Source organism: Anaerostipes sp. AF04-45 (genome assembly GCF_003461725.1).
In the GTDB taxonomy this organism is placed as follows: domain Bacteria; phylum Bacillota; class Clostridia; order Lachnospirales; family Lachnospiraceae; genus Anaerostipes; species Anaerostipes caccae.
The window spans coordinates 288122-345792 of the sequence record NZ_QTXQ01000002.1 but is presented as its reverse complement, the minus strand read 5'-3'; the positions used below and the strand labels follow the sequence as shown (position 1 = coordinate 345792).

At 44.5% G+C, this 57671-nt stretch carries 57 protein-coding genes, 1 tRNA gene and 1 pseudogene (2 of these 59 running past the window's edge); 47 read left to right on the top strand and 12 right to left on the bottom strand.

The window, feature by feature from the left end; translation table 11 throughout:
• The 9 genes from DWV34_RS04595 to DWV34_RS17355 all read left to right on the top strand — a co-directional run.
• Nucleotides 1–332, top strand: the 3' portion of a protein-coding gene (locus tag DWV34_RS04595; protein ID WP_009290336.1) for a transcriptional regulator GutM. 67 nt of this gene lie to the left of the window's left edge; only the last 332 of its 399 coding nucleotides appear in the window; its start codon lies beyond the left edge, outside the window; its stop codon occupies nt 330–332.
• A gap of 10 nt (nt 333–342) precedes the next feature.
• Nucleotides 343–894: a PTS glucitol/sorbitol transporter subunit IIC gene (gene srlA, locus DWV34_RS04590; protein WP_009290337.1), complete on the top strand. Its 552-nt coding sequence runs from the start codon at nt 343–345 to the stop codon at nt 892–894.
• Entirely contained in the window at nt 887–1870 is a 984-nt protein-coding gene (gene srlE, locus DWV34_RS04585) for a PTS glucitol/sorbitol transporter subunit IIB (protein ID WP_009290338.1), read from the top strand. Before srlA ends, srlE begins: the two co-directional genes overlap by 8 nt.
• Before the next feature lie 95 nt (nt 1871–1965).
• Nucleotides 1966–2415 carry a ribose 5-phosphate isomerase B gene (gene rpiB / locus DWV34_RS04580; protein WP_009290339.1) on the top strand — a complete coding sequence of 150 codons (450 nt, stop codon included), beginning with the start codon at nt 1966–1968 and terminating at the stop codon, nt 2413–2415.
• 15 nt (nt 2416–2430) lie between these two features.
• Nucleotides 2431–3609: a sn-glycerol-1-phosphate dehydrogenase gene (locus DWV34_RS04575; RefSeq protein WP_009290340.1), complete on the top strand. Its 1179-nt coding sequence runs from the start codon at nt 2431–2433 to the stop codon at nt 3607–3609.
• A gap of 12 nt (nt 3610–3621) precedes the next feature.
• Nucleotides 3622–4002: a PTS glucitol/sorbitol transporter subunit IIA gene (locus DWV34_RS04570; RefSeq protein ID WP_022261285.1), complete on the top strand. Its 381-nt coding sequence runs from the start codon at nt 3622–3624 to the stop codon at nt 4000–4002.
• 511 nt (nt 4003–4513) lie between these two features.
• Nucleotides 4514–5698, top strand: a complete 1185-nt coding sequence (locus DWV34_RS17570; RefSeq protein ID WP_009290342.1) for a sn-glycerol-1-phosphate dehydrogenase — start codon at nt 4514–4516, stop codon at nt 5696–5698.
• 12 nt (nt 5699–5710) lie between these two features.
• Nucleotides 5711–6505: an HAD-IIA family hydrolase gene (locus DWV34_RS17565; protein ID WP_009290343.1), complete on the top strand. Its 795-nt coding sequence runs from the start codon at nt 5711–5713 to the stop codon at nt 6503–6505.
• Between the two features lie 61 nt (nt 6506–6566).
• On the top strand, nt 6567–6743 hold the full coding sequence (locus DWV34_RS17355; RefSeq protein ID WP_009290344.1) for a hypothetical protein: 177 nt from the start codon (nt 6567–6569) through the stop codon (nt 6741–6743).
• A 62-nt stretch (nt 6744–6805) separates the two neighbouring features.
• Here the strand turns inward: DWV34_RS17355 and DWV34_RS04560 are convergent, their stop codons facing one another.
• The gene (locus DWV34_RS04560; protein WP_009290345.1) at nt 6806–7726 is read right to left on the bottom strand and encodes a TIGR01212 family radical SAM protein; all 921 of its coding nucleotides are present in this window, start codon (nt 7724–7726) and stop codon (nt 6806–6808) included.
• Nucleotides 7727–7852: 126 nt separating this feature from the next.
• On the opposite strand from DWV34_RS04560, the gene DWV34_RS04550 reads away from it, so the two are divergent.
• The 11 genes from DWV34_RS04550 (at nt 7853) to pfkB (ending at nt 19378) form a co-directional block, all read left to right on the top strand.
• Complete coding sequence (locus DWV34_RS04550; RefSeq protein WP_022260904.1) at nt 7853–9457, top strand: efflux RND transporter periplasmic adaptor subunit; 1605 nt, start codon at nt 7853–7855, stop codon at nt 9455–9457.
• Between the two features lie 10 nt (nt 9458–9467).
• On the top strand, nt 9468–10154 hold the full coding sequence (locus DWV34_RS04545; RefSeq protein ID WP_009290348.1) for an ABC transporter ATP-binding protein: 687 nt from the start codon (nt 9468–9470) through the stop codon (nt 10152–10154).
• The gene (locus DWV34_RS04540) at nt 10151–11317 is read left to right on the top strand and encodes an ABC transporter permease (protein ID WP_009290349.1); all 1167 of its coding nucleotides are present in this window, start codon (nt 10151–10153) and stop codon (nt 11315–11317) included. The genes DWV34_RS04545 and DWV34_RS04540 overlap by 4 nt, the downstream gene beginning before the upstream one ends.
• 77 nt (nt 11318–11394) lie before the next feature.
• Nucleotides 11395–12093, top strand: a complete 699-nt coding sequence (locus DWV34_RS04535) for an HAD family hydrolase (RefSeq protein ID WP_009290350.1) — start codon at nt 11395–11397, stop codon at nt 12091–12093.
• 143 nt (nt 12094–12236) lie between these two features.
• A complete protein-coding gene (locus DWV34_RS04530) occupies nt 12237–14327 on the top strand; it encodes a BglG family transcription antiterminator (RefSeq protein ID WP_009290351.1) in 2091 nt (696 codons plus the stop codon).
• 4 nt (nt 14328–14331) lie between these two features.
• Complete coding sequence (locus DWV34_RS04525) at nt 14332–14796, top strand: PTS sugar transporter subunit IIA (protein ID WP_022260903.1); 465 nt, start codon at nt 14332–14334, stop codon at nt 14794–14796.
• The gene (gene gatB / locus DWV34_RS04520) at nt 14793–15068 is read left to right on the top strand and encodes a PTS galactitol transporter subunit IIB (RefSeq protein ID WP_006569082.1); all 276 of its coding nucleotides are present in this window, start codon (nt 14793–14795) and stop codon (nt 15066–15068) included. The genes DWV34_RS04525 and gatB overlap by 4 nt, the downstream gene beginning before the upstream one ends.
• A gap of 41 nt (nt 15069–15109) precedes the next feature.
• Nucleotides 15110–16465 (top strand): PTS galactitol transporter subunit IIC, encoded by a 1356-nt coding sequence (locus DWV34_RS04515; protein ID WP_006569081.1) that lies wholly within the window; start codon nt 15110–15112, stop codon nt 16463–16465.
• Between the two features lie 66 nt (nt 16466–16531).
• Nucleotides 16532–17380 carry a tagatose-bisphosphate aldolase subunit GatY gene (gene gatY, locus DWV34_RS04510; RefSeq protein WP_022260902.1) on the top strand — a complete coding sequence of 283 codons (849 nt, stop codon included), beginning with the start codon at nt 16532–16534 and terminating at the stop codon, nt 17378–17380.
• Between the two features lie 9 nt (nt 17381–17389).
• Nucleotides 17390–18439 (top strand): galactitol-1-phosphate 5-dehydrogenase, encoded by a 1050-nt coding sequence (locus DWV34_RS04505; protein WP_039947153.1) that lies wholly within the window; start codon nt 17390–17392, stop codon nt 18437–18439.
• A gap of 3 nt (nt 18440–18442) precedes the next feature.
• Entirely contained in the window at nt 18443–19378 is a 936-nt protein-coding gene (gene pfkB / locus DWV34_RS04500; RefSeq protein WP_022260901.1) for a 1-phosphofructokinase, read from the top strand.
• A gap of 105 nt (nt 19379–19483) precedes the next feature.
• Here pfkB and DWV34_RS04495 read toward each other — a convergent pair whose 3' ends face one another.
• The 3 genes from DWV34_RS04495 to DWV34_RS04485 are packed head-to-tail and all read right to left on the bottom strand — an operon-like array spanning nt 19484 to nt 21514.
• Complete coding sequence (locus DWV34_RS04495) at nt 19484–19969, bottom strand: prolyl-tRNA synthetase associated domain-containing protein (protein ID WP_009290358.1); 486 nt, start codon at nt 19967–19969, stop codon at nt 19484–19486.
• Between the two features lie 16 nt (nt 19970–19985).
• Complete coding sequence (locus DWV34_RS04490) at nt 19986–20618, bottom strand: HAD family hydrolase (protein ID WP_009290359.1); 633 nt, start codon at nt 20616–20618, stop codon at nt 19986–19988.
• 14 nt (nt 20619–20632) lie between these two features.
• Nucleotides 20633–21514, bottom strand: coding sequence for an aldose 1-epimerase family protein (locus tag DWV34_RS04485; RefSeq protein ID WP_009290360.1), 882 nt, complete (start codon nt 21512–21514; stop codon nt 20633–20635).
• 89 nt (nt 21515–21603) lie between these two features.
• Between DWV34_RS04485 and DWV34_RS04480 the strand changes: the two genes are divergently transcribed.
• The 9 genes from DWV34_RS04480 (at nt 21604) to rplT (ending at nt 30208) form a co-directional block, all read left to right on the top strand.
• Nucleotides 21604–22509 (top strand): helix-turn-helix transcriptional regulator, encoded by a 906-nt coding sequence (locus tag DWV34_RS04480; protein WP_022260900.1) that lies wholly within the window; start codon nt 21604–21606, stop codon nt 22507–22509.
• A 64-nt stretch (nt 22510–22573) separates the two neighbouring features.
• Nucleotides 22574–23035 (top strand): GyrI-like domain-containing protein, encoded by a 462-nt coding sequence (locus DWV34_RS04475; protein WP_009290362.1) that lies wholly within the window; start codon nt 22574–22576, stop codon nt 23033–23035.
• 9 nt (nt 23036–23044) lie between these two features.
• Nucleotides 23045–23941 carry an SPL family radical SAM protein gene (locus DWV34_RS04470; protein WP_006569069.1) on the top strand — a complete coding sequence of 299 codons (897 nt, stop codon included), beginning with the start codon at nt 23045–23047 and terminating at the stop codon, nt 23939–23941.
• 206 nt (nt 23942–24147) lie between these two features.
• Entirely contained in the window at nt 24148–25329 is a 1182-nt protein-coding gene (locus tag DWV34_RS04465; RefSeq protein ID WP_118475538.1) for a betaine/proline/choline family ABC transporter ATP-binding protein, read from the top strand.
• Between the two features lie 3 nt (nt 25330–25332).
• Nucleotides 25333–26910, top strand: coding sequence for an ABC transporter permease/substrate-binding protein (locus DWV34_RS04460; protein WP_006569067.1), 1578 nt, complete (start codon nt 25333–25335; stop codon nt 26908–26910).
• A 367-nt stretch (nt 26911–27277) separates the two neighbouring features.
• The gene (locus DWV34_RS04455) at nt 27278–28873 is read left to right on the top strand and encodes a peptide chain release factor 3 (RefSeq protein WP_006569066.1); all 1596 of its coding nucleotides are present in this window, start codon (nt 27278–27280) and stop codon (nt 28871–28873) included.
• A gap of 216 nt (nt 28874–29089) precedes the next feature.
• Nucleotides 29090–29584, top strand: a complete 495-nt coding sequence (gene infC / locus DWV34_RS04450) for a translation initiation factor IF-3 (protein ID WP_006569065.1) — start codon at nt 29090–29092, stop codon at nt 29582–29584.
• A gap of 39 nt (nt 29585–29623) precedes the next feature.
• Nucleotides 29624–29821 (top strand): 50S ribosomal protein L35, encoded by a 198-nt coding sequence (gene rpmI / locus DWV34_RS04445; RefSeq protein ID WP_006569064.1) that lies wholly within the window; start codon nt 29624–29626, stop codon nt 29819–29821.
• Nucleotides 29822–29851: 30 nt separating this feature from the next.
• On the top strand, nt 29852–30208 hold the full coding sequence (gene rplT, locus DWV34_RS04440) for a 50S ribosomal protein L20 (protein WP_006569063.1): 357 nt from the start codon (nt 29852–29854) through the stop codon (nt 30206–30208).
• Nucleotides 30209–30302: 94 nt separating this feature from the next.
• Here the strand turns inward: rplT and DWV34_RS04435 are convergent, their stop codons facing one another.
• Nucleotides 30303–32246: a BglG family transcription antiterminator gene (locus DWV34_RS04435; RefSeq protein ID WP_009290364.1), complete on the bottom strand. Its 1944-nt coding sequence runs from the start codon at nt 32244–32246 to the stop codon at nt 30303–30305.
• A 152-nt stretch (nt 32247–32398) separates the two neighbouring features.
• Here DWV34_RS04435 and DWV34_RS04430 point away from each other — a divergent pair, with 152 nt between their 5' ends.
• From DWV34_RS04430 to DWV34_RS04370, 15 genes and pseudogenes are all read left to right on the top strand, one after another.
• A complete protein-coding gene (locus DWV34_RS04430; protein WP_009290365.1) occupies nt 32399–33040 on the top strand; it encodes a class II aldolase/adducin family protein in 642 nt (213 codons plus the stop codon).
• A 22-nt stretch (nt 33041–33062) separates the two neighbouring features.
• The gene (locus DWV34_RS04425; protein WP_009290366.1) at nt 33063–34208 is read left to right on the top strand and encodes an iron-containing alcohol dehydrogenase; all 1146 of its coding nucleotides are present in this window, start codon (nt 33063–33065) and stop codon (nt 34206–34208) included.
• Between the two features lie 15 nt (nt 34209–34223).
• On the top strand, nt 34224–36191 hold the full coding sequence (locus DWV34_RS04420; RefSeq protein ID WP_009290367.1) for an oxidoreductase: 1968 nt from the start codon (nt 34224–34226) through the stop codon (nt 36189–36191).
• Nucleotides 36192–36214: 23 nt separating this feature from the next.
• Nucleotides 36215–37264, top strand: coding sequence for a 2-hydroxyacid dehydrogenase (locus tag DWV34_RS04415; RefSeq protein ID WP_187115072.1), 1050 nt, complete (start codon nt 36215–36217; stop codon nt 37262–37264).
• A complete protein-coding gene (locus tag DWV34_RS04410; RefSeq protein WP_006569057.1) occupies nt 37252–38457 on the top strand; it encodes an MFS transporter in 1206 nt (401 codons plus the stop codon). Before DWV34_RS04415 ends, DWV34_RS04410 begins: the two co-directional genes overlap by 13 nt.
• A 36-nt stretch (nt 38458–38493) precedes the next feature.
• A complete protein-coding gene (locus DWV34_RS04405) occupies nt 38494–40053 on the top strand; it encodes a xylulokinase (protein WP_006569056.1) in 1560 nt (519 codons plus the stop codon).
• 89 nt (nt 40054–40142) lie between these two features.
• Nucleotides 40143–41459, top strand: coding sequence for an MFS transporter (locus DWV34_RS04400; protein ID WP_022260899.1), 1317 nt, complete (start codon nt 40143–40145; stop codon nt 41457–41459).
• A 216-nt stretch (nt 41460–41675) separates the two neighbouring features.
• Nucleotides 41676–42824, top strand: a complete 1149-nt coding sequence (locus DWV34_RS04395) for a C40 family peptidase (protein WP_009290372.1) — start codon at nt 41676–41678, stop codon at nt 42822–42824.
• A gap of 142 nt (nt 42825–42966) precedes the next feature.
• Nucleotides 42967–44250 (top strand): glucosaminidase domain-containing protein, encoded by a 1284-nt coding sequence (locus tag DWV34_RS04390; RefSeq protein ID WP_022260898.1) that lies wholly within the window; start codon nt 42967–42969, stop codon nt 44248–44250.
• Nucleotides 44251–44591: 341 nt separating this feature from the next.
• Nucleotides 44592–44936 (top strand): helix-turn-helix domain-containing protein, encoded by a 345-nt coding sequence (locus DWV34_RS04385; protein ID WP_006569051.1) that lies wholly within the window; start codon nt 44592–44594, stop codon nt 44934–44936.
• Nucleotides 44937–45073: 137 nt separating this feature from the next.
• A complete protein-coding gene (locus DWV34_RS17845) occupies nt 45074–45202 on the top strand; it encodes a hypothetical protein (RefSeq protein ID WP_006569050.1) in 129 nt (42 codons plus the stop codon).
• The gene (locus DWV34_RS18180) at nt 45159–47744 is read left to right on the top strand and encodes a hypothetical protein (RefSeq protein ID WP_009290375.1); all 2586 of its coding nucleotides are present in this window, start codon (nt 45159–45161) and stop codon (nt 47742–47744) included. The genes DWV34_RS17845 and DWV34_RS18180 overlap by 44 nt, the downstream gene beginning before the upstream one ends.
• Nucleotides 47705–48085, top strand: a pseudogene (locus DWV34_RS17555) (hypothetical protein); the annotation flags it as partial. The gene DWV34_RS18180 and the pseudogene DWV34_RS17555, both read left to right, overlap by 40 nt.
• 177 nt (nt 48086–48262) lie before the next feature.
• Entirely contained in the window at nt 48263–48583 is a 321-nt protein-coding gene (gene trxA / locus DWV34_RS04375; RefSeq protein ID WP_022260897.1) for a thioredoxin, read from the top strand.
• 104 nt (nt 48584–48687) lie between these two features.
• Nucleotides 48688–48771, top strand: a tRNA-Leu gene (locus DWV34_RS04370).
• 96 nt (nt 48772–48867) lie between these two features.
• On the opposite strand, the gene DWV34_RS04365 is transcribed toward DWV34_RS04370, so the two are convergent.
• Together DWV34_RS04365 and DWV34_RS04360 are read right to left on the bottom strand one after the other, a co-directional pair.
• Entirely contained in the window at nt 48868–49374 is a 507-nt protein-coding gene (locus DWV34_RS04365) for an SAM-dependent methyltransferase (RefSeq protein WP_009290378.1), read from the bottom strand.
• Between the two features lie 53 nt (nt 49375–49427).
• A complete protein-coding gene (locus DWV34_RS04360) occupies nt 49428–50300 on the bottom strand; it encodes a MerR family transcriptional regulator (protein ID WP_118475536.1) in 873 nt (290 codons plus the stop codon).
• Nucleotides 50301–50520: 220 nt separating this feature from the next.
• Between DWV34_RS04360 and DWV34_RS04355 the strand changes: the two genes are divergently transcribed.
• Both DWV34_RS04355 and DWV34_RS04350 read left to right on the top strand, forming a co-directional pair.
• Nucleotides 50521–50835: a hypothetical protein gene (locus DWV34_RS04355; protein ID WP_118475534.1), complete on the top strand. Its 315-nt coding sequence runs from the start codon at nt 50521–50523 to the stop codon at nt 50833–50835.
• A gap of 258 nt (nt 50836–51093) precedes the next feature.
• Nucleotides 51094–51918: a MerR family transcriptional regulator gene (locus tag DWV34_RS04350; protein ID WP_009290380.1), complete on the top strand. Its 825-nt coding sequence runs from the start codon at nt 51094–51096 to the stop codon at nt 51916–51918.
• A 51-nt stretch (nt 51919–51969) separates the two neighbouring features.
• Here DWV34_RS04350 and arcC read toward each other — a convergent pair whose 3' ends face one another.
• From arcC to DWV34_RS04325, 5 genes are all read right to left on the bottom strand, one after another.
• Nucleotides 51970–52914 carry a carbamate kinase gene (arcC, locus tag DWV34_RS04345; RefSeq protein ID WP_118475532.1) on the bottom strand — a complete coding sequence of 315 codons (945 nt, stop codon included), beginning with the start codon at nt 52912–52914 and terminating at the stop codon, nt 51970–51972.
• Between the two features lie 87 nt (nt 52915–53001).
• Entirely contained in the window at nt 53002–54195 is a 1194-nt protein-coding gene (gene ygeW / locus DWV34_RS04340) for a knotted carbamoyltransferase YgeW (protein WP_118475579.1), read from the bottom strand.
• A gap of 55 nt (nt 54196–54250) precedes the next feature.
• On the bottom strand, nt 54251–55516 hold the full coding sequence (locus tag DWV34_RS04335) for a YgeY family selenium metabolism-linked hydrolase (RefSeq protein WP_006569040.1): 1266 nt from the start codon (nt 55514–55516) through the stop codon (nt 54251–54253).
• 38 nt (nt 55517–55554) lie between these two features.
• Nucleotides 55555–56760: a diaminopropionate ammonia-lyase gene (dpaL, locus tag DWV34_RS04330; RefSeq protein ID WP_118475530.1), complete on the bottom strand. Its 1206-nt coding sequence runs from the start codon at nt 56758–56760 to the stop codon at nt 55555–55557.
• Between the two features lie 11 nt (nt 56761–56771).
• Nucleotides 56772–57404, bottom strand: a complete 633-nt coding sequence (locus DWV34_RS04325; RefSeq protein ID WP_006569038.1) for a helix-turn-helix transcriptional regulator — start codon at nt 57402–57404, stop codon at nt 56772–56774.
• A gap of 207 nt (nt 57405–57611) precedes the next feature.
• On the opposite strand from DWV34_RS04325, the gene ssnA reads away from it, so the two are divergent.
• Nucleotides 57612–57671: the beginning of a putative aminohydrolase SsnA gene (gene ssnA / locus DWV34_RS04320; RefSeq protein WP_009290386.1), read on the top strand. Its footprint extends 1275 nt past the window's final position; 60 of the gene's 1335 nt are visible here — the first part of the coding sequence; it begins with the start codon at nt 57612–57614; the stop codon falls past the right edge of the window.

Here is a 57671-nt window from a genome sequence, read left to right as displayed (position 1 = left end):
GGATTTTTCAGATCAAAGATTATGAGAAAGCCGTGCGGAGAGTAAACCGGGACGGAGCAGTAGGGATCGGACAGAAAAGAGGACGTCTGTTATCCGGAGGCCATATTGTCATTCTTGCATGCGATGACGGCGGAAGGATAACCGGCGGAGAAGCTATGGACGGAATTTCATTTCTGGCCAGATTCCATCCGGTGTCTGAGGTTTATCATGTGCGGATACTGGGAAGGGATTTTCGGGAAGTCCTTTTGGAACTCCGCAGTATGACGAAGAAGAAACAGAAATACTATAAAGGATACATACAGGCACTGGAAGCATTGGAAATGAGAGTGTAAGGAGGAACATATGCAGGTTATATCTAATTTAGCGAATGGATTCATGAAGCTGTTTTCCACGGGAGGACAGACGTTTTTAGGCTGGGTGACCACGATTATTCCAACAGTCGTATGTCTGATGACGGCAGTCAATGCGATCATAAAGCTGATCGGAGAAGACAGGGTGGAAAGGTTTTGTATGAGGATCACCGGGAACAGGCTGTGCCGGTATTTATTTCTGCCTGTCATCGCAATGATCTGTGTCGGCAACCCGATGGCATATACGTTTGGAAGATTTGTAGAAGAAAAGTATAAGGTTCCTTTTTTTGACGCGGCCATCAGCTTCTGTCACCCGGTGCTGGGATTCTTTCCTAACGCCAACGCCGGCGAGCTGTTCGTATACATGGGGATCGCCGCAGGCATTCAAAAGCTGAATCTGCCTCTGGGTGATCTGGCGGTCCGCTATTTTCTCGTAGGACTTGTCGTCATTTTCATCCGCGGTATGGTGACAGAAAGAATTTATCTGATGCTCAGCAACAAATATCAGAAGATGGGAAAGAAGGAGGTAGCTGTCCATGAATAAGCCAGTTAAAATCGTCGCAGGTTCCGGAGGATACGGGGGACCGCTTGTAGTCCAGGCAACAGAAACATGCAATAAGATTCTTTGTATGACAGCGATAGGAGGCATTCATCCGCTGGGGGCAAAACTGGCGGAGATGACCGGAGGGGAAGCCGTCGACGGCCACAAGAATAACGTGCCGGATGAAGAAATCCTGGTGGCTATCGTAGACTGCGGAGGAACGCTGCGGTGCGGAATTTATCCGCAAAAAGGGATTTTCACCATTAATTTAAATCCTGTGGGGCAGTCAGGGCCTCTGGCAAAATATATTACTCCGGATATTTACGTGTCAGCTGTGAATGAAAATTGTCTGTCTTATGCTGATGGTGAGGCTGTCACGGAGAAGAAAGAGCCCGAAGAAGAAAGAGACGGCAGCCGGGAAATGAAACAGGAACAGGCGGCTGAACGTCCGGGATTGATCACGAGACTCGGCATCGGAGTAGGGCAGGTTGTCGGAAAGTTTTTTGCGGCAGGACGTGAAACGATTGAAATGGTAGTAAAGAATATCCTTCCGTTCATGGCATTTACCAGCACTATCCTTGGAATCATCACAGCTACGGGACTTGGGAACGTCATTGCTAAGACAATTTCGCCGTTGTGTGCCACGCTTCCCGGAATGCTGATCATATCACTTATTTGTGCTATGCCGTTTTTGTCACCGGTGCTCGGTCCCGGAGCCGTTATCGCACAGGTCGTGGGAACTCTTCTGGGATCACAGATCGCTATGGGCAAGATACCGGCTCAATATGCACTGCCGGCACTTTTTGCGATCAATGCCCAGGTAGGATGTGATTTCATCCCGGTGGGGCTGAGCCTTGCGGAGTGTGAGTCAGAAACGATCGAATTGGGTGTTCCGTCTGTTTTGTATTCCCGTGTCATTACTGGGCCGCTGGCGGTTATTATTGCGTTCGCTGCAAGCTTTGGACTATATCATGGATAGAAAATAATATTTATACATAATTTCAATAATTTATATAGACTTTGCTTGAATAAAAAGGTAAAATGAAGACATAAAATCAAAGGAGGCAGAAGTATATGAAGATTTCAATTGGATGTGACGAAGCAGCTTATGAGTTAAAAGAGGCCATCAAAAAGAGACTGGAGGAGACAGGGCATACATATGTGGACAATGGAGTAGAGGCCGGAGAAACCGCATTGTATCCGGATGTTGCAGTAAAAACCTGTGAAAGAGTGACCAGCGGTGAGTGTGACAGGGGAATTCTCGTGTGCGGCACCGGCATCGGCATGGCTATGACGGCAAACAAGGTGCCGGGAATCAGGGCAGCGGTCTGTCACGATCCGTTTTCTACAGAGCGCTCCATTCTGAGCAATGACGGAAATGTGATGTGCATGGGAGCCAGGGTGATCGCACCTCAGCTGGCCTTATACCTTTTGGACATTTGGATGGGGCTTGAATTTAAAGACGGGCCGTCTACCGAAAAGGTCGAGAGGATTACTTATTACGAGAAACAATTCAGCAAATAGGCAGGAGGAGAGCATATGGATGAAGTTTTAAATTATTCAATGAATGAAATGGCAGGAGCAGATTTTGACTGCAGCTGCGGCAGACATCATACACTGGATATTAGGCATATCATCATGGGGCAGGGGGTTCTAAAGGAACTTCCGAAAGTACTGGAGCCGTTTTCCGGCAAAAAGGTTTACATGCTCAGTGATAATCACACATTTGAGGCAGCGGGAGACCGGGTGCTCTCGATTCTGGAAGCCGAGGATTATCTTGTGAAAAATGTAATGCTGGATTCCGGGGATGATATCCTGATCCCCAACGAACAGGCCGTGGGAACGATGTTCCTCAATCTGGAGCCGGATACGGCAGTGATCGTTGCCGTTGGCTCAGGGACCATCAATGATATGGCAAAATATATGTCTGCGAGAACAAAGATTCCATATGTGATCGTCTGTACGGCTCCCTCCATGGACGGATATGTGGCCGACGGGGCACCGCTGATCCTGGAGGGAAGGAAAATATCCTTTGTCGCCACACTTCCTTACGGCGTCATCGGGGACACGGATATCATGAAGCAGGCACCGATGCATATGATCCACGCCGGATTCGGCGATGTGCTGGGCAAACTGACCGCCCTTGCCGACTGGTATCTGGCAAAAGAAAATGTGGATGAGTACTGCTGTGAGACCTGTGTGACCCTTGTGCAGAGAGCACTGGACAAAGTCACAGGCAGCGCAGAAGCCCTGGCAAAGAGGGACGATGACGCGGTCCTTTACCTGATTGAAGCGCTGACCCTCACAGGGGTGGCTATGGGTCTGATCGGTGTATCCCGCCCGGCTTCAGGGGCAGAACATATGCTCAGCCACTATTGGGAGATGGACTTTATCGCCAAGGGAAAATTCCCGGAACTGCACGGCATCAAGGTCGGCATCGCGACGCCTGTGATTGCGGAAATTTTTGAAATGATGAAGGACGAGGTGCCAGAAGAAGCCATGAAACTGGCGCCTTCCAGAGAATATGTTGAAGGCCTCTTAAAGACAGTGGGGGCACCGGTGTATCCGACGGATATAGGGATAGACAGAGAATTGTTCTATAACAGTATTTTGGAGGGATACAAGGTAAGAAACCGGTACAGTATTCTGGAACTGGCCCTGAAAACAGGAAGGCTTGAAGAGATCGCTGAAAAAATAACCAACCGTATTTATCAGTAAGGGAGAGATGAAATGAAATATTTTACAAGAATCCAAAAGCTGGGGAAAGACTCGCTGACATTTTTGGGGGATCCTGATTCAAATTTTATTATTCTGTTTAATGACAACGCACCCCCTGCATTTGAGGATCTCTGTGTGCTGCATACGATTGAAGAACTGAGAGCAAATATTGAGCCCGGAGATATGATGCTGCTCAATGAAAAAGGATTTGAAGTGACGGCAGTAGGTACGGAAGCAAATGAGACTCTCCGGGGACTCGGACATTGTACGGTAAGTTTTAAAGGCGGCCCGGAAGCAGAGCGCCCGGGGTGTATTATGGTGGAGGCGGTAAAAGGTGAGGAGCCTTTGACATCCGCAGATTTTGCGCCGGGAAATACGATTGAATTCATATGACATTTTGACGAGTTTTCCGGCTTGCTGTCTCAGAGATGTAAGATTTTCTAACTTTCATCAAAGTCTCTGCGGCGGCCCGCTCGGAACTCGCTGACGCTGGCCTAGAGTACTTAGGGAAGGCAAACGAAGTGCGGACTGAGCTTAGTACGAAGGCCGTTCGAAGGAACTTAATGAGCAGGAGCCGTAGGCGAAGTGCGAATTTAGTGAATCGAACCTCATTGTCTCCGAGCCTTTGCTGAAAGAAGAAAAACTAACATCTCTTCGAATGCAAGGCCTCCAAACTGGTCAAAATGGACGTAATGTCTGCTGGAGCAGGCTGCAAAGAGTCAAACTCATAGATATTTATACAAATGTATGTATAAATTCAATTTTAAAAGTATTTATACAAATGTTCAAAATAAGGTATGGATTTTATCATAGAATGGAAGTAAAATGAAGTTATATTACCAGTGGTATTATTTTTGTTGCAGGTGGTAACTATATTTGAAAGTAAGATTCGGGAGGAAGCGAAATGGATGAGATCTTAAACTATTCTATGAATGAAATGGCAAAGGCAAGTTTTGACTGCAGCTGCGGAAGGCATCATACTCTGGATATCGACAAGCTGGTGATGGGCCAGGGAGTGATCAAAGAACTGCCGGAAATGGTGAAGGGCCTTGGCGCAAAGAAAGTCTACATGCTGAGCGACAACAATACATACAAAGCAGCGGGAGAAACTGCGGAAACACTGTTGAAGGATGCAGGATTTCAGGTGAAAAGTGTGGTACTGGATTCAGGGGAAGATATTCTGATCCCGGATGAGCAGGCTGTGGGAACCATGTTCTTAAATCTGGAGCCGGAGACGGATGTTTTAATCGCGGCAGGTTCCGGAACTTTGAATGATATGGTAAAATATATGTCAGCCAGGACAAAGATCCCATATATCGTTGTCTGCACCGCACCTTCCATGGACGGCTATGCATCAGACGGAGCTCCTCTGATACTGGGAGGAAAGAAGATTTCCTTTATTGCAACCCTTCCTTACGGTATCCTAGGAGATACAGACATCATGAAGCAGGCGCCGATGCATATGATCCGCGCCGGATTCGGGGATGTGATCGGAAAACTTACCGCTCTCGCAGACTGGTATTTGTCCAGGGAGATGACCGGGGAATACTGCTGTGAGACATGTGTGACTCTCGTGCAGAAAGCCCTCGATAAAGTAACCGGAAGTGCAGAGGCACTTGCAGACAGGGACGAAGAAGCAGTTCTCTATCTGATCGAGGCGCTGACGCTCACCGGAGTAGCCATGGGACTGATCGGCGTATCCCGTCCGGCATCCGGAGCAGAGCATATGCTCAGTCATTACTGGGAGATGGAATTCATCGCAAGGAAAAAGTATCCGGAGCTCCACGGAATCAAAGTGGGCATCGCTACACCGATCATCGCGGAAATTTTCGAGATCATGGGTGACGAAATACCGGATGCGGCAAAGAAGCTGGCGCCTTCCAGGGGATATGTGGAAGGACTTTTAAAAACCGTAGGTGCGCCGGTTTCCCCAAAAGAGATCGGAATCGACAGGGATCTGTTTTATCAGAGTCTGCTTGACGGATACAAAGTCAGAGACCGGTACAGCGTCTTAGACCTGGCAGTGGAACAAGGAAAGATGCAGGAGATCGCGGAGAAGATCACACATCGCTTTTATGATGAAGATTAAGGAGAAAGACAGATGAAGCAAAATATTCAGGCAGTGAAAGATATCAAATGTTTTGTCCTCGACATGGACGGGACCATCTATCTTGGAAATGACTTGTTTCCGTTTACACAGGACTTTTTAAAGAAAGTGGAAGACACAGGGAGGGAGTATTATTTCTTTACGAATAATTCTTCCAAGAGCCAGCAGGCCTACATAGATAAACTTTGGGGAATGGGAATATCCATCACACCGGAACAAATGATGATTTCCAGTCATGTAATGATTCAGTATTTAAAAAAGAATCATCTGGGGGAAACCCTCTATGTGGTAGGAACCCCTTCTCTTTTAAAAGAGTTTGAAGCCTTTGACATGCCGCTTGTGGACGAAAACCCGGATATCGTGATCCTTGGATTTGATACTACACTTACTTATGAGAAGATTTCGAAAGCCTGCCATTATGTGCGCAATGGATGTACATATTACGGCATCAATCCGGACTGGAACTGTCCGATGGAAGGCGGAAACTTCATACCGGACTGCGGTTCCATGGCGAAGCTGGTGGAGGCATCCACGGGACGCTTTCCTGAATTCTTTGGGAAACCTTCCAAGCATACGCTGAATTATTTTGTGGAGCAGTCAGGGTACCGCCCGGAGGAGATCGCTATTGTAGGCGACCGGCTGTATACGGATATTGCAGTGGCGGACGGAAGTCCCGTGACTTCCATTCTGGTGCTTTCCGGAGAGAGTACTCTGGAGGATGTGGAGAAAAGTGATGTGAAGCCGGATGTGATTGTGGATTCATTGGAGGATATTACAGAGGTACTTTAGCCTTCATTGATTTTGTGCAGGCCGGATGTTATAATGGAGACAATCAAAGGAGGAATTCATTATGACAAAAAAAGAAGCATTTTTCTTCGGCGGATTCTGGCTCTGGCTCGGCGTGGTCGTCGGTTTTTTGATCGCTCCGATTAAAAAAGGAGTGGAGATCGGCAATAACAATACGTGTGACAACAACACTTATGAAGGCAGAAAAAAGAAACCTGAGCCGGACAAAAAGCACCATTAATAATCAATACCCTTTCGGAGCCATGGTTCCGAAAGGGTATTTTCACGTCTTATTAAAATGTCTCAGATGAAACGTTTTCCCTGACGGCTGTTGGTCTCCTTCATGCGCCGGGAAATCTCATTCAATACTTTTCTTTTGTTGAGCGTCCAGCGGGGAGCGATCAGCAGATCTTTGGGTCCGTCCCCTGTCAGGCGGTGGATAACGATATCTTCCCGCAGTTCCTCAATACATCGGATCACGAAATCAACATAGTCATCCAGTTCATAGACCGGGAATGGATGCTTCTCATACAGAGCGCCGAGATCAGTGTGTTTCAGCACATGAAGGAGGGAAAACTTCACTCCGTTTACTGGCAGCTGATTTAAATACCGGACAGACTCAAGCATCATCTCTTCCGTTTCTCCGGGGAGTCCAAGGATTAGGTGGACGACAACATTGATCCCCAGATCGTGCAGTGCTTTTACTGCCTGTTCAAAACAGGAAAGAGGATAGCCTCTTCGGATGAATTGTGCAGTTTTCTCATGGATGGTCTGGAGTCCAAGTTCCACGAAGACGGGTTTTATCTGATTCAGTTCATCGAGCAGTTCAAGCACGTCCGGGGGAAGACAGTCCGGACGGGTCCCCACAGCCAGTCCCACAATTTCTTGCCTTAAAATCGCATCATAAAAAAGAGAATGAAGCTTTTCATATGGGGCATAGGTATTGGTAAACGCCTGAAAGTAGGCGATATATTTTGATGCATCTGTCTTTTGCCTGATCATGCGGATGCCTTCTTCAATCTGTTCACCAATGGGGAGAGCAGCGTCGGGTGCAAAATCTCCGGAGCCTCCTTCGCTGCAGAAAATACAGCCTCTGGTTCCAAGGGTGCCGTCCCGGTTTGGGCAGGTGAAGCCGCCGTTTAAAGATATTTTGTATACTTTTTCTCCGAAGGTCTGCTTTAAATAAGAATTAAAAGAGTAATAACGTTTTCCATCCCAATTCATAAGATGCGGTTCCTTTCTGCTGTGTGGTATAGTTCCATAGTTTCTTCACATATTGATCATAAGCCTTTCAAATTCTTCCTATATGATAAAAACATCTATAAAAGAAGGATAGGGAGGCTTATATTCATGAAGAAAAAATGGAAGGATATCATGGTTATGATACCGGGAAAAATGAAAAAACACAAGAAGCTGACGGCCGCTTTGTTGGTTTTATTTGTGTTGGCCGGTGTATTTGCAGGAAGATTGGCCTTGACCAGGAAGGCAAAAGGCGGGAATCAGATCCAGACTCAGAAGGCCACAAAGGGAACGATCAAAAAGACAGTGGAGGGCAGCGGTTCGGTGGCATCTGCTGCCACCCAGACCGTCTCTTTTTCCAGTGATGTGAGCGTACAGTCGATTAAAAAGAAAGACGGTTCCTCAGTGAAGAAAGGGGATACCATAGCAGTGCTCACAAGTTCTTCGCTGGAGGATTCGATCAGCAGTCTGGAAAATCAGATCTCCTCTCTGGAGAACACCCTTTCACAGGGAGCGGAGAGCGCGTCAAGTACGATCAGTTCTAAAGTTTCCGGAAGGGTAAAACGCATTTATGCAAAAGATGGTACAGCAGTGGCGAAGACCATGGACAGCAAAGGCGCTCTGATGGAAATCTCGGCGGACGGAAAGCTCAAGATAGAGTTTAAGCCCTCACAAACCGTAAAGACCGGAGACAGTGTCACCGTAAAATTTGGAGAGTATTCGGTGTCCGGAAAGATTTCCGGTGTCAGTTCCGGGAAAGCCACAGCAGTGATCTCCGACAGTTACTACTATGATGTAGATACAAAGGCTTCTGTATATAACAGCAGCAATAAAAAGCTGGGTTCTGGAAAGCTGAAGTCCAACAGCCCGATCACAGTGACGGGAGACAAGGGAACGGTGAGTTCCATTGAAGTGTCCAAAAATCAGAAGGTGTATTCGGGAACGACACTGATCACATTGAGCGGAGCAGGATATTCAAAAACATACGAGAGCAATCTGGCAAAACATGAGGCTTTGGTTGACCAGCTGGAAGAATTAAAAAAAGAAAAGAAGAATCTGACGGTGACGGCAAAGTATGACGGAGTGGTGGATGAACTTTCAGCCTCCGCAGGAACCATGGTATCTAAGGGGAAAACCTTTTGTAAAGTGGTGAGTACAACAGCTTATAAGGTAAACATTGATGTGGATGAGCTGGATATCAAAGAGATTAAGACCGGACAGAGCGTATCAGTGACAGCGGACGCAATAGAGGATAAAACATTTAAAGGAACGGTGACCAAAGTTTCCAAGATCGGGACCAATACGGACGGGGTAGCCACCTATCCTGTGACCATAGAACTCAGTGATGCGGAGGATCTCTATCCTGCTATGAGTGCTACTGCCACAATTACTACTCAAGAGGCATCAGATGCGGTTCTTGTACCTGTATCTGCTGTACAGTCAAAGAATGGGAAAAACTATGTGGCAGTCGTCAGCGATGAAAGCGAAGAAGGTACATTAAAAGAGGTAGAAGTGGGAATTATGAATGATTCTTATGCCCAAATCACTTCCGGTATCAGCGAAGGTGATCAGGTTCAGGTGATTACCAAAAACACTTCTAATAAAAGTGAAGACGACAAGATGATGGGACCGGACGGCCTGGGCAGCGGAAACGGAAAAGGCGGCGGAAGCGGGGCACCCGGCGGCGGATCCGGAATGCCGGGCGGGTCCAGATAGGAGGAGACATATGATTGAGGTAAAAGATTTAAGAAAGACGTATGTTCTCGGCGGAGAAGAGGTTCATGCTTTGGACGGGGTCTCGCTGACCATCAAAGATCAGGAGTTTGTGGCGATTGAAGGTGCTTCCGGAAGCGGAAAATCGACTCTGATGAATATGCTGGGCTGCCTGGATGTGCCGGATTCCGGGGAAGTGATGCTGGACGGCCGTCCGGTAAAGTCATTGAAGGAAAATGAACTGGCAGCCATCAGGAATGAGAAGGTCGGCTTTATCTTTCAGCAGTTCCATCTCCTCGCCAAACTGACGGCGCTGGAAAATGTAGAACTGCCTCTGATCTATCAGGGCATCGGGATGGAAGAACGAAGAAAGACAGCAATGGAAAAACTCATGAAGGTGGGACTCGAAAAAAGAATGGACCATAAGCCGGGGCAGCTGTCCGGCGGCCAGCAGCAGAGGGTCGCCATTGCCAGGGCACTGGCGGCGGGACCGTCTCTGATCCTGGCGGATGAACCTACCGGCAATCTGGATTCAAGATCAGGAAAAGAGATCATGGAACTGTTAAAAGAACTGCACGGACAGGGCAATACCATTATTTTGATCACCCACGATCCAGAGGTGGCAAAAGAAGCGGAAAGACAGATCCGCATCATGGACGGGAAGATTATATCTGATACAGGCGGGAGGGATGCGGCATGAAATTTACTCAGGCAGTGAAAATGGCACTATCCTCTATTCTTTCTACCAAGCTTCGCTCATTCCTCACGATGCTGGGCATTATCATCGGAGTCCTCAGTGTGACTCTGCTGGTGTCTATTGCGCAGAGCACAGCCGGTTCGGTCAATGATACACTCTCGGGACTGGGAGGAAATGTGATCAGCGCGACGATCAACAGCCGGAGAAGTGCGGGAATCAAGAGTTCAGATTTGGAGTCGCTGACGGACAATCCGGCGGTGCAGTCTGTTTCCCCTACGGTAACAGGGAGCGGGACTGCCAAAGCCGGCGGTAATTCCTCCGATGTCTCTTTGAAAGGAATCACACCGGAATATTTGGAGATCGAGGGTACGGAGATCACGTCCGGAAGACAGATTCTTACCGTAGACAATGAAAACAGGCTCCAGGTATGTCTGATCGGAGCCGGAGCGGCAAAGGATCTGTTTGGGAGTACAGACTGTGTCGATGAAACAATCCGTGTCAAGGGTAAGAATTTTAAGATTGTCGGCGTGCTGAAAGAAGACGGGGAATCCCAGAGGGATTCCAATGATACGATCGTTTATCTTCCATTTAAAACGGCTCAGAGGCTTTTACAGCAGGCTGCGATACAGAGTTTTACCGTGTCTGCGTCGGGAGAAGATACTTTGACGATGGCTGAGAATGCGGTGGACCGGTTTTTGTTAAACAAGACAGGAGACGAAGACTCCTACACGATCGTCAATCAGGCCGAAATTGCGGAGAGCGTCAGTAATGTATCCTCTTCCTTATCGCTGATGCTTGGAGGAATCGCCGGTATCTCTCTGTTAGTGGGAGGAATCGGGATCATGAATATTATGCTGGTGTCGGTAACGGAACGGACAAGGGAGATCGGCATCAGAAAGGCCATCGGAGCAAAGAAACAGGATATTCTGGCCCAGTTTATGACCGAGGCTGTTGTACTGTCATTTATGGGAGGAATTACGGGAATTATTCTGAGTTTTTTGATACTTGCTGTAGGAAACGCATTTGTAGATACATCCTTAAGCATATCTCCGGCCATCTGCGTGATATCACTTATATTTTCGGCCGCAGTGGGGATTATTTTCGGTTTATACCCTGCAAATAAGGCTGCAAATTTAAAACCGGTGGAAGCCCTTCATTATGAATAAAATCTTTCGTGTTCTGTCTTTTTTTCTCATAAAATGTCGGTTATAATCATCCTATATAATAAAAAGGGAGAAAAAATATGGATGCGGTTTTATTTGATGTGGACGATACTTTGTATGACCAGCGGGAGCCCTTTGAAAGAGCTTTCCGTCAGTTATTTGGTGAAACATATGAGATTGATATGGAGCGGCTGTTTGCGCTGAGCAGAAAGTACAGTGACGAGGCTTTTGAACATTCCCAGAGCGGGCAGATGACAATGGATGAGATGTATATTTACAGGATCAGTAAGGCGCTCAAAGAGTTTGATATACAAATATCAGATGAAGACGCACTTAAATTTCAAGAATTCTATGCGGGATATCAAAAACAAATCAGTGTCTCTGAGGTTATAAAAGAAATGCTGACATTCTGCCGGGACAGGGTTCCCATAGGCGTGATCACCAACGGACCATCCGGACACCAGTGGGAGAAAATAGAAACATTGGGTCTTGGGGAGTGGTTTTTGGACGAGGTAATCTTCGTATCCGGAGATGTGGGGACCGCAAAGCCTGACGAAAAGATTTTTTGGTATGCATGTGATAAGATGAAGCTTCAGGATGCCGAGGTCTGGTATGTGGGAGATTCCTACCGAAATGATGTAGAGGGAGCCAAAAGTGCCGGTCTTTATTCCATCTGGATGAACCGGAGAAATCATCCGTATCCGGTGTCCGGGGTGCGGCCGGATTATTGTGTCGGTTCCGAAGAAGAACTGTACCGGCTGCTGCAAAAGCTTCTGTAACAAATGACAGGTCTAAAACTTTTCAAAACGTATGGAAAGGTTTTAGACCTGTCTATTTTTTTGCAAAAATGTCCGAAATCCTTTTGACTGTTTTTTGAAAGGGGACGATGATATAGTAAAGATACAGCAACGGAGGGATAAAAATGAACAAGAGATCAAGGGAGATTCTGCTGGGACTCATGGATTTGGAGAAGACATTCCGTATCAGTGAACTGGCAGAGAAATTCCAGGTGTCGGAGCGCACCATAAGAAATGACATCAATGATGTCAATGACTTCTTGGAACAGCATGAGCTTTCCTTAGTAAAACTGGGAAGCAATGGGACACTCCTTGTGGAGGATGACATCGAACTGGCGGCAGGTCTGTTTAATCAGAACGATTTTTACACATACCGCCTTTCCAAAGGAGAGAGAAAGCCGCTGATTGCGGCGATCCTGATCGAAGCTTCGGACTACACGACCTTATCAAACATGGCAGAACTTTTGTATGTGAGCAGGGCCACAGTTATCAACGATTTAGAGAGTGTCAAGCAGATGCTTTTAAAGGAGCATCTTACTGTGGAATCCCATTCCAACAAAGGACTGGTTCTTCACGGAAAGGAGAGTGATAAGCGGGCATGTCTTTTAAAGCTTCTGAACCAGGACGGATCTTTTCAGGCCGCAGGTTCTGTGGTACAAAGCTTCATCAGAGGACTGAATATCAGCCACAGGCTGAAAAAAGAAGACAAACAGAACCTGCAGAAAATCATCAATGAACAGGAGCACGCACACGGAAGATTTTTAACCGATGCATCTTTCAACTACCTGCTCTCGTATCTGACCATACTGATCCAGAGAGTGAAAAAGGGGCATCAGATCACCGAGTCTTTAGAGGTAAAGAAGAGCAAGTACGAGATGGCAGAGGATATTTTGAGGTATGTGTGCCAGTACTGGGAACTTCCTGAGAGCCAGGGGGAAAAGGAACTGTTGAGCGATATTCTGGACAGCTTAAGCTACATAAAAAAAGACAGCAGGAACCAGAGGATCATCGGCCTGCAGCTGGTCACAAGGAAATTCATCGAGCAGATATCCAATGAGCTTCATGTGGATCTTAACCGGGACTTTGTGTTTTATGAAAATCTTGTCAATCATCTGGAATCCATTTTTACAAAGGAGTTTAATATCACTCAGAGAGACGATTTTCTCAGACAGATCGTAGAACAAAATCAGGAAACTCTGTATGCGGTTAAGAACAACATTGAGATGCTGGAACGGTTTGTGGGAAGAAAGATCCAGGCGATTGAGGCCGACTACATCGTGATTCACATCAGTGCCGCTCTGGAGAGGAGAAAGAAAAAGGAAATTGAGTTCCGTGTTGTCATTGTCTGTAATGGCGGAGTGGGGACATCGCAGCTCCTTCTTGCAAAAATGAGAAACCGCTTTGACTTTCACATTGTCGATGTTGTCTCTGCTCATGATTTAAGAAAAAGCCATTATGAAGACATTGATATGATCGTGTCCACGATTCCCTTAAAGGATTATGAGGGAGAATATGTGCTTGTGACACCGATGTTTTCCGACGAAGATTACCTGAGAGTGAATAAAAAGATCGAGCTTCTGCAGAAAAAGAACAGAGGAAGCAAAAAGAAGCTGCCCGAAAAAGACAGAAATCCAGAGGAACTTTCTGCGATTCTTCGGCCTATGATCAGAGATCCGGAGCTGTTTCAGGAAGTCTCCATGAAGATCTATGAGTATTTTGGAGAGTCCTTTGATGAGGAGCGGGAGCCGTTTCTGTGGGAATTATTGAGAGAAAAGAATATCCAGCTCAATATTGAGTGCAGAGACTGGAAGGATGCCATCAGAAAGTCGGCTGAACCGCTGCTTTTCAAAGGATATATCGAAGAGCGGTATGTAGACGCCATGATAGAAAACGTACTGGAAAACGGCAGTTATATTGTCATTTCCAAAGGGTTTGCACTGCCCCACGAGGGCTTTGAGCTGGGCAGCAAAAAAGTTGGAATGAATATGATCCGGCTTAAGGAACCGGTGGTCATCGAGGATGAGGACGGCGACCGGGAAGAAGTGAGATTTTTCTGCTGCCTGAGCACCGTGGACCACAAAAAGCACATCAAAGCGTTTTTTCATTTAGTCAATATGCTGACGAACCAGAGATTTAAGGAAGAACTGTGGAATGCCGAAAGTCCGCGGGAGACGGCGGCGATTATTAAAACTTATGAACAGAGAATAAAGGAGTGACAACATGGTTTGGGAACGTTTAAGCAAGGAATTGATTCTGCCTCAGATTGAAGCCAGAGACAGCGCGGATATTTTTGAGCAGGCGGGGGGAAAATTAGTCTCTCTGGGCTACTGTAAGGACAGCTATGTAGAGGCATTAAAGATTAGGGAGAAAGACTTTCCCACAGGCGTCGACATGGGGGAAGTGGGAGTTGCCATTCCACATACGGATGTGAGCCATGTTCTGAAAAAGGGCATCGCCATCGCCACCACGAAAAAGCCGGTCACCTTCGTACAGATGGGAACGGATGATGAGACCGTGGAGGTACGGGTTATCTTCATGCTGGCCGTGGATGAGAAAGGGCATCTGGAATTATTACAGGCAATCTTAGGGATTCTGCAGGACCCTCATGTAGTAGAAAAACTCAGCAATGCGCAGAACCCGGAAGAAATTATAAATATCATCAAAGAAAAGGAGAAGTCATTATGAAAAAGAAAGTCATCGTAGCATGCGGAGGAGCAGTGGCAACATCCACAGTAGCGGCAAACGCAGTGGTGGATCTGGCAAAGGAAAATGGGATTGATGTGGAGATCGCACAGGTGAGAATCTCGGAGATTGAATCCAATCTTCCAGCAGATCTGATCGTGACGACTTCAAAAGTAAAACGTGATTACGGTGTGCCGCTGATCACAGGAATGCCGTTTATCTCAGGGATTGGAGCAGATAAAACCAAAGCAAAGATTTTAGAAGTACTGAAATAACAGACATGCAGGAAACATCATGGAGGTAAAGGAGAAAAACTATGGGTATTTTTGGAGACGCGATTAATTACATCATTGGCCTGGGTGCATCGGTTATGCTGCCTCTCGTCATAGCAGTACTGAGTATTATTGTAGGAGTGAAAGTAGGAAAGGCAATCCGTGCCGGACTGATGGTAGGAGTCGGATTTGTAGGACTGGGACTCATTGTCGACATGATGAATGCCAACCTGGGGCCTGCGGCAAAGGCCATGTCAGAGACGTTTGGGCTTCACATGAGCGTTGTAGACGTGGGGTGGCCGGGGATGTCACCGATCACATGGGCATCCGGCATCGCAACCGTTGCGATCCCGGTAGCGATTCTTGTAAATGTGGTGATGCTTGTACTCAAGCTTACCAAAACTGTAAACATTGATATTTGGAACATCTGGCACATGACATTTACCGGGGCGATCGCCTATGCGGTGACAGGAAACTTTGCCATCGGTATTGCAGGAGTAGTGGTCCACGCAATCTTTACATACAAATTCGGTGACCTGTATGCGCCGCTGATGGAAGACTATTTTGAACTGGAAGGGCTCACCGTTCCCCACGGAACATCCGCCTACCTGGCACCGTTTGCCTGCACGATTGATGCCATTATCGAAAAGATACCGGGACTGAACAAGATCAGTATTACTGCCGATAAACTGCAGGAAAAAGTAGGTGTGCTCGGAGAACCGATCGTTATCGGAGGACTCCTCGGAACTTTAGTAGGTGCGCTGGCAGGCTATAATTTTCAGGCTGCGCTCCAGCTGGGCATCAAGATGTCCGCAGTCATGGTACTGATGCCGAAAATCACAAAATGTATCATGGAAGGCCTGATGCCGATCTCAGAGAGAATGAAGGAAATACTCACCAAACGTTCCGGGGACGGAGAGTTCTATATCGGACTCGATCCGGCGATTCTTTTAGGGGATTCCCAGGTAGTAACCGCAGGGCTGATCTTTATCCCGCTGACCATTTTGATCGCAGTGATTGTGCCTGGAAATGTCATTCTTCCATTTGGTGATCTGGCAACCATCGGATTCTTTATCGCCATTGCCGTTGCAGTGCACAAGGGAAATCTGTTCCGCACACTGATCTCAGGCTCTGTGATCATGTATGTGACCATCTGGATCGCAAACCAGGCAATTCCGTGGACGACGGCACTTGCTAAGTCTGTGAACCTGACAAACGGAGCATCCAGGATTGCAGCGCTTGACCAGGGAGGGTCACCGATCACCTATATGTTCACACAGATCTTTACGAGAGAAAATCTTGCAGGGCTGGCTGTCATCGCCGTAATCTACGCAGTCTGTCTCGTATTCACTGTAAGGACATCCAAGGCCAGAGCGGCAGCATTAAAAGAAGAACAGTAAAACATCAGAAAACCGGGCGGGCTTTTGCCCGCCCGGACTGATAACCGAAGATCAGGAGGAAAAAAGATGCCATTAATGACAACAACACAGATGCTCCTTGATGCCCAGAAAAACGGGTATGCAGTGGGCGCTTTTAATGTAGAGAATATGGAGATGGTCATGGCGGTCATGGAGGCAGCCGAGGAGCTTCGTTCCCCGGTTATCATGCAGACTACGCCGTCCACGGTAAACTATGCGGGACTGGATTATTTTCTGGCAAATGTACGGACCGCGGCAGAGCGTGCCAGCGTGCCTATTGCTATGCATCTGGATCACGGAAACAGCTTTGAACTGGCCATGCAGGCCTTGAGGACCGGATATACATCCATTATGATCGATGGTTCCCATGAATCCTTTGAGGAGAATATTCGGCTTACCAAGTCCGTAGTCGATGCATGTGCTCCTTCCAAAGTGCCTGTGGAAGCGGAGCTGGGAAAAGTCGGGGGAAAGGAAGACGACCTGGACGGAGGGGCCGGAGGCTACACAGAACCTTCCGAAGCATTAGTATTTGTAAATAAAACGGGCATCACCTCCCTGGCTGTGGCTATCGGCACAGCCCACGGAGTTTACAAAGGAGAACCGAAACTGGACTTTCTGCGCCTGTCAGAAATTCGGGAAGCAGTCTCCATACCATTAGTACTCCACGGAACAAGCGGTGTGCCAGACGAGACAGTGGCGGAATGTGTCAAACGGGGAATCTGTAAGGTGAATTACGCCACAGATCTACGGATTGCCTTTTCAAAAGGGGTTACCGGTGTGCTCAGAGAAAAACCGGATACGATCGATCCTAAAAAATATAATGCTGCGGGAAAACAAATGGTAAAGGACTATGTCAAATCAAAAATGAAGGTTGTAAAGAGTGAAGGAAAGGCTTAGGTGAGTGGAATGAAAGCAGGAGTGGTCCATGCAAAAAATGATATCCGGTTCGAGGAAATCAAGACCCCGGTGCCGGAAAAAGGGCAGGTGCTGGTCAAAGTCAAATATACAGGGATCTGCGGATCTGATGTGCCGAGAGTCAACGGGGATGCGTGTCATTTCTTCCCAAATGTGCTGGGACATGAATTTTCCGGTGTGGTAGAAACCGTAGGAGAGGGAGTATCCTCCTTAAAGCCGGGTGACCGTGTGGCCGGTGTGCCGCTGGTTCCGTGCATGGAATGTGAGGACTGCCGGAAGGGGAATTATTCCCTCTGTAAACATTACAGTTTTATCGGCTCCAGGGAATTCGGAAGTTTCGCCGAGTATGTGGCGGTGCCGGAGAAAAATGCGGTAAAATTTGAGGATTCTGTATCTTTTGAGCAGGGGGCTTTCTTTGAGCCTGCCACAGTGGCTCTCCACGGACTTTTAAGGACCGGCTACCAGGGCGGAGAAGATGTGGCAGTCCTGGGCGGCGGCACCATCGGACTGTTCACGGCCCAGTGGGCAAAGATTTTCGGCGCTAAAAGGGTCACGGTTTTTGACATCAGTGACGAGAGACTTAAGCTTGCGAAGAAACTTAGCATCGATAATGGCATTAATACTCTGGAGGAAGACTTCATGGATCAGGCTATGGCACTCACCGGGGGCAAAGGGTTCGGCTATGTATATGAGACTGCAGGGGTTACCACGACCATGAAATATGCGTTCCGTCTGGCAGCCAACAAAGCGGGAGTCTGTTTTATCGGAACACCGACGAAAGAATTATCTTTCAGTGTGGAAGAATGGGAAAATATGAACCGGAAAGAATTTACCCTGACCGGGTCCTGGATGTCCTACAGCGCACCGTTTCCGGGGAAAGAGTGGGAGCTCACAGCCCATTATTTTAAGACCGGCCAGCTGAAATTTGATGATTCACTGATCTTTAAGAAACTGCCTTTATCTGAGATAGCGGATGCCTTTGAACTTTACAAGGAAAAAGGCGCTGTAAAAGGCAAGATTTTGATTGACAGTGAGGGATGATTTATGATTTTAACAGTGACACTGAATGTATCTGTGGATAAAGCATACAAAATAAAAGGAGCTGTGTGTCCCGGTACCGTCTCCAGGGTGGATGAGTGCAGGAACACCGCAGGAGGAAAAGGGCTCAATGTGGCAAGGATCGCAGACCTGTGCGGAGAAGATGTTTTAGCGGCCGGTTTTGCCGGAGGATTTAACGGGGATTATGTCAAAGCAATGCTCTGTGAAGACGGAATTCAAAGCAGATTTACAAAAGTAAAGGGCGAGTCCAGAAGCTGTATTAATATATTGGCCGGGGACGGTACATCCACGGAATTTCTGGAACCGGGTGCACCGGTGGAGGAAGAGGAGTGGCATCGGTTCCTAAAGGATTTTGAAGAGTTGGTAAGGGAAAGCCATGTGGTCACGATCTCAGGAAGTGCTCCAAGGGGGCTTGGGGCAGACTGCTACCAAGAGCTGATCGAAATAGTGAAACGGCAAGGGAAACAGGTTATTTTAGATACCAGCGGTGAGTATTTGAGAGAAGGGCTCAAAGCGAAACCTACGATGATAAAACCTAATCAAGAAGAGTTGGAAGACCTGCTTGGAGTGGAGATTAAAAACCGGGAAGACCTGATTTTGGCGGGCAAAAAGCTTGTAAGCCAGGGCATCCCATATGTAGTCATATCCCTTGGGGCCAAAGGAGCTTTGATGATATGTGAAGATAGAATTTATCATGGAAAGCCTCCTGAACTGGACGCGGTGAATCCGGTGGGATGCGGAGATTCCATGGTGGGAGCCTTTGCAGCGGCATTCTGCCAGGGAAAATCAGACAAAGAAGCACTGGCTTATGCAGTGGCAGTGTCTGCGGCCAACGCGATGAATCCGGGGACAGGAAGATTCCGGGTTAAAGATATGGAAGAAATTCATTCAAAGGCAGAAGTTGAAGAAATTACTTATTAACAGCAGAGAAGCAAGACACTATGCAGGATGGAGTGTCTTGCTTTTTAAAGTTTTCAAGCACTAAATACTGAGGTGCCGGGAGATGAAGTGGGTCTGCCGCTTTGTTTAGACAGGGATATATGTAACAGAATTTCCGTGGTGGCGGATGACCTGTTCCAAATCGGCACAACTGATCCACACCGTGGCAGTGTTATCGTTTGGATGGACTCCGATGCAGGAGCTGTCTTTTAACTCTTCATCTATGAAAACTTCTACAGCCAGGTGTTCATCGTTTAAGATTCCCATGGGAGAGACAGAGCCTTTCGTTACCTTCAGATGCTTCATGAGACGTTCCTCCGATGCGAAACTTAATCTGGATGAACCGATGGTCTGCCGGAGTGTTTTCAGATCCACAGGCTTGTCTCCGGCAGCAAGAACAAGAAAATGCCGCTTGCCGCTGCCGTCTCTTAAAAAGAGATTTTTTGCGATGGATTCATTGGGTCTGGTCAGATGCAGAGCCTCGATCTCCTCCATGGTATAGGCAGCAGGGTGATCTTCGTACTCATATGGGATGTGGAGGCGGTCAAGCGTCTCTAATACCTTTTGTTTCATGTTTAAGTCCTTCTTTCTATTGGATCAGTGACAGAAGTTCGTCCGGTTTTTCCAGCACAACAGCATATTCTTTTTTTAATGCCTCAGAAGCTCCCCATCCTGCCAGGGCAAAATCACATCCGGCAGCTCTGGCACAGTCTATATCATAGCTGGTATCCCCGATAAAGAGCATTTGGCTTATCGGTATTTCAGACTGTTCTGCCAAATATAACAGAGGTTCCGGATCCGGTTTGGCATGGGAAACCTCGTCCAGGCAGATGGAGTGCTCCATGAAACGTTTCAGCCCATGGCGCTCCATCGTTTCTTCATATTCAATTCGGAGTTTATTTGTGGCAACGCTCAGGATAAGCCCTTTTTGACTCAGGGCAGACAACGTATCTAAAATTCCGTCAAACGGATGGATCGTATGTGCATAGCAGTCAATATATTTTAACCACCCGTGAATACTTCCTTCAGGAAAACCCATAGAGTCCAGCAGGGCCAGGCTGTCGCCGCCGAGAACAAACTCAAGCTCATTAAGCGGCCTGCATTCATTCCATATCTCTTCGTACAGGTCTCTGAAGCCTGCGAGAATGGAATATTTGGTGTCCAGCAGAGTACCGTCCAGATCAAAACAGATCATTTTATAATCAAGTGATAAGTGATTCATATGTCTTCCTCATTTTATAAAACTGAAATCGTATAGGCAAGTGTCTCTGACTGTTCCGGGGCCAGCATGCGGACTCCGCGTTTGTGTTCAAAAATATCGTCTTCATCAGAGCAGGTAGAAGTGCCTGACCAGGGTTCAATTGCCACAAATGGGCCGTCGTTGGCGCTGGACCAGATGCCGAGGTAATCAAAGCCTTCAAAATCCACACGGATTCCCTTTCCCGTCTCTTTATGCAGCAAAGAAGCCGATCTGGATTCCAGAGTGTCAAAGATCAGGGCGTCGTCATAAAAGAGTTCGTGTTTTACACCGAAGGAAGATGCATGATCAAGAAAAGCCTTTCTGTTGTTTACATTGATCAGGCCGTCCTCTGTCAAAACCGGGCATCCGGCCGTCTCCGGTTTTTCAAATTCTATGATATAATCCTCGAAAGCTTCTCCGCCATGGAGAGGGCAGTTAAACGCGGGATGTCCTCCGACAAAATACGGCATTACTTCAGATCCGCAGTTCTTTACGGTGTGTTCGACTATCACACTGCGGTCTTTGATCCGGTACGTCATTTCCAGCTCAAAGTCAAAGGGGAAAGATTTCATGGTTTCTGCGTCAGCATGCAGAAACAAAGAAATGCTGTCACTGTCCAGGCGCCGGAGAGTAAATTCACATCTTCTGGCGATTCCGTGCCTGCCCATGGAACAGGATTTTCCGTCTCCAATTTGCGCTTCCCCGTTTCTTAAACTGCCGCAGATTGGAAACAAAATCGGAGCCTGTCCGCTCCAGTAATCAGGATTGCCCTGCCATAAATACTCTAAGCCTGTTTTATCTTTAATAGAAGTAAGGCCTGCCCCGGATGTGTCGACAGAAACTGAAAGAACATCGTTTTTTACTTGATATGAACTCATATTACGCTCCTTTTGCTGAACAAAAATAAACAAGTTTCTTTTCAGAATATTATACCTTATATGATATAATGGTGCAAAGGAGAAACATCATGACAAGCAGCCGTTTATTTGAGATCATTTATATTTTGCTGGAGAAAAAGAAAGTGACAGCGCCGGAGCTCGCCGAGAGGTTTGAGGTTTCGGTGAGAACGATCTACCGGGACATCGATGCACTCAGCAGTGCGGGCATACCGGTATACTGCACTCAGGGAAAGGGAGGGGGCATTGGCCTGCTGGAAGACTTTGTCATGGACAAGTCTGCCCTTACGGAAGAGGAACAAAGTCAGATCCTTCTCTCACTCCAATGCATGGCAGTCACGAACCACATGGATGCCAAAAAACTCTTATCCAGATTGTCCAGCCTGTTCCAGAAGGACGATGAGAACTGGGTCTATGTGGACTTTTCACGGTGGAACCCAAGAGGAGAAAAGGAACTGTTTGAAACACTGAAAGAAGCGATCCTTAACAGGGAAGTGGTCACATTTGATTACTATAATGCAAAGGGCGAATATTCCAGAAGGGAAGCAGAGCCCATGCAGCTGTATTTCCGCGGCATGGACTGGTATCTCACGGCATTCTGCAAAAAGAGCGGGGAGATACGGATCTTTAAGCTCAAGAGGCTTAAAAATTTGGTAAAAACAGAAGAACGCTTTTTGAGAAAAGACATTCGGGATATGAAAACAATGCCGTCTCTGGAAGAAAAAAAGGATATGGAAGTATCCGTCAGGGCAGAGAAAAGTCTTGGATTCCGCGTCTATGATGAATTCGATCCGGACTGGATCAGAGAGGAGAAGGAGACTTTTTATATCACATTTCCTTGTGCAGATGAAGAATGGCTGTATGGATGGCTTCTATCCTTCGGGCCGGGGCTTGAGGTGCTGGGGCCAAAAGAAGTCCGCAGCGAAATGAAACGCCGTCTCCGCCTTATGGCGGGACAATATGAAGAAAACATTTAAAACCTGACAGACAGCTGTCAGGTTCTCTGTTGTACAATAAAGAAAAAACAATGGAGGAACAATTATGAACTATGAAGTGGTAGAATTAGAAGAAAAGATGGTTGCAGGGATCAGCGCGAGGACATCCAATGATGCACCGGATGCCGGAATGGTGATCGGATCCTTGTGGGGGCGTTTTTTTGAAGAAGGAATTTTTTTTAATATCTCAAACAAAGTAAACGAAAAGAGCATCGGCCTGTATTCTGATTACAATGATGAGAATATGCAGGAATATCAGATTACAGTAGGATGTGAGGTCAGCAGCACAGAGCAGAATCAGGAAGGACTCACCTTTGCTGTAATTCCAAAAGGAAAATATGCAAAGTTTATTGTCCGGGGACATATGCAGAAAGCGGTGAGCGAGTTTTGGACCAGGCTGTGGAAAATGGATTTAAACCGCAGCTTTACTGGAGACTTTGAAGAGTATCAGCCGGGAGGCACGCTGGAAGACTCAGAAATCCATATGTATATTGCACTGAAGGAGTGATTCATAAGAATGGATTATGTAAAAGCAAAACATATCATCACCAAAGGACCGGGAGACTCCTGGTTCGGCGGAGATTATAACATGAATATATACCGTGGCTGCTGCCACGGCTGTATTTATTGTGACAGCCGGAGTGACTGTTATCATATTGAGAATTTTGATCAGGTGAAAGCGAAAGAACATGCCCTGGAAATCATCCGGGATGATCTGAGAAGGAAAACAAAAAAGGGAGTTGTGGCAACCGGAGCCATGAGTGATCCGTACAATCCTTTTGAAAAAGAGCTGATGCTGACCAGGCATGCTCAGGAGCTTCTGAACGCATTTGGATTCGGCAGCGCCATCGCTACGAAAAGCGCCATGATCACAAGAGATATTGACATACTCGAAGAAATAAAAGAACACTCCCCGGTGATCTGCAAGCTGACCATTACAACCTGTGATGATTCCATGTGTAAAAAGATAGAGCCGGGAGTATCCCTGTCATCTGAACGTTTTGAGGCTCTTGCAAAACTCAAAGACGCGGGGATTTTTGCAGGAATTTTAATGATGCCGGTGCTTCCGTGGATCGAGGATACAGAAGAAAATATTCTTGGTATCGTAAAGAAGGCGAAAGAATGCGGAGCAGATTTTATCTATCCTGCCTTTGGAGTGACATTGAGGCAGAATCAGAGAGAATGGTATTTTGAGAAACTGGACAGACTGTTTCCGGATGACAATTTGAGGGAAAAATATAAGAAGAGATATGGAGACCGGTATCAGTGTGCCAGTCCGCATGCAAAACAGCTGTGGAGCCGGTTTGCGGCCGCCTGCAATGATGCGGGCATCCTGTTTAATATGCGTCATATCATTACGGCATACCGGCGTCCGTATGAAGCCAGACAAATGAGTTTTTTTGACCAGTTTTAAGAACGTATCACAAGGGGCACTGTACAGCAGATGTACAGTGCCCCTTTGTGCCTGAGTGGAAAAAGTTTTTTAAATATGGTAAACTAGAAAATACAGTGCTGACAATTCTATATTAGACAAATGAAATTTGTTTTATAGAAAACAGAATAAAAGGATCTGGAGAGATACAGATCCTTTTGACTGTTTATACAAAAGGAGTGAATTGAATGATAGAGTTTCAACATGTAACTAAGAGTTTTAAAGATAATAAAGTCCTGTCGGATATCTCTCTGACGATTGAAGATGGGGAACTGGTAGCGATCATCGGTTCCAGCGGCTGCGGAAAGACCACGACGCTGAAGATGATCAACCGGCTGATCCGGCCGACGAAAGGCAAGATTTTCATCGACGGAAAAGACATTGAAGATATGAATAAAGTCGAGATGCGGCGCAGTATCGGATATGTGATACAGCAGGCCGGGCTGTTTCCCCACATGACGGTCAGAGAGAACATCGAACTGATTCAAAGATTAGAAAAAAAGGACGAAGAACAGATCAGCAAGAATACGGAATATCTTATGGATATGGTCGGCCTTAACGGAGATGAATTTCTGGACCGGTATCCCAATGATCTGAGCGGCGGGCAGCAGCAGCGTGTCGGCGTTGCCAGGGCACTCGCCAACAATCCTAAGATTATGCTGATGGACGAGCCTTTTTCGGCACTGGACCCAATGACAAGGGTCAGCCTTCAGGACGAGCTGATTGCTCTCCATGAGAAAGTGGACAAAACCATCGTATTTGTCACCCACGATATGGATGAGGCGATCAAGATCGCAGACAAAATCTGCATCATGAAAGACGGCCATATTCTCCAATATGATACACCGGAAGAAATCCTGAAAAATCCCGCAAACGAGTTCGTGGAAAACTTCGTAGGGAAGAACCGTATCTGGGGGTCACCGGAGTACATAAAGGTGGAGGATATTATGATTGAAAATCCCGTCACCTGTACCGGTGACCTGTCCAGGACCCGATGTGTCAAAAGGATGAAAGAACGGCATGTAGATACGCTGTTAGTAGTGGACGAAAACAGGAAACTTCAGGGAATGATCAACAGAAAAGCCCTGTACCGTGCCAAGAATCCGCTGGCTGCAGCGGAGACCATGATGAAGACAGATGTTTTGACTGCAAGTCCGGATGACAATATCCTGCAGCTTTTAAAACTGATTGACGAATATGATGTAGGAAATATTCCTGTAGTTGATGAAAATGAAAAGGTACTTGGACTGATCACAAACAGCAATCTGATCTCTACGCTGAGCCAGCAGTATCTAACAGAAGATGAGGAAGACACAGAGGACCGGACGTCAGATGAAGGCCAACAAGACATGACAGAGAAGGAGGTGTAACCGATGGAATTTATTCAGTATATGATACAAAATAAAGAACAGATTTTATCTCTGGTGACAGAACATATCGAACTCACCGCCATCGCAGTGGGCTGCTCCATTCTCGTCGGTGTCCCTCTCGGTATCCTGATCAGCTATGTAAAGAACCTGAATAAACCAGTACTTGGAGTCGCAAATGTAGTACAGGCGATCCCGAGCATGGCGCTTTTGGGATTGTCCATTCCTCTGTTGGGAATCGGTACCCTGCCGGCTGTTGTGATGGTCATTATTTATTCCCTGCTTCCGATCATAAAGAATACATTTACCGGTATTAACAGTATCAGTCCGGAAATGGTAGAAGCGGCTAAGGGAATCGGATTAACAAAAGCACAGGTGCTGTTTAAAATAAAAATTCCTCTGGCCCTGCCGATCATCATGGCAGGTGTGAGGATTTCTGCGGTAACCGCGGTGGGGCTTATGACTATGGCCGCATTTATCGGTGCCGGAGGACTCGGATATCTGGTGTTTTCAGGAATCCGTACAGTGAATAACGCCCAGATCCTGGCAGGGGCTATCCCGTCCTGTATCCTGGCACTTCTGGTAGATTATCTCACAGGACTGATTGAAAAACTTGTGACGCCGATCAGCCTGCAGCAGGGATATGAGGGTTCAAAAGAACAGTTAAAAAGAAAGAGAAGACGCCAGAAAGGTGTGCTTGTACTGGTAGGAATTCTGGTGGCTGCCATCATGGGCAATTCTATAATTGGAAGCTTCAAGGGAGATGATAAGAGGATTGCCATCGGAAGTAAGGATTTCACGGAACAGCTGGTCCTCTGCAACCTCTACGCCGATGTGATCGAGGATAAAACGGACATCAAAGTGGACCGCCGTGAGAACCTGGGAGGCAGTGAAGTCTGCTATGAGGCACAGGACAAAGGGGAGATTGACATGTATGTGGAATACACAGGAACCGCATATATGAATATTCTGAAAGAAGAATCCACCAATGACATGGATAAAGTCTACAATACTCTGAAGAAATATTTTAAGGAAAAGAATAATTTTGAAGTCCTGGATCAGACGAAGTTTAACAATACCTATACACTGGCTGTGACCAAAGAGACCGCAAAAAAATATAATCTGAACAAAATCAGCGACTTGCGGGGAGTCGGCTCACAGCTGAGCATCGGATCCACTCTGGAATTTTTAAACCGTGCCGACGGTATCCCGGGATTATGTGAAACTTATGGTTTTAAGTTTAAGAATGAGACGGGAATTGACGGCTCACCGAGATATACAGCCTTGGAAAATAAAAAAGTTGACGTAGTGGATGCGTTTGCCACAGACGGCCTGCTAAAGAAGTTTAAGCTGAAAGTGCTGGAAGATGACAAAAAATATTTTCCGCCATATTATGCAGTGCCGGTTATCAGGGAGGATACGCTTAAAAAGTATCCGGAACTCGAAAAGGTTATTAACGAATTGAGTGCTGTCTTGACGAATGATGCCATGATGGAAATGAATTATGAGGTCGATGAACTTGGAAAGGAACCGAGAGAAGCGGCACATGATTACCTTGTAGAACAGGGAATTATTGAAAAATAGAAGATCTAAGAGAAGCGTCTGCAGATTTCCTGCAGGCGTTTCATTTTTTTATTTCATAGGAAAGTTCTACGACCTTTCTTATGAAATAAAAAACGCTCCGCGGGATGTACACAGATGCGTAAGGAAATTATTTGACTACGTCAAATCGCATCTGGCACACAAAGTTGTCAAGCCCCTCAAAGATTGGGGGGTTGGGGAGTTGAAGTGGCTTGCCACTTTGTTCTAGTCATGCTTATATAAAAGCTGCCATTGATATAAATATGGGTGGAATTTTGTCTGCCGTTATGCTAATATGACTAGGTATGTTATCAAATAAATAGAATGAGATAGCGGATAAATTTAAGAAATAAGGAAAGAGGAAGATAGAATGGCAGGCAGCATAGAAAAGGAAATCGGACGGAGGAGGACTTTTGCGATCATCTCTCACCCGGATGCAGGTAAGACAACGCTTACAGAAAAGTTTTTGTTATATGGGGGAGCGATCAACACGGCAGGTTCGGTAAAAGGAAAGGCCAACGCAAAACATGCAGTCTCAGACTGGATGGAAATTGAAAAGGAGAGGGGAATCTCTGTGACTTCCTCTGTTCTTCAGTTTGAATACGATGACTACTGCATCAATATTCTGGACACTCCGGGACATGAGGACTTTTCCGAGGATACCTACCGGACTCTGATGGCTGCAGACTGTGCGGTGATGGTCATTGACGCGTCCAAAGGTGTGGAGGCACAGACGATCAAATTATTTAAAGTGTGTGTCATGAGGCACATTCCTATTTTTACTTTTATCAATAAAATGGACCGGGAGGCAAAAGATACATTTGAACTCCTGGATAATATTGAAAAGGTGCTCGGGATTGACACCTGTCCGGTTAACTGGCCGATCGGATGCGGAAAAGAGTTTAAGGGAGTCTATGAGAGAAACAGCAGAGAGATTCTGGGATTTGAGTCGGTATCTACAGGTGGTTCCAAGGAGGCGAAAGAGACCATCATTTCCATTGATGACGGACAGGCTGAGCAGATGATAGGAGAGGACTTCTACGAAAATCTTATGGAAGAAATTGAACTCCTGGACGGTGCATCCCAGCCTCTCGATATGGAAAAAGTGCATAAGGGAGAACTTTCCCCGGTATTTTTTGGATCTGCGCTGACGAACTTTGGTGTGCAGCCATTCTTGGAGCACTTCCTTCAAATGACCACAGCGCCGCTTCCGAGAGTATCGAAAGGAACAGAGATTGCTCCTGCGGAACATGATTTTTCTGCTTTTGTCTTCAAGATCCAGGCAAATATGAATAAAAACCACAGGGACAGAATCGCATTTATGAGAATATGTTCCGGTAAATTCGAAGCCAACATGGAAGTAAAGCATGTACAGAGCAAAAAGAAAATGCGCCTTTCCCAGCCTCAGCAGATCATGGCGCAGGAAAGGAAGATTGTAGACGAAGCCTACGCCGGAGACATCATCGGTGTGTTCGATCCGGGCATCTTTTCCATCGGGGACACGGTCTGCATGCCGAAAGACGACTTTGAGTATGAGGGGATCCCTACGTTTGCGCCGGAGCATTTTGCCAGGGTCATTCAGCTGGACTCCATGAAGAGAAAGCAGTTTGTCAAAGGGGTGGAACAGATCGCCCAGGAAGGCGCCATCCAGATTTTCCAGGAGCATCAGGCAGGATTTGCGGAAATTATTGTAGGAGTGGTCGGGACACTCCAGTTTGACGTGCTGAAATACCGCCTGGAGAACGAATACAACTGTGAGATCCGTCTGGAGCCGCTTCCGTACCAGGCGATCCGCTGGATTAAGGATGTCCAGACAGACATGAATAAGTTAAAAGGCGTTGCAGAGGTAAAGAAAGTCCGGGATATGAGAGGAAATCCGCTTCTTTTATTTAAAAACGAATGGGGCATCCAATTTGTTCTGGACCGCAACGAAGGGCTGGAACTGGTAGAATTCAGCAAAGAGTAACGAAAAGTGGTTGACAGAATCAGTTTTTAACTGTATGATAGTAAGAGTTGCGAGAAGCAGCAGGAACAAGAAAGAAGAGTATCCACTCTCACCTTAGCACCAGAGTGACTTGGGTTAATATTTAAGAAATTGATTCTATAATCATGCTTGAATGTAAAGTGGATAGTCTGACTATCCACTTATTTTTTATGGAGGTGTAACGTTATTAGCGATTTAATGATCAATGGACAAATCAGAGACAAAGAAGTACGGCTGATCGGAGAAGATGGGTCACAGTTAGGGATTATGTCCGCAAGGGAAGCTCAGAAAAAGGCTGATGAGGCTGAACTGGATTTGGTGAAGATTTCTCCGAAAGCGAAACCGCCTGTGTGCAAGATCATCAATTACGGAAAGTATAAGTATGAACTGGCCCGCAAGGAGAAGGAAGCGAAGAAAAAGCAGAAGACCGTTGAGGTAAAAGAGGTTCGGATGTCTCCGAACATTGATACAAATGATCTGAATACAAAAATCAGCCATGCCAGAAAGTTTTTGTCTAAGGGTGCCCGTGTTAAAGTAACGCTTCGTTTCAGAGGAAGAGAACTTGCTCATGTAAATTCCAGCAAGGGAATCCTTGATGAGTTTGCAAAAGCTTTAGATGACGTAGCGACCGTTGATAAACGTCCTAAATTTGAAGGCAGAAGTATGATTATGTTTTTAGCACCTAAGAACTAGTGCCAGGAAGAAAGAAGAAAGTACAAGGAGGAAATTATCATGCCAAAAGTAAAGACATGTAGAGCAGCAGCAAAAAGATTTAAAAAGACAGGAACAGGAAAATTAAAAAGAAATAAGGCATATAAGAGCCATATCTTAACAAAAAAATCTCCTAAGAGAAAGAGAAATCTTAGAAAATCTGCAGTGACAGATTCTACAAACGCAAAAGTAATGAAGAAGATTTTACCGTATTTATAAGATAGAATATTGAAGGAGGTACTATAAGAAATGGCAAGAATCAAAGGCGGAATGAACGCAAGAAAGAAACATAATAAAGTATTAAAGCTGGCAAAGGGTTACAGAGGTGCCAGATCAAAACAGTATAGAGTTGCAAAACAGTCTGTTATGAGAGCTCTCACATCTTCTTACGCAGGAAGAAAACAGAGAAAACGCCAGTTCAGACAGTTATGGATCGCACGTATCAACGCAGCTGCAAGAATGAACGGTTTATCTTACAGCAAATTTATGCACGGATTAAAGTTAGCTGAAGTTGACATCAACAGAAAGATGCTTTCTGAGATGGCAATCAGCAATCCGGAAGCATTTACAGCATTAGTTGATGTTGCAAAGGGAAAACTGGCTTAAGATATTTTTGGGAGTGTCCCAAAGCTTATATAAACCTCCAAACTGATGTAAGTAAAATTACACAGTTTGGAGGTTTTATTATTAGAAAGTATGTTTATTCTAAGTTTCTCTCAAAGAAATCAAGAAATTCTTCTTTTGTTTTCAAGAATCTGGAATCGTTTAAGTTAGCACCGCTATATAAAAGTTCATTGATCAGACGAAATAACATTGTACGCTCTTCTAATCGAAAAGCAGCCAAAATGACAATACGTGTTTTATGAGAATTGATTTTGATGCGATGTTCTAATGTTGCTATAGAAAGTACGGTTTTTGAACTTGCTTTCATTGAATAAGCTATTGTTACACTAGGCTGTAATGAGAAAGACAAAATAGATTCTCTCTGCAGAACGTCCGCTAAATAGTTTTCTGATACATATCTATTTTCTGAAAAATCGGAGAATAAAAGTTCAATTATGTATTTCCAATCTTGAGTGTCAATTCTCTCGTGCCAACATCCATTTTCCAATAAGTCTAAAGAGCTGGGGAGTGAATCATCATAAAATTGATGAATTTGTTGGTTGATAATATGAGTATTAACGTTGTTCTGATCTTCAATCGTAAAAAAGGGTGAAATAGAGATACAATGACAGTCTGTGTCATTCGTAATTTCTTTTCCGGAAGTATTTAAAATCAAGTCTGTATCTGAAAAATCAAAGGTATCTTTCATATGAATTGGCAATAATTCAGTAATCTCTAAATAATCTTTAAACTTATCTAATATTCGATACTTTAAATCCCAGATGGAAGGCAAATTTAAATGGCACATGACAACAGTTTTTTGTTTTGGAACTGTATAATTATAATAGCGTAAAGCTCCGGCAATGCAGAATGCCAGATATAATATTTCAGTTTCATTCAAATAGCGCTGATAATAACTGTGTGCTAATTCCTGAACACTGTAAGCGATTTCTAATTCAATTAAAATGTTGGATCGTACCGCATTTACCTGTAAAGAAATCTCATTAAAATAATGCAGCGGCAAACTTAAATAGCGAAAATGCTGTAAAATTGTAATATAAAAATCCTCGTTTGCAGAAAAATCAATATGGAAATTCTGTTGGATTTGTTTAATATAAGCATCAGTAAGTTTAAGAATGGATGGGTCAAAATACTGGTCAACAGTTTTGAATGTCAATTTTTTCGCATCTAATAATCGTGCACAGGAGATTATTAGATAAATGTCTTTTCGATCTTCTGTCCCAAAAGAACAATTCAGCTTTTTTTCAAGGGAGTTTAATAAACAATTGGCAGGATGAAGAATCTCTGAGTCAACATAGGTAAGTTCCATTTTTTCTGTCACAGGGTGATTTGAAATAATGCGATAGTACATAATTGCAATAGCTAAATTAAGTTTAATCATGTTGATATCTTCTACAATAATATGGTATTTTGCCAAATAATAATTCGTTTCCTGGATGATGAGACGAAGTATTTTTGCATCAAGATAAAAATTTTCGGAGTACATTGTTCCTGTTGAGCTGTAATTCCAGTGATCGGATAATAAGTGATTCAGAATATAACGTTTTTTTCGTTCATTTTCTTCAAAAGAAATAAACGTCTTATTTCTGATTAATTTAATATATGGATCTTTTTGTGTGAAAGATGCACGTAATTCTTTTAAATCATGTTCTAAAGTTGTCCTGCTGACAAACATTTCTTCTTCAAAATCATATAAATTTAAGTTGCTTTCTGCTAAGCACAGACGAAAAGCAAGATGGCGGACACGTTCCTCTTTTGATAAAAAAGAAGTGGTCATATGTAGAAGCTGCTTCAATTCCTTTTCGCAGTCTGCTTTCAATAAATATCCCCATCGGCGTTTTGACAAAATACAGATAGATGTATTTTTTAATGAATCATTGATTTCGATAATATCATGTCGAATTGTTCTTGAAGATACGTGCAAGTGTTCCGCCAATTCTTCTCCGGTTGTGTAAGTTGTACGAAGCTGTAAAAAATGGATGAGCTGCCGCTGCCGGAGAGAAAGAGATAATGTATCCATAGTAACCTCCCAATTAGAAAATTTGTTATTTCTATTGTATCAAATATAAGAAATATTACAAAAAAATTTCCTTAATAAAACGGAAAAAGCGTGTTTGAGGCAAAGAAAAGATTAGCATACAATGAAATTACAAAATAAAGGAGGAAACAAAAATGAAATATGAAAAAATAAGGAAACAGGTATTAGAAGCGATTTTACAGGCAGTAGAACAAGGATTGATTAATGGTACATCAGGAAACATCGCATTAAGAGATGATGAAGATGATGTTGTGGCAATCACACCAAGCGGAGTTGCATATGGAACAATGAAACCAGAGGACATTGCCATTGTTGACCTAAACGGAAAATGGATGGATGGCCCATACAAACCATCATCAGAAGTACCAATGCATACAGCGGTTCTTAGAGCGAGGCCGGATGTAAAAGCGACAGTTCATACACATGCAATGTTTGCAACTATTATGGCAATGGGTGATGAATCATTAAGACCAATTACACCGCCTCAATGTGAGTTTACACCGGTTCATGTTGTTCCTTTTACCATGCCGGGCAGTGATGATGCAGCGAATAAAGTTGCAGAAGCACTGGGAGAGGATGGAAGATCAGTTTTAATTAAAAATCATGGAATGTTTTGTTGTGGAAAAGACATGAAGTCAGCCATGGATGCCACAATTTATACAGAAGAAATGGCAGTAACAACATACTATGCAAAAGTTCTTGGAAATTACGAGCCAATGCCGGAAGCAGGGGAAAAGAAGATGAAAGAATTAATTGCAGCGGATAAAGCAGTGTAAAGATAGTGATGGAGGCATTTAGATGGCGGAAAAATTTTATGTAAGCAGTGATATTATATTTGGAAAAGATGCGGCAAAAGAGTTGCCGGGAATATTGAAAGAGTACGAAGCTAAGAGTGTAATGGTTGTATACGACAGCGGAGTAAAGGCCGCAGGGATTGCAGAAAAGATTTTAGAGCAAATTGAAAAAGCAGATGTAAAAGTAACAGTTTTTGATGGAGTGATTCCAAACCCCACCAATGAAGCAGTGGAAGAGGCAGCTATGCTTGCAAGAGAAAATGAAATTGATGTTTTTGTTGCTGTTGGAGGCGGAAGCAGTATTGACTTAACAAAGGCAGTTAATATTCTTATGACAAACCCAGGAGAAATCGGACAATATGGTGGAATGGGATTGGTAAAGAATCAGGTTTTACCATTGATTGCAATTCCAACAACAGCCGGAACTTCAAGTGAAATTACGAATGTTGTTGCGCTGACAGATACAAAAGCGGTTTGTAAATACGTTATCATTGATAACAAAATAGCAGCAAATAAAGTAATTGCAGATCCGGAGTTTACAAAAACAATGCCGTCTTCTGTAACGGCAGCAACAGGAATGGATGCGATTACTCATGCAGTAGAAAGCTATATTTCCAATGAAGCAACAGCATTAACAGAATATCATTCACTAAAAGGACTTCAAATTTTCCACGAAAATCTGCCAAAAGTATATGCAAATGGAGAAGATATGGAGGCTAGAGAACAAATGATGTTAGGATGCGTGATTGCGGGATTTGGGTTCTCTAATGCAAATTTAGGTTTGGTGCATGGGATTGCCCATACATTAAGTGCTCATTTTCATTTAGCTCATGGAATGGCAAATGCAGCTGTTTTACCATATGTAATGGAATACAATGCAGACAGTTGTCCGGAAAAAATGGTAAAAATGGCAGAAGCCATTGGATTATCTCTTTCAGGGAATATACAAAAAGATCAATATTTGTTATCAGAAGAGCTGCTGAAATTGACAAAACAGTTAGGGATTAAGACTTTGTCAGAACAGGGGATTGAGAACAAAGACTTTGATATGCTGGCGGAGGATGTATTAAAAGAACCTGTTCTTGGATTCAATCCAAAACAAAACATAACAAAGCAAGATATTCTAAATATTCTGAAGAAGGCTTTTTAAAAAAGAGGAGAAAATATGAAACGAAAATGTGAAGGGAAAAAGCAATATCCACATTTGTTTTCTCCATTGCGCATTGGCAATATTAAAATGAAAAATCGAATTATCTGTGCACCGACAAGTCCCAGCATGATTGATTTGAATGGACATTTTACACCAGAAATGATTGCTTATTTAGAAGAAAAAGCAATGGGTGGTGCCGGCGTTGTTACATATGGAGAAGCAATTATACACTCTAAAACAGGGAAATCCCATAATAAGCAATTACAATTAGATGCATTTGGGGTCAGACAGGGGATGAATGAGGCGGCAAGGGCAATTCACAATGCAGGTGCATATGCCAATATTCAGTTATCACATGGCGGAAAATATGGCGGATTAGCCAGTGTTGGAGGGAATGTTGCAACTTGCGAAACTGCGTATGGTCCAAGTTATGAAATGACACCAATGGGAGAAGTCCATGAAATGCCGAGAACGTTGATTTATGAAATTATTAAATCTTATGGAGAAGCGGCCAGATTATGTAAAGAAACAGGATTTGATATGGTGCAGGTGCATGCGGCGCATGGGTGGCTGTTTTCACAATTTTTATCTCCGGTTATGAACCAAAGAAAAGATGAATTTGGCGGTTCCTTAGAGAACCGTGCAAGATTTTTCCTAATGGCAGTAGATGCCGTAAGAAAAGCGGTAGGACCACATTTTCCGATTGAAGCAAGAATTTCAGGTGATGATTTTACGGACAATGGATTGGGATTAGAAGATTGTGTTAAAGTGGCTCAAATGATTGATGATAAGGTTGATCTAATTAATGTTTCATGCGGAAATCATGAAGATCCGGATATGTTTTGCCGTACTCATCCCTCTGCTTTCTATCCACGCGGAGTCAATGTCTATTTGGCAGCACAAATAAAAAAACATGTAAATACGCCGGTGGCATGTGTAGGATCACTGAATGACCCTGCCCAAATGGAAGATATAATTGCAGCCGGACAGGCGGATGCGGTTGAGTTAGGCCGTGCAAGTCTGGCAGATCCTTATTTGCCAAAGAAAGCATATGAAGGAAGAGCAGAAGACATTACACCATGTTTAAGATGCTATGAATGTTTTGGGGCAACAGGCGAATTAGAAATGGTCAAATGTGCAGTTAATCCAATTATGGGAGAACAGTTGGCAGCAAAGCTTCATAAATCAACTGCGGATATTATGAAAAGTGTTCTGGTTGTTGGCGGCGGCCCGGCAGGAATGGAAGCTGCGATAACATTAGCCAATAGAGGGCATCAGGTTACACTTGCTGAAAAATCAGAGAAGCTGGGAGGAAATTTACATCCGGCAGGAGCAGCTTATTTTAAAGAAGATATTTTAAAATTAATTAAAGTATTAGAACGCCGTGTGAAAGAAGCTGATATAGAGGTTATTTTAAATACTGAAGTAACGCCTGAATATGTGAAAGAACGAAATCCGGATGTATTAATGATTGCCATTGGTGCCAAAGAAAGCCGGCCGCCAATCAAAGGAATTGATGGAGAAAATGTCATTATGGCAATTGATGCGGAACTTCATCCGGAAAAATTAGGATCAAAAATCGTCATTATGGGAGGAGGCCTTGTAGGTGCAGAAGGTGCTGTTGGATTTCACCATGAAGGAAAAGAAGTCAGTATTATAGAGATGAAATCGGAAATAGCAGAGGAAGTGAATTCGTTTTATCGAGGAGGATTGATGCCTGAGGTTGAAAAATCAGCAGCTTGTTATACTGATACAATGGTGAAAGAAATTACATCATCAGGAGTAAAATGTGAAAAAGACGGAAATGAAATTTTTATTGAAGCAGATAGTATCGTCTGTGCACTTGGATTTATATCTCCATATGATGAAGTTGATCAATTTGATGGAGTCGTAGAAGAAACATATGTAATCGGAGACTGCAGAAAAGTAGGAAAGATATATGATGCAGTTAACACGGGTTATTATACAGCACTGCGTGTATAAATGAGGACAGAAAGGAAATGAAGATGAAAAAGAAATTAGTATTATGTACACAATTACCAGAGAAACGATTAGAAGAAATTGAGCAATATTGTGATGTAACCGTTGCAGGAGAACTGAAACACGGAAAAGGAAATGTCACAGAAGAGATGACACGTGAAGAATGTGACGGATACGAAATTGTTGTTTTAGGAGATGAGAATGCCGGAACAGATACCCTTAATCAGTGGATTAGTTCCGGGATGAAGTTTATTGGAGTTGCAAAAGGAACGCCAGTCACTGTTGACAACGAAGTATTAAAAGCAGCAAATATTCCACTATCTTATACACCAGGAAGAAATCGTGTAGCTGTTGCAGAATATAATATCGGACTGATGTTAGCGGCGGCAAGAAAACTGACATTAAGTGCAGCAGGACTTCAAAAAGGAGAACATCTTGGAGAGAAAATGTCAGATATTTATGATGTTCCAGATGTAAAAAATGTAATTTGGGGACCATTAGATGAAAATCATCCTTACACAGACTATGGAATTGGCTTTGAATTATATGGAAAGAAATTAGGAGTTGCCGGTTACGGAGCAATTGGACGGGAAGTAGCTGTAAGGGCAAAAGCCTTTGGTATGGAGATTTTAGCATATGATCCATATTTATCAGCTGATAAAATTGAAGCAGACGGATGTAAAGCTGTAGATCTAGATACAATGTTAAAAGAAAGTGATATGATTAGTATTCATCTGCCGGTTGTGGATTCAACAAAAGGAATCGTAAATAAAGATTGGTTCTCAAAAATGAAACCAACAGCAATTATTGTTAATACTGCAAGAGCTGCTGTTATTGATCAAAAGGATTTTGTAGAGGCACTGGAAACAGGTATAATCGGCGGAGCTGCGATTGATGTCTATTGGAAAGAACCTGTTCCGTCAAATCATCCGTTACTTTCTATGAGAAATGTTGTTTGCACACCGCATATGGCAGGTCTCACAACCGATGTTGATCATTGGTCTGGAGAAATGATGTCACAGGAAGTTTTAGCATATTTAAAAGATGAAGACAGGAAATATATTTGGAAACGCTGAGAAAGGATAAAAATATGGGAAATAATAAAAATAAAACATTAATAGCTGCCGGATTATTGGTAATGTCATTAACAATGGCCTGTAATAGTGCATTGGCACCAATCCTTGCAGAAATCGGAAAGTTCTTTCCGAACGCTAGTGACACATCAATACAAATCGTATTACAGATTATTAATTTAATCTGTTTACCGGGAATGTTGCTGGAACCATATTTAGAGCCGCACATTACGAAGAAAAATATTGGTATTATTGGTACAATCCTTATGTTAGCTGGAGCATTGCTGCCACAGGTATTGAATACAGAACTATGGATGTTATATGCTGCCAGCGGAATTATCGGATTGGGATTATCCTTTGTGGTAGTTGTTAGTTCATCTTTAATTTCAGATTATTTTACGGGGCTTGACAAATCAAGAGTTATGGGATTCCAATCCATTTTTGTCAGTATCGGTGGAGCATTGATTGCCAAAGGTTCTGGAATGTTTACAGCAATGGCAGGATGGAGAAGAGGATATCTGGTATTTTTAATCTGTATTCCGATTGTTCTGATTGTTTTAGCAACTGTGCCAAAAGGTGAGGTTACAAAGCAAGAGGAGAAGAAGGAAAAAGCAGGAATCTCAAAAGAAATGGTCTATTTTGGACTTTTATGTTTGGTAACAGGCATCTTTGTAGCAACTTTTAACTCAAATATTTCAATGTACATAGATCGAAAAGGAATCGGAGATGCAAGCACAGCAGGAACAGTTGCTTCTATTATGCAGATTGTAGGGATTGCAGGAGGATTAGTCTTAGGATCTGTTGTAAAGCGTTTAAGACGATTTACTATTGGCGGAGCAATTCTTATGATGGCGTTGGGAACAGCGATGGTTGGATTCTCAACAAGTTTACCAGTTGTGTGTGCAGGAGCTTTAATTACGGGTCTTGGTTTTGCAATTCGGAATCCGGGAGCTGTTACATTTGCCGCAAATATGGTACCGGCAGTTCAGGCATCTTTGGCGATTGCAATCGTATCAGCTTCATATAATGTTGGAAACTTTGTATCAGCATATGTAGTAAATCCTGCAGCCAATATGTTAGGTAGTGATATTTCAAATCGATTTTTATTGTCAGCTGCGGCACTGGCTGTTATTGGAATTATAGCATGTATAAAAGCGCCAACTACAGATGCACAGGCGTTAGATTCACAAGAATAGAAAACTCTGTACGTCGGATGGGATGGAGGAAATGCAGTGATAAAAGTAGAGAATTACCTATTGGGAATGGATTGTGGAACAACGAATATAAAAGCAATTATCATAGGTGAAGACGGAAAAATAATTGCAGAAGCAAGCCGGCCAAGTAAATTTATGATTCCAAAACCTAATATGCAGGAACAAGATGCCAATGAATGGTGGGAAAATACAAAAGAAATCTTTCACTCGCTTGCGGAACAGGCGGGGGAAGAAATAACAAATAAAATTCGTGGAATCTCTATCAGTTCACATACGGTCAGTATGCTGCCAATTGATGCAGATGGAAATCCGGTGCGAAATGCGATGACATATCAAGATAATCGTTCATCAAAAGAGTTAGATACAATTTTACAGAAGATTGGAGAAGAAGAATTTATTCAAATTGTGGGCGGACAGCCGTCAGTATCATTTTTACCAAGCAAAATTCTTTGGTTTAAAAACAATGAGCCGGACCTTTTTGCTCAAACACAATGTTTCTTACAGGCCAGTTCCTTCATTAATTTTAAATTAACAAGAAAATTGACGATGGATGTGGATCAGGCATCAAGAACACAGTGTTTAGACATCAACACCATGAAATGGTCAGATAAAGTTGGCGATGTGTTAGGAATCAATTTGAATGAATATCTTCCGCAGCCGGTACCAGTTGACGATATTATCGGATTTGTTACGGACGATGCGGCAAGAGAAACGGGATTAGTTCCAGGAATTCCGGTTGTAGCCGGATGCAGTGATGCAATGGCATCCATGTATGCGTTAGGATTGAGCCGTTTAGGAGATGCAGGAGAATCATCCGGAACGAGTTCTCTGGTTTTTGTTGGAAGTGCAAATCAAAGTAAACCGGATGTACCAGTTGTTACAAAACCATGTGCAGTTGATGGAATGCCCTGGATTTTTGACGCCCCAATTACAACGACAGGAGCAGCGATTAAATGGTTTATTGATACAATGGCAGCAGAAGAAAGGTTATATTGTCAACAACATAATTTAAATATTTATAACTATTTAAATGAATTAGCATTAGAATCAAAACCTGGTTCAAACGGATTGTTCTTCTTCCCTTATTTATTGGGTGAAAGAGCCCCTATATGGGATGAAGCAGCAAGAGGCATGTTTATCGGAATGGGAATCAATACAACGAGAAGTGATATCATTCGTTCTATCTTTGAAGGAACAGCATTTGCCTTAAGAAATGTCATGGAAACGGTTAAGGAATCAGGCGGAGAAGCAAATATATTAAGAATTTGCGGCGGCGGAGCTAAAAGTTATACATGGTCCCAGATTAAAGCTTCAATGTTAAATATACCAGTGTATTTGTTAGATGAAGCCTCAGGAGATGTTCCTGTCGGAGATGCTTTGATCGTTGGGTATAAAGTGGGTGTATTTGAGGATTTATCAAAAGCAGTAGAGCAATTAATCAAAGTAAACGACATTGTTCGTCCGAAAGAGGATTGGAGCCGGGTTTATGATCAATTATATCCTTACTATGTAAATATGTATCAGTCATTAAAAGATAATTTAAAATCGTTAAAGGAAACAATGGAATATATATATTAATAAATTCCGTCTTTTGATGCATCTAAAATCAATGATTGAAACGGTTAAGAAACTCAAATGTAATATTTATATGTTACAGAGGAGGAAAAATGAAGGACAAAAAAATATCTATAAAAGAAAGTTTTAATCTTGGAAAAGGCTGGCATCTTATGATTTTTGCAATTTTAGCCATGCTGGTTACAAACGCAGGCGTTAATGATGGATTAAATGTTGCACTGCCGGCGATTGCGAAAGGTGCGGGCCTTGACTATGAAGTCTGCTTAGCAATGGGAACTGTTGCAGGATTTGTCGGGGTAGCAATGATGCTGGTTATTGCGAAATTTCGTGATCGCTTTGGCGGACGAAAAGTAAGTGCAGTTTTATTTATCATTTTTGGGCTGACATTTTATTTTTTGTTTTTAAGAGCAGCCAATATTGTTATGTATGCACTTTCTCAATGTATCATGGTTAGTTGTGGACAAGGTTGTTTTTATCTTTGTACGGGTCCTATGCAATCAGATTGGTTTCCCAGGAAACGGGGTGTTGTCAATGGGATTAGCACCATCGGAGCCAATATTGGAACGGCAGTTTTAGCACCATTGATGACATTTTTATTAGGACGGGCAGAATATAAAGTTAGTTTATCTGTTTTTGCGGCGGCAGCAGTTGTATTAGGAATATACGCATTTGTTACTTTAAGAGATAATCCAATGGATGCAGGCATGTATCCGGATAATGTATCGAAAGAAAAATATGAAACGGAATATAAAGATATATCAGACAAAGATGACTATGTCAGCGATTGGACTATTTCTAAAATGCTGAAATGTAAAGAAGTATGGATTGCGGCAATTGTACCAGGATTTATTACATTAGGATTACTCGGAATTATTACACAATTTGTACAGCGGAATGTGTATTTGGGACTGTCAACAGATATGGCAGTTGGAGCAATGACTGTAGCTGGATTAATTGGGATTATAGGCAGTTATGGAATTGGATATATCGATACAAAAATAGGTACAAAAAAGGCTTGTATGATTTACTGCGGAGTGTTTGCGTTTGGGATTTTATTAAATCTATTAGCAAGTTTTTGGCCCCCGTTAGTATATGCTTCCATTTTTATTGTTGGTTTCTCCTTGGGAGGAAGTACTAATATGTCATTATCATTTCCGGCATCTATCTTTGGTGTGTTGGATTATCCAAAAGTAAATGGTGTGATTTTTCCAATTAATTATTGTATTGGATGTCTTAATTTTGTTGTAAATGCGGTTGTTATGAAATTGACGGGAAGCTTAACCGGGGCATATATTGTTTTCTTTTGTTTGTTTTTGGTTAACATTCTAATTGTAGCAGCAACAGAGGAAGGGAAATGGGATAAATTGAAACATCCGGAATTAATAAATGGAGGGGAAAAGAAACAATAGAAGATTACATAAGTTTAAAGGAAATAAAAGGAGCCAGTTTAAATAATGTGACAGCGGCTGCCATCTTTCTCCACAATGTTACAAAATATGATTAAATATTACGAATATATTACGAAAATATTTAAAAAGTATTGACATAGGGGCTGTGCGTGTTATAATAGCACCTGTAGCAACAAAGTTAACAATTTTGTAACATTTAGAATTTGAGGAGGAAACATGATTATCAAGAAGATGAAACTGTCTGCCGCAGTTGTGGCCATGGCAGGTATGATATTGACATCGGCTCCTGTAAATGCGGCGCCAAAAGAGACAGCAAAGCCGGCAGCGGAGGACCAGAAAAAAGAAAACAACCAGGCGCAGAGCAAGTATGCAGATAAAGTAGTTGCGAAAGTAAAGAGCTCCTCTACTTTGAACATAAGAAAGAAGCCGAATACAGATTCCAAGATTTTAGGAAAAATGAAAAGAGGAGCACTTGGAACGATTGTAAAAAAAGGCACAGAATGGACGAAGGTGAAATCCGGAGATGTGACCGGGTATGTGAAAAATGACTATCTTGTCTTTGAAGATGATATACAGGCTTTTGCAGAAAAAAATATAAAGAAGGTAGCAAAAGTTACAACAGAGACTCTCAGAGTCAGGGAAAAAGCTTCTAAGGATGCTGATGTTGTGACATTAATCTCCGAGGATGAAACTTATAAGGTGAAGAAACAGAACAGCGACTGGGCAAAGGTAAAAGTCGATGGTGAAACCGGATATGTTTCAAAAGATTATGTAGATGTAAAATATAAATTTAAAAAAGCAAAATCTATGAAGCAGATAAAGGCGGAACGTCAGGCAAAGCTGGAAGCACAAAGGAAAGCCCGGGAAGCTCGGGAACAGCAGTCTGTTCAGAGTTCTGTCCAGTCCTCAGGAAGCAGTTCCGCAGACACACAGAGCACTGGCAGCAGCCAGAGCAGGAAATCAATTCCGGCATCTGCAGGCGTTTCAGGAACATCCACAGGCAAAAGAGTAGCAAACTACGCACTGCAGTTTGTGGGGAACCCGTACCGCTACGGCGGAAACAGTCTCACGAACGGAATCGACTGTTCCGGATTTACACAGCAGGTTCTGGCCAAGTTCGGATACAGCATCAGCAGAACATCCAGCTCACAGGCCTCTGAAGGAGTCGCAGTTTCCACAAGCAATCTCCGTGCAGGAGATCTGGTCTTCTACGGAAGCGGAGGAGGCATCAACCACGTAGCCCTTTATATCGGCGGCGGACAGGTTGTGCACGCAAGTAATTCAGCTCCTTATCCAAAAGGAGGGATCAAAGTCTCAAATGCGTTCTATCGGACTCCTGTATGTGCAAGAAGGATCATCCAGTAACAAAAGAATATCTAAAATTAAAATCCCGGAGACTTCAGTTTCTGGGATTTTTAGATTTATTAAAAAAGTCTGAAATCAGCTCTGAGAGTTGCAAAATTATGACAGCCGATGTATCATGGGTAATATATAAGGGGGTATTATCGTGAGTAAAGCTTTAAGAAAGGCCGCAGGCATTTTGTGTATGGTCGTTCTTACTCTGAGCGTGTCGGTACCGGCATACGCCGTAGAACCGGACAAAGCAAAGGAGACTGCTGAGACTTCATCATCCAGTGCTTCAGAAACAGAGACAGAGGCGACTACAGAAGAACAGACGGCAGCACAGGAGCCCAAACCTACAACGGCTTCAGAAAAGACTGCCACAGAGAAAAAGGGGGACAAAGCAAAGACAGAAAAAGTACATAACAAGAAGAAAAAATCTAAGAAGAAATCAAAAAAGAAAAAAGATAAGAAGAAAGACAAAGAAAAGAAAATCGTTGCTCCGGAAGATGCTGTTTCCGTCAGATCAGAGACAGCCTTTGCCAGAGAGGAAAAATTAAAAAGACAGCTCCTGAAGGAAGAAAGCCTGGAGCAGAGTCTCCTTCATGCGGATAAGTTAAAGGAAGAGATCCAGAAGTTTTATCAGGCGCTGAATGAGCAGAGCGGCAGTGTAGCGATTCCGGGTGTAGTGGCATTGACCGGGGTGAAGAAGGACGGGAATGACACTCAGATCGGTCACAGAGTCAATCATTTGCTGCTGGAACTGTCAGTAAAGACCAAAAACGGTTATCTCAAAGACATCGCAGAAAATTATAATTTTGATGTGGCCGGTGAAATGAAGGTGGCGGATGTCATCGAAGATGAGGAGACGATCCAGTTAAAGCAGTATCTGGACCAGCAGATTTTAAACTGTGACAAAACACAGGAGCAGAGGCTGAGAGAACTGAAAAAAAGCAGGAAAAAGATAAGGACACTGAAGAAGCAGATCAAAGAGCTGAAGGCGGATGAGCCCCGTGTATTTGATCCAATGAATCTTCTGAAGAAAAGCAACCTGTCAGTAGAAGAGATTCGCCTGATGCTGAAGGGATCTGCCTTAGAGGAAGAGGCTCCGGCATTTTATAAATGTGAGAAGAAATATGGGGTCAATGCAGTCGTGGTGATGGGTATTGCAATCCATGAGAGCGCATGGGGGACCAGCAGACGTGCCAGAGAGGACCACAACCTCACAGGCTACGGGGTCACATCTGACAGCGCCAAAGGCATCAATGCACCGACAAAGGAAGAGAATCTTCTGATGACTGCTAAACTGCTGAAAGAAAAGTATCTCGTTAAGGGAGGGGCTTATTACCACGGCCCCACAGTAAAAGGAGTCAATCAGTGTTACTGTGTCGGGAACACATGGGCAGGCTATGTGACCAACCGATGCTATGAGATCATGAAAAGATTATAAAAATCCTGAGGAATCATCGTCGAAGGGACGGTATTTTATACGCCACCCTTCGACGACTTTTTTTGCCCATTTTTCCCTTCGCCTGTATTGGTACAATGACAGGCAAAAGGAAAAAAAGATGAGAAAAGTACACAGAAGCCAGAACTTAAATAAGTATTTTTTGTCCATAAAAACCACCTTCTTAAACTGTATAAATAATTTTTATTTATATAAGCTATTCTAACAAAAACAAATAACGGAGACAATAGAGACAGGAAAATGTACTGTAAAAATAAAAAATATTTATGGAAACCGGAGTTTGCTGCTTCCGATTCATAAATATATAAGAAGTGGAGTAGTGTATGAAAATGAATTATGAAGCGCTGGGACGGAAAATAAAAGAAGTGAGAAGAAAACAGAACATGACTCAGGAATATTTAGCTGAGAAAGTTGATCTGTCGGTCAGTCATATTTCAAATATTGAAACGGCAAAGACAAAAGTCTCACTTCCCACGCTGGTTGAAATCAGCAATGCATTGGGAGTTTCTGTGGACTATCTGCTGATGGACAGTTATCACTCACCGGAAATGAAAGAGGATGTTTTTGTGAAAGAACTTGACGCGGTGATCGAAAACTGCGGGCCGAGAGATAAAAAGATTGTTCTGGAGATTTCCAGAAAGCTTGCGGAACTGTTAGACGGTGAATAGAAAGATGGATGGGCAGAGACAGAAATGCCCATCCTTTTTCTAACCTTTTGTGCTGTCCAATGTTCTTATAAAGTCAAATAATAAAAGCGTGACCAAAAAAGAGTGCACTTGAGGGCAGAAAGAAAGGATGAAGAACAATGAAAAAGAAATGGATGAGATGTCTGGCAGCAGTTTCTCTGATCGTGACCATGGGAGCCGGCACAGGGGCTGTGCCGCAGGCTCATGAGGAGGAAATGGCTGGAAAATCCGGGGGGGGGTATTTCTGAAATTCAGACATTAGCCCCAGAGACTGAACAGGAGACGACGGAAGAAAAAGGGACCGAAGCGGCATCGACAGAAATGCCCAAAGTCAGAGGAACCGAAACGACAGAACGGCAGGAGACGGGCTCAACGCAGAGGAAGGCAAAAAAGCCGGTGAAGAAGAAAATGCTGTCAGAGAATGGGCAGACACTGCTCGATGTGAGTCAGGGAGATATCCGCATCACAGAGAATGGTGCCACCGGGGGCGGCCTTTCACAGGATGAGACATGCCTAAATCCGAAAGGATATTGGATCACAGGTACGACAACTTCCAATAACATTGAAGTGCTGGAAGGAGTAGAGACAGATATAACCTTGGATAATGTCAGCATCACTATTGGGAAAGTGAATACAACTACGTCCAAGTGGGACTGTATCAATGTCTCCCATGCAGACGTCACAATCAACTTGATCGGGGAGAACCGGCTGATCTGCAATTCGGGGAGCTCGGCGGACGGATTTTCAGGCAGCACAGGAGCCGCGCTGGCGAAGGACGGAATGGATGGGACACTGACAATACAGTGTGAGAATGCAGGGATAGAAGGCCATCGCTGCAATAGTTCCTGTGGGTCACTTCTTGCCGAAGGAAATCCAGATATATGGCATGTAGGCGCTATCGGCAGTACTTTGAGAAATATTGCGGATAAGAAAAACTGCGGATTTTCTAATCTGACAATCAAAGGCGGAAATATTGAGGCATATGCCGGACTGCATACGGCAGGGATTGGATCTGCCTGTGTTTCGGAAAGCGGTGGGGGAGGATATACAAGCAATATCCGTATTTCCGGAGGGAATATCAAAGGGACCGGAACAGATAAGGGTTCCGGGATCGGATCAGGCTATGGAAATACAGTAGACGGGATCTATATTTCGGGCGGTTATGTAGAAGAGCAGGGAGGAGCCAATGCTCCGGGGATCGGAGCAAGCTATGGCGGCGGAAACATGGATACAAAAAATATCCAGGTTAGCGGAGGAGATACGGTGGTCGTTGCCATAGGCGATGAGGCGACAAGTATGCCTGGTATCGGATCCGCAGGAGGCAATGATAAAGTATCCAATGTAACAGCGGCACCGGATTTCGGATATCAGGGATATATCCAGGACGGGACGTCCCTTACTGATTACACCTTTGTGGATGGGACCCCGTTTCAAGAGAACACCGCGATTGAGGTCGGAAAGTTTTATACGAAGGTCTATTTCGGGCTATTCCGTGACACCAATCAGATCGAAAAGGATACGAAAGAACAGATCGGTGCCAACCATGTGATCAGTAAGACTGGAGGGGAAGCATTTACCAAAGAACAGTTAAAGGGCTTAACGAAGGTCACAGGAAAGCAGGAAAACGGGACGGATTTTTCGATGGATGATCTGCGGTTTGAATTCCCGGAGCAGATCGAGGCCATCAACAAGGCGAAAGCAGAGAAAAAACTGGGGGAATATCCGCTGGTGTTTACGACGCCCAACGGGACAAAGACGACAGTCAAAGTCTGCTTAAAGGCCGAGGGAACGGATGCCGCGAAGGTGGACCCGGAACATCTGGAGGTTACGATCGGAGCCAACAGCTTTTCCAAAGAGACCGGAGGCCTTGCACTGACGGCAGACGATGTGCGGACTCTGTCTTCGGTACAGGGAAAGGATGCTGAGGGGACCACCTATAAAGATGAGCATCTGATTCCGAATGAGAAGGAACTGAAAACGATCAACGACGCAAAGACTGCGGGAAAAGCCGGGAAGTTTGAGCTGACCTTTACCTCGCCGGATAAAAAGAGCGTAAAGATCATTGTAAGCCTCCATGGAGAGTATGATGAGATCGTGCAGGATGCGGACAGCGGAGAGATGATCAAAGCCAAACATATCATAAGTAAAACAAGCGGAGCGCCATTTACAAAAGAGCAGCTAAAGGAACTGAGCAGAGTCAAGGCGGTCACAGGCGATGACAGTGTGATCGAAACGGATCTGATCACCTTTCCGAAGCAGGAACAGATCGAGAAGCTGAACGAGGCAAAAGCATCCAAAAAGACCGGGGAGTTTGAACTGACGTTTGCAGCTCCTGACGGGACAGAGGCAACGGTCACAGTCTATCTGACAGAGGAAGGGCTTGACGGGGCAGCCCAGGGAAGCGGGAAGCCAAGCTGCGGGGCAGACAGTGTGAGCCATCCGACCGGAGGAAACAGCTTTGGAGAGGAAGAACTGACGGAGCTTTGCAGGGCCAGAGGGAAAGATGAAAACGGAGACAACGCGGTCTTAAAGATCGATGAGGAACAGCTTTTGAAACTGAACCGGGCAAAGGCGGCGGGAAAGACCGGCTCCTTTGATGTGACATTCTCCATGGAGGCTGGACCCAGGGTGAAAGTGGCGGTTGCGTTGACCGGAGAACACACGGTAACGTTTGATACGGACGGAGGGCAGTTACAGGAGGGAAAGAAGCGAGCCAGCCGGAGGAACCGAAGAAGGCCGGATATCTTTTTGAGGGCTGGTATTACACCGATGCGGAGGGAAACGAAGTGAAATGGGACTTTAATACGCCGGTGCATGAGAATCTGACCCTGAAGGCAAAATGGAAAAAGAAAGCGGAAGGAACCACGTCGAAAGAGGAGACGACAACTGCGGCAAAGAAACCGAAGAAAGAAAAAGAAAAGAAGCCGAAGAAGAAAACCAAGACCAGCTGGAACTATAGAGAAGTGGCAGAGCGCAGAGCCCGGAAAAAGACGGGAGAAGGATGGGGAACCGCAGAGGAAGGGACTGCACAGACCGGAGAGGAAAGCAAGATCATGTGGATCATATGCTGTATGTTAGGAGCCGCAGGGATGATGATTGGTGTGGTCAGAAGGAGAAAGAAACAGAGATAAGAGTATCATAAAACAGCTGGGGCGGGAGTCTTAGATGCGAGATTGGACAGTCAATTTTAAATAAATTGGCTGTCTATTTTCATTCACTGCTTGACAAGTTTAAATGTAACTGATATAGTTACATTAAGAAATGTAACAGAAAAAGTTTCAGTTTACAAAAGAGATGGAGGAAACAGCATGAGTATTATAAATATAACAAAAGAAAATTTTCAATCAGAGGTATTAGAAGCAAAAAAAACGGTATTGGTAGACTTCTGGGCACCCTGGTGCGGTTACTGCAGAAGGATCTCCCCTGCTTTAGAACAGATTGGAGAGGACCGGGAAGATTCGGTTCAGATTGGAAAGATCAATATTGATGAGCAGATGGAACTGGCAGAGAGATTTGGAGTGATGACGATTCCTACGATGATTTTATTCAAAGACGGGAAGGCCGGAGAGCCTTTGGTAGCAGCCCAAACAAGGGACCAGATCGAACAGTGGATGCAGGAACAGCAGTAGTTTTTCAATAGTTTCAGGCGTGTATGTAAAAAAGTACAAGAAAAATCAAAAAAAGACTGGATATTTTCTTTGGAATCGTGTATTATTAATCATGCTTGAGACATGCAGAAGTGGCGGAACTGGCAGACGCGCTGTCTTCAGGCGGCAGTGGGATTACTCCCGTGAGAGTTCGAGTCTCTTCTTCTGCATTATAAGTAACGGTTAAGTTCAAATTTAGAACTTAACCGTTTTTTTGTTCTATGGGGACGTTGAAGCGGCCCTGTTCTCTTTATTCTAATTAATTATTAATCCGGAACCCGGGATGGGGAGTGCCCCTGGAAGTTAAATTCCTGATCCCAATCAAAGTCTGCCGATTCTTCAGAACTTCTTGGCCAATGACGGCACCATTCGGGTACGGCAGGTGTTTCTATCCGGTCAAGGCTTGGTGTATAGGGTTTTAGATCCAGGACCGGGGTATTGTCATTGGCATCGATATAAGCAATCTGGATTTCACCGTTTTGATGATTAACATGAAGAATCTCTGCGGTGCTTAAAGCGATCGGATTGGGGCGGTGGGGAGATCTGGTTGAAAAGATCCCCATTCGTCTGGGACCTTTTTTATAAGGCCTTTCTGTCACCAGAGTATCTCTATCAGAGTCCGAATCACACTCACTAAACCACCATATGACATTGATATGGCTGAAGCCGTCCAAAGCCTCAAGAGCGGGGATAAACGGCGGATCGATCTTAATGAATGTTCCCTTCTCGTCAGTATAAATTTTTCCTATGGACCGAATGTTAAATGATGTCATAAAAGTACCTCCTGTTTTACTGTTTGATTTGATAACAAAATAAATATAGACCCTCACACGATGTGAGGGTCAAGGGAAAATGGAGCATTGGATAAATGGAAAGCAGAAAGCGGCGGTTTTAGAGGAATCTGAATTTCGACGAGAAAGTTTTCAGGATTATGTTCATTCCAGGGGCCGCGGTGTACAATTTGGCGATTCTGGCCCGACATTTGAAACTGTTCATTTTTTTGGAGCCAGCCTGCAAAAGATTGATATGCCCCTGCAATATTTGAAAAAGGTCCATATACCATTGTACAGGCCATGAACGGGACAGGTTCTGTATCCCGAAATATAAAGCCGCCTTTGTTCTCGCTGAAGCTCTGGACAGGAACACACAATTCAACGTCGACATTCTGTTCTTTATATTCTGTATCATGATAGATAGAGAATGCCGCATCATCTGTTATTGCTATATGATGACTGCAGGCAAATTCGGACAAGTTTTTCCACAGGTCCCCTTCCGCATAGTAGTCGGGGATTATTTTTCTTATAGAGAGCACCCGGCAGCTGGGGATAGATTTTATTGAAACTTGATAATGCAGTTCGTTTTGACTGTCCAAGAGTTCATGTTTCGCGAGCTCTATTTTTTTCAGCCGTATTTTCTCAATTTCTATAGTATTCAGTATTGCCGTAAATTTTTTATCAAGAAGCTCTGTCAAAGAGGTAGGATTTTCGGCATGAAGGGCTTCCTTGATTTCAGAGACCTGGAACCCACTGTCCCGCAAATAGATGATCTTATTTAATACAGGAATCTGTTCCACGGAATACATTCTGTATCCGGTCATTGGATCGATCTGTGCAGGTTTTAAAAGGCCTGTCTGGTCATAGTGTCTGAGCATTCGGACTGTAACCTGCGTGAGCTTGGAAAATTCTCCGATTTTGAACATTATATACGCATCTCCTTTCCCTTTGATTATATTGGATGCGTTTTATTGTATCAACAGAGAGATTTTATTTTAGCAATGGGTTCAAAGAACGGACGGAATATTTTATGGAAAATGCCTACTATGCCCTTATTTACCATGATATATTTTTTACAGAGATCATGATCCGGCAAAGTAGTAAATGAATTCTGTAAACTATGATGTAATATCAGGAGGGAAAATTATGAATCGTTGGGAAGATACTGTTTTAACGGATAAAGGGGCAGCTTTCCACTCTAAGCTGGCAAATGGGCAAACCCTGAAGATTACAAGAGTCATGACAGGGGCAGCCAAAGTCCCGGTGGTAAATCTGCGGCAGCAGACGGGTGTCACAGACGAAGGAAAACAGCGGTTTGAAGAAAGTTACGAGTTTTTCTCCATTATCTCCAGTCGGCTCTGGAAAGGCCTCCTTCCGACAATGGAGAAAAAGTATCGCAGGCGGAACCTTTTTTTGACAGAGGTCCTTCTCCAACAGATATTACGTCCATTTTCCACATGATTGGAGAGAGGCATTCTAAGAGCCAAACGGAAATTATGTGGAAAATATCAAAAACTTATCTCTATAAATTACAGCTGATTTTCTATCTCCCAAAATTTAAAACAGCTCCACAGAGATATCGCTTCTGAAAAGAGGAAACACAGTCCGGACAGTAAGCAAATAAAAATTTTTTTCAATCGTCCCTTGACTCTGACACAGTGATATAGTCTATATTGAAGATGAGCTCAGGAACAACCACATATGTGAGAGGTGTAAATGATGTTAAGAATCGGAGATTTTTCAAAACTGTCAAGAGTCAGCATCCGTATGCTGCGCCATTATGACAAGATCGGACTATTGATACCGGAGTCGGTAGATGAAAGTACTGGATACAGATATTACAGCGAATCCCAGCTTCCGGAGGCAGATACTATACAGGCATTAAGGACTATGGGATTTGGACTGTCTGTTATAGGTGAAATCCTGAATAAATACGAAAATGAGGAAGAGATGGAACAATTCCTGATGATCAAGAGGGAAGAACTTCTTTGTCAGGCTCAGGAAACGGAACAAAAACTCAGACTTCTTGACAATACGATTCAGTGGCTGAGAAAGGATGGAAACTTTATGGATTATAATGTGACGTTAAAAACACTGCCGAAGAGGTATGTAGCCAGTGTGAGACAGGTGATTCCTGCCTACGACTGTGAAGGAATGCTGTGGGAGACACTAAATAAGGAGATTGCGGGGCAGAACGTGAAACCGGAAAATCCAGGCTATGGACTTGCTGTGTTCCATGACAAAGGGTTTAAGGAAAGTGATGTGGATGTGGAAATCCAGGTGTCTGTCGATGGAACCTATCAAGACACGGAGCATGTAAAATTCAAGTATGTGGACGAAATGCAGATAGCATCTGTGACATACAAAGGAAGCTATGACCAGATTACGAGAGTAAATAAGGCGGTAGCGGAATGGATCTGTGAAAACGGGTATGACTTTGACGGGCCGTCGGTCTGCATTTACCATGTGAGTCCGCATGATGCCAGGACACCGGAGGATCTGGTAACAGAAGTATGTTTTCCGGTCAAGAAAAAAGAAGTATAAACAGGCATGGAAAAGGGCACTCCCGGAAAGGGGTGCCCTTTATGTCTCTGGTTATTTGTGAATCTGTGTGCCAGTTTTTCCCATGATTCCGTCCTTTGCTTTTTCCAAAAGAGTGATCATGGCAGTACGTCCTGCCTTAGAACCTGCAAAGTCGATAGCGGCCTGTACTTTCGGAAGCATAGAACCGGGAGCAAAATGTCCTTCCCCGATGTAGCGCTCTGCCTCCTCAATGGTCAGATCGGACAGCCATTGTTCATTTTCTTTGCCGAAATTGATGGCTACTTTCTCCACGGCTGTCAGGATGATCAGCACATCCGCGTCCAGTTCTTTCGCCAGCAGAGCGCTGGCAAAGTCTTTGTCGATGACCGCGCTGGCGCCGGATAAATGGTCGCCTTTTAAAGTCACAGGAATTCCGCCGCCGCCGCAGGTTATCACGACACGTCCGGAGTCCACCAGATTGCGGATAGCCCCAAGCTCTACGATTTCTTTCGGTTTTGGGGAAGCTACGACCCGGCGGTAGCCCCGGCCTGCGTCCTCTTTCATGATATGGCCGTATTCTTTGGCCTGAAAATCCGCGTCTTCTTTGGAGAGGAAGCGGCCAATCGGTTTAGATGGGTTATCGAAGGCCGGATCTTTTTCATCTACCCGGACTTGTGTGATGATCGTTACTACCGGTGTCCGGAGGAACCCTCGCTTCCTCAATTCCTCCCGGATGGCATTCTGGAGATCATATCCGATATAGCCCTGACTCATGGCCACACAGACGGACAGAGGAGTGTTTGGCTGGTTCTCATCTTCCCGGCTTAATGCACTCATGGCGTTGTTGATCATGCCGACCTGGGGACCGTTTCCGTGGACAATGACAACCTCATGGCCGTCTTCAATCAGGTCACAGATAGCTTTGGATGTGGATTTAACGGCAGTCATCTGCTCCGGCAGTGAATCTCCCAGAGCGTTGCCGCCTAAAGCGATGACGATTCTTTTTCTAGTATACATGGGATACCTCCTGAAAATAGAAACCGCCACGAACAAACGTCATTGTCGGAATGTAAGTGGCGGTAAACTAGAAATTAGCAGTTCAGATTATTCAAAGATTCTTGGCTTTTTATTTTCTTCAAGCTTGTTGAGGATAGCCTGAGGATCTTCAAATTTGCTCAGGAAGATCATAGCTGCGATCACATATGGTTTGTAGCTTGCTTCTTTGTAGAGCGGATTGCGGTAACGGTCAAAGACGCTCTCATCCACTTCGCCTTCCTCACAGCTTAAACCGGTGATATCGGCAGGCAGGCAGTGCAGGTAAAGGGCTTTTCCGTCCTTAGTTGTTTTCATCAGTTCCTCTGTACATGCCCAGTCTTTATGCTTTGCGTTCTGGGCAAGAAGTTCTTTTTCCAGGCGGTCAATACCGTCAAAATCACCGTTTCCGTAAAGTTCGGTGCGTTCTTCCATAGCTGCGAAAGGAGCCCAGCTCTTTGGATAGACAATGTCGGCATCTTTAAATGCCTCTTCCATGCTGTTGGTCTTTGTGAAAGTTCCGCCGGATTTTTCTGCGTTCTTTCTTGCGACTTCCTCAACTTCCGGCATTACATCGTATCCTTCCGGATGCGCAAGCACTACATCCATGCCCATTCTGGTCATCAGGCCGATGACACCCTGAGGAACGGAGAGGGGCTTTCCGTAAGAAGGAGAGTAGGCCCAGGACATGGCTAATTTCTTTCCTTTTAAGTTTTCCACACCGCCGAATTCGTGGATGATATGGAGCATATCTGCCATGCACTGGGTCGGATGGTCAATATCGCACTGGAGATTCACGAGAGTAGGGCGCTGTTCCAGGATTCCGTCTTTATTTCCCTGTTCTACGGAATCAGCCACTTCGTGCATATAAGCATTTCCTTTTCCGATGTACATATCGTCCCGGATTCCGATCACGTCTGCCATGAAGGAGATCATGTTGGCTGTCTCCCGCACAGTTTCACCGTGAGCGATCTGGGATTTTCCTTCATCCAGATCCTGAACTTCAAGTCCGAGTAAGTTGCAGGCAGAGGCAAAGGAGAAACGTGTTCTGGTAGAATTGTCGCGGAACAGAGAGATCCCGAGACCGCTTTCAAATACCTTGGTGGAAATGTTGTTCTCACGCATGAAGCGGAGGGCATCGGCTACCAGCCATACAGCCTCCAGTTCGTCGTCAGTTTTTTCCCAGGTCAGGAAAAAGTCATTCTGGTACATTTCTTTAAAATTCAGCTGGTTTAAGCGGTCGATATAGTCCTGTAATGTATTCATTTTCATAGTAGATTCCTCCTAAAAAATCAAATCTGATCAATGACAGTAAAATGGTTTATTTCTTTTCACAGTAAATGGACGGAAGTGCTGCGTATACAGCGGCGCAGGTCACAAGCTCTGCCTTCCAGGTTTTTTCGTTCGGCGCGTGAGCCTGATCCTCGTGTCCCGGACCGAAACCGATACAAGGGATTCCGAACCGTCCCATGATGGAGACACCGTTGGTGGAGAAGGTCCATTTGTCGATGCGCGGTTCTCCGTATAATCCTTCGTAAGCTTCTGCCATCGCATTGGTCACGTCGTGGTCTTCCGGGATCACCCAGGTAGGGAAGTAGCACTCAGTAGGGTAGGTAAGTCCCTTCCATGACGGCCTTGCATACTCATACATTGAAACTTTGGCGCCGTACTTTTTCACATTCGGCAGAGCGCGGATCTCATCCAGACAGCTCTCCCATGTCTCGCCGGCTGTCATGCGGCGGTCCAGAGATACGGAACAGGAGTCTGCAACGGCACAACGGCTCGGAGAGGAGAAGAAGATCTCTGAGGTGGTCACGGTGCCGCGTCCTAAGAAGCGTGCTTCTTTCCACTGATCATTGAACTTCTCATCCAGCATTTTTACGAGACCTTTGATCTCGGTTCCGTCCTCAGCGTCATTTTCATTGAGGGCACGCACATCCTGAAGGATATCCGCCATTTTGTAGATCGCGTTGTCGCCGCGTTCCGGGGCAGAACCGTGACAGGAGACTCCGTCCACATCGATGCGGATCTCCATACGCCCTCTCTGGCCGCGGTAAATGCCGCCGTCAGTCGGCTCTGTGGAGACGACGAATTCCGGACGGACTTTGTCTTCATTGACGATGTACTGCCAGCAGAGGCCGTCGCAGTCTTCTTCCTGGACGGTTCCGGTTACAAGGACCGTATACTTGTCGCTGAGCATGCCTAAATCTTTCATGATCTTTGCGCCGTAAACAGCGGAGACGATGCCGCCCAGCTGATCGGAAGTACCTCGTCCGCCGATCTCTGTCTCGGACTCAAAGCCCTCATAGGGATCGAACTCCCAGTTATCAAGATTTCCCACACCTACAGTGTCTATGTGGGCGTCATATCCGATGAGTGTTTCACCGGTTCCCATATATCCGAGGACATTGCCCATCGGATCGATCTCCACCTTGTCAAATCCAAGTTTTTTCATTTCTTCGGCGATCCTGTTGACATGAGCTTCCTCATCGCAGCTTTCCCCTGGGAATTTTACGATATCCCTCAGGAATTTTGTCATATCTGCTTCGTAGTTTTGTGCGGCTTCTTTGATCTTATTAAAATCCATTCTAAATATCCTCCTAAATGCTTTGAGATTTCAGGTTCTTATTGATCTTTTCCTTCCCAGACGATCTGTTTGTAGCGGTCCGGGTCTGTGTCTCCTTCGGTTGAGAAGAGGAGAACTTTTGAGTCACGGTCTAGTTCTAAATGCTCACGGAGATCTTTATATTCCTCCATGGTCATGAGGCTTGCAAGGAGTCCGAAAGGAGCTGCGCCGGATTCCCCGGAGATAACCTGCGGGTCTCCCTTCAGCGGAGCGGAGAGCATCCGCATTCCTTTTCGGGCTACCCAGTCGGGACAGGCAGTGAAAGTATCCACATGGTTTTTTAAAATATCCCAGGAGAGGGTATTCGGTTCCCCGCAGGCAAGCCCGGCCATGATGGTCGGCATATCACCGTCCACGATCTGGATGCTTCCGTCTTTTTTTGCGGCACCTTTGTAGAGGCAGGCAGCTGATTCGGCTTCCACTACGATGACTTTCGGCGGGTTTTCCGGATAACGGTTGGCAAAGTAGCCCTGGACTGCTCCGGCCAGAGATCCGACGCCGGCCTGGATGAACACATGGGTAGGCCGTCCGCAGCCGTCTTCAGAAAGCTGTTCGTCGGCTTCCATTGCCATGGTTCCGTAGCCCTGCATGATCCATGAAGGGATCTCCTCGTATCCATCCCATGCTGTGTCCTGTACGACTACGCCGTGAGGTGTCTCTTTTGCGGCGGCGGCAGCCATGCGGACACATTCATCGTAGTTGACTTCCTCTATGGTAGCCTGGGCATTCTCGGCTAATATATTTCGAAGCCGGGTCTGTGTGGAGCCCTTCGGCATAAATACCACAGCCTTTTGTCCGAGTTTGTTTGCGGCCCATGCGACGCCCCTTCCGTGGTTTCCGTCTGTTGCGGTAAAGAAGGTTGCCTGACCGAATTCTTTTTTCAGCGCTTCGGAAGTGAGAACATTATAAGGAAGGGCTTCTACCTTTTTTCCTGTTTCTTTTGCTATGTAGCGGGCCATGGAAAAGGACCCTCCGAGGACTTTGAATGCATTCAGCCCAAAACGGTAGGACTCATCCTTAACATAAATACTGTTAAGCCCCAGATAACCCGCCATTTGGTCCAGCCTGGCCAGCGGTGTTTTGCTGTACTGGGGGAAGCTTTCATGGAACGTTCTGGCTTTCTTTATCTCATCCAGTGCCATGATGCTTAAATGCCGGTCATCGGTTTCAGGCATTTCATTGACTGCCCATTTGATTGTTTCCATATAGATCTCCTTTATTTGTTGACGTCGATGTAGCTGTATAAAGTAAACTTTGAGATGCCAAAGTACTTGGCGACTTTATCACCGGATTTTGTGATCAGAAAGGCTCCGGCATCATTTAAAAACTGAATGGCCTTTACTTTCTCTTCCTTGTTCATAAGGGCAGCGGGTTTTCCAACCAGAGTGACAGACTGTTCGATCAGACTGTCCAGCAGGTCGTGTACATTTCCCACGATAGCGGTAGGCTCATCCTTTTTCTGTTCCTCCACATGCATCAGAGACTGAAGGGAAGCGTCGATCATTAAAAGAGCGCTGATATCGTAATTGATGGCCACGATATAGTGTACTTTTCCGTCATCCCCTTTTACAAAGGTTGTTGTGGATTTTAATATTTTGCCGTCGGATGTCTTAATCTGATATGCGTAGTGGTCCTTGATGTCTTCCGGATGTTTGTGAAGTGTCTCTAAAACGACCGCGGAAGGGCCGTCTCCTAATTTCCGGTTTGTGACGTGTCCGTTTTCGATGTGTACGATGGTATGTTCCATATCCTTACTTGTAAGGTCATGAATAATGACTTCGCAGTCCCTGCCGAACTGCATGGCGATCGTATGCGCCATTTGCTTTAATAGTTCCAGCTCCGGATTCATATTGATCACTCCTTTTCTGAGTGTTTTGGTTGCCTGATAAGTTAATCATAGCACGTTTTTTTAGGATTGCAATAAAAAAATACAAAAATTTTTAGATGTCACAAAAATATTTTGTATACATGCTCCGGAACGGTTGTTTTTTAAATTTTAGGATGCTATATTTAGATTATCGAAAGAGTACCTGCACAAAGAATAGGAGGTCAATTTATGTTAATTGTCGGGAACGGAAGAATGATCACAAGAGATGTCAGCTGCCCATTTTTAGAG

Excerpts from the sequence above, each read along its gene's own strand:
- srlA (WP_009290337.1), top strand. The coding sequence starts at position 343 with ATGCAGGTTATATCTAATTTAGCGAATGGATTCATGAAGCTGTTTTCC.
- srlE (WP_009290338.1), top strand. The coding sequence starts at position 887 with ATGAATAAGCCAGTTAAAATCGTCGCAGGTTCCGGAGGATACGGGGGA.
- rpiB (WP_009290339.1), top strand. The coding sequence starts at position 1,966 with ATGAAGATTTCAATTGGATGTGACGAAGCAGCTTATGAGTTAAAAGAG.
- DWV34_RS04575 (WP_009290340.1), top strand. The coding sequence starts at position 2,431 with ATGGATGAAGTTTTAAATTATTCAATGAATGAAATGGCAGGAGCAGAT.
- DWV34_RS04570 (WP_022261285.1), top strand. The coding sequence starts at position 3,622 with ATGAAATATTTTACAAGAATCCAAAAGCTGGGGAAAGACTCGCTGACA.
- DWV34_RS17570 (WP_009290342.1), top strand. The coding sequence starts at position 4,514 with ATGGATGAGATCTTAAACTATTCTATGAATGAAATGGCAAAGGCAAGT.
- DWV34_RS17565 (WP_009290343.1), top strand. The coding sequence starts at position 5,711 with ATGAAGCAAAATATTCAGGCAGTGAAAGATATCAAATGTTTTGTCCTC.
- DWV34_RS17355 (WP_009290344.1), top strand. The coding sequence starts at position 6,567 with ATGACAAAAAAAGAAGCATTTTTCTTCGGCGGATTCTGGCTCTGGCTC.
- DWV34_RS04560 (WP_009290345.1), bottom strand. The coding sequence starts at position 7,726 with ATGAATTGGGATGGAAAACGTTATTACTCTTTTAATTCTTATTTAAAG.
- DWV34_RS04550 (WP_022260904.1), top strand. The coding sequence starts at position 7,853 with ATGAAGAAAAAATGGAAGGATATCATGGTTATGATACCGGGAAAAATG.
- DWV34_RS04545 (WP_009290348.1), top strand. The coding sequence starts at position 9,468 with ATGATTGAGGTAAAAGATTTAAGAAAGACGTATGTTCTCGGCGGAGAA.
- DWV34_RS04540 (WP_009290349.1), top strand. The coding sequence starts at position 10,151 with ATGAAATTTACTCAGGCAGTGAAAATGGCACTATCCTCTATTCTTTCT.
- DWV34_RS04535 (WP_009290350.1), top strand. The coding sequence starts at position 11,395 with ATGGATGCGGTTTTATTTGATGTGGACGATACTTTGTATGACCAGCGG.
- DWV34_RS04530 (WP_009290351.1), top strand. The coding sequence starts at position 12,237 with ATGAACAAGAGATCAAGGGAGATTCTGCTGGGACTCATGGATTTGGAG.
- DWV34_RS04525 (WP_022260903.1), top strand. The coding sequence starts at position 14,332 with ATGGTTTGGGAACGTTTAAGCAAGGAATTGATTCTGCCTCAGATTGAA.
- gatB (WP_006569082.1), top strand. The coding sequence starts at position 14,793 with ATGAAAAAGAAAGTCATCGTAGCATGCGGAGGAGCAGTGGCAACATCC.
- DWV34_RS04515 (WP_006569081.1), top strand. The coding sequence starts at position 15,110 with ATGGGTATTTTTGGAGACGCGATTAATTACATCATTGGCCTGGGTGCA.
- gatY (WP_022260902.1), top strand. The coding sequence starts at position 16,532 with ATGCCATTAATGACAACAACACAGATGCTCCTTGATGCCCAGAAAAAC.
- DWV34_RS04505 (WP_039947153.1), top strand. The coding sequence starts at position 17,390 with ATGAAAGCAGGAGTGGTCCATGCAAAAAATGATATCCGGTTCGAGGAA.
- pfkB (WP_022260901.1), top strand. The coding sequence starts at position 18,443 with ATGATTTTAACAGTGACACTGAATGTATCTGTGGATAAAGCATACAAA.
- DWV34_RS04495 (WP_009290358.1), bottom strand. The coding sequence starts at position 19,969 with ATGAAACAAAAGGTATTAGAGACGCTTGACCGCCTCCACATCCCATAT.
- DWV34_RS04490 (WP_009290359.1), bottom strand. The coding sequence starts at position 20,618 with ATGAATCACTTATCACTTGATTATAAAATGATCTGTTTTGATCTGGAC.
- DWV34_RS04485 (WP_009290360.1), bottom strand. The coding sequence starts at position 21,514 with ATGAGTTCATATCAAGTAAAAAACGATGTTCTTTCAGTTTCTGTCGAC.
- DWV34_RS04480 (WP_022260900.1), top strand. The coding sequence starts at position 21,604 with ATGACAAGCAGCCGTTTATTTGAGATCATTTATATTTTGCTGGAGAAA.
- DWV34_RS04475 (WP_009290362.1), top strand. The coding sequence starts at position 22,574 with ATGAACTATGAAGTGGTAGAATTAGAAGAAAAGATGGTTGCAGGGATC.
- DWV34_RS04470 (WP_006569069.1), top strand. The coding sequence starts at position 23,045 with ATGGATTATGTAAAAGCAAAACATATCATCACCAAAGGACCGGGAGAC.
- DWV34_RS04465 (WP_118475538.1), top strand. The coding sequence starts at position 24,148 with ATGATAGAGTTTCAACATGTAACTAAGAGTTTTAAAGATAATAAAGTC.
- DWV34_RS04460 (WP_006569067.1), top strand. The coding sequence starts at position 25,333 with ATGGAATTTATTCAGTATATGATACAAAATAAAGAACAGATTTTATCT.
- DWV34_RS04455 (WP_006569066.1), top strand. The coding sequence starts at position 27,278 with ATGGCAGGCAGCATAGAAAAGGAAATCGGACGGAGGAGGACTTTTGCG.
- infC (WP_006569065.1), top strand. The coding sequence starts at position 29,090 with ATGATCAATGGACAAATCAGAGACAAAGAAGTACGGCTGATCGGAGAA.
- rpmI (WP_006569064.1), top strand. The coding sequence starts at position 29,624 with ATGCCAAAAGTAAAGACATGTAGAGCAGCAGCAAAAAGATTTAAAAAG.
- rplT (WP_006569063.1), top strand. The coding sequence starts at position 29,852 with ATGGCAAGAATCAAAGGCGGAATGAACGCAAGAAAGAAACATAATAAA.
- DWV34_RS04435 (WP_009290364.1), bottom strand. The coding sequence starts at position 32,246 with ATGGATACATTATCTCTTTCTCTCCGGCAGCGGCAGCTCATCCATTTT.
- DWV34_RS04430 (WP_009290365.1), top strand. The coding sequence starts at position 32,399 with ATGAAATATGAAAAAATAAGGAAACAGGTATTAGAAGCGATTTTACAG.
- DWV34_RS04425 (WP_009290366.1), top strand. The coding sequence starts at position 33,063 with ATGGCGGAAAAATTTTATGTAAGCAGTGATATTATATTTGGAAAAGAT.
- DWV34_RS04420 (WP_009290367.1), top strand. The coding sequence starts at position 34,224 with ATGAAACGAAAATGTGAAGGGAAAAAGCAATATCCACATTTGTTTTCT.
- DWV34_RS04415 (WP_187115072.1), top strand. The coding sequence starts at position 36,215 with ATGAAAAAGAAATTAGTATTATGTACACAATTACCAGAGAAACGATTA.
- DWV34_RS04400 (WP_022260899.1), top strand. The coding sequence starts at position 40,143 with ATGAAGGACAAAAAAATATCTATAAAAGAAAGTTTTAATCTTGGAAAA.
- DWV34_RS04395 (WP_009290372.1), top strand. The coding sequence starts at position 41,676 with ATGATTATCAAGAAGATGAAACTGTCTGCCGCAGTTGTGGCCATGGCA.
- DWV34_RS04385 (WP_006569051.1), top strand. The coding sequence starts at position 44,592 with ATGAAAATGAATTATGAAGCGCTGGGACGGAAAATAAAAGAAGTGAGA.
- DWV34_RS17845 (WP_006569050.1), top strand. The coding sequence starts at position 45,074 with ATGAAAAAGAAATGGATGAGATGTCTGGCAGCAGTTTCTCTGATCGTG.
- DWV34_RS18180 (WP_009290375.1), top strand. The coding sequence starts at position 45,159 with ATGAGGAGGAAATGGCTGGAAAATCCGGGGGGGGGTATTTCTGAAATT.
- trxA (WP_022260897.1), top strand. The coding sequence starts at position 48,263 with ATGAGTATTATAAATATAACAAAAGAAAATTTTCAATCAGAGGTATTA.
- DWV34_RS04365 (WP_009290378.1), bottom strand. The coding sequence starts at position 49,374 with ATGACATCATTTAACATTCGGTCCATAGGAAAAATTTATACTGACGAG.
- DWV34_RS04360 (WP_118475536.1), bottom strand. The coding sequence starts at position 50,300 with ATGTTCAAAATCGGAGAATTTTCCAAGCTCACGCAGGTTACAGTCCGA.
- DWV34_RS04355 (WP_118475534.1), top strand. The coding sequence starts at position 50,521 with ATGAATCGTTGGGAAGATACTGTTTTAACGGATAAAGGGGCAGCTTTC.
- DWV34_RS04350 (WP_009290380.1), top strand. The coding sequence starts at position 51,094 with ATGTTAAGAATCGGAGATTTTTCAAAACTGTCAAGAGTCAGCATCCGT.
- arcC (WP_118475532.1), bottom strand. The coding sequence starts at position 52,914 with ATGTATACTAGAAAAAGAATCGTCATCGCTTTAGGCGGCAACGCTCTG.
- ygeW (WP_118475579.1), bottom strand. The coding sequence starts at position 54,195 with ATGAATACATTACAGGACTATATCGACCGCTTAAACCAGCTGAATTTT.
- DWV34_RS04335 (WP_006569040.1), bottom strand. The coding sequence starts at position 55,516 with ATGGATTTTAATAAGATCAAAGAAGCCGCACAAAACTACGAAGCAGAT.
- dpaL (WP_118475530.1), bottom strand. The coding sequence starts at position 56,760 with ATGGAAACAATCAAATGGGCAGTCAATGAAATGCCTGAAACCGATGAC.
- DWV34_RS04325 (WP_006569038.1), bottom strand. The coding sequence starts at position 57,404 with ATGAATCCGGAGCTGGAACTATTAAAGCAAATGGCGCATACGATCGCC.